This is a genomic window from Tardiphaga robiniae, from assembly GCF_001618955.1.
Lineage (GTDB): Bacteria > Pseudomonadota > Alphaproteobacteria > Rhizobiales > Xanthobacteraceae > Tardiphaga > Tardiphaga robiniae_A.
On the sequence record NZ_LVYV01000056.1, the window covers coordinates 228,044 to 285,388 of the forward strand.

The 57,345-nt window shown below is 59.0% G+C and carries 51 protein-coding genes and 4 pseudogenes (1 of these 55 running past the window's edge); 19 read left to right on the forward strand and 36 right to left on the reverse strand.

The annotated features are described in order from the left end of the window. On the forward strand, positions 1–707 hold the 3' portion of the coding sequence (locus A4A58_RS29135) for a CobW family GTP-binding protein (RefSeq protein WP_068738823.1). It extends 271 nt beyond the left edge of the window; 707 of the gene's 978 nt are visible here — the last part of the coding sequence; the start codon falls outside the window, past its left edge; the stop codon is at positions 705–707. A gap of 23 nt (positions 708–730) precedes the next feature. Here the strand turns inward: A4A58_RS29135 and A4A58_RS31615 are convergent. From A4A58_RS31615 to A4A58_RS29145, 3 genes and pseudogenes are all read right to left on the reverse strand, one after another. Beyond that, positions 731–926 (reverse strand): annotated as a pseudogene (locus tag A4A58_RS31615) (IS110 family transposase); the annotation flags it as partial. 102 nt (positions 927–1,028) lie between these two features. After that, positions 1,029–1,334, reverse strand: coding sequence for a DUF2149 domain-containing protein (locus tag A4A58_RS29140; protein WP_068738824.1), 306 nt, complete (start codon positions 1,332–1,334; stop codon positions 1,029–1,031). A gap of 61 nt (positions 1,335–1,395) precedes the next feature. Continuing rightward, complete coding sequence (locus tag A4A58_RS29145; protein WP_244499906.1) at positions 1,396–1,791, reverse strand: MotA/TolQ/ExbB proton channel family protein; 396 nt, start codon at positions 1,789–1,791, stop codon at positions 1,396–1,398. A gap of 122 nt (positions 1,792–1,913) precedes the next feature. Here A4A58_RS29145 and A4A58_RS29150 point away from each other — a divergent pair, with 122 nt between their 5' ends. Then, a complete protein-coding gene (locus A4A58_RS29150) occupies positions 1,914–5,054 on the forward strand; it encodes a glycoside hydrolase family 113 (RefSeq protein ID WP_068738825.1) in 3,141 nt (1,046 codons plus the stop codon). 1,562 nt (positions 5,055–6,616) lie between these two features. Here the strand turns inward: A4A58_RS29150 and A4A58_RS29155 are convergent. From A4A58_RS29155 to A4A58_RS31900, 7 genes and pseudogenes are all read right to left on the reverse strand, one after another. After that, positions 6,617–8,500 carry a TRAP transporter large permease gene (locus A4A58_RS29155; protein ID WP_081422144.1) on the reverse strand — a complete coding sequence of 628 codons (1,884 nt, stop codon included), beginning with the start codon at positions 8,498–8,500 and terminating at the stop codon, positions 6,617–6,619. A gap of 5 nt (positions 8,501–8,505) precedes the next feature. After that, positions 8,506–9,531 (reverse strand): TRAP transporter substrate-binding protein, encoded by a 1,026-nt coding sequence (locus A4A58_RS29160; protein WP_068738826.1) that lies wholly within the window; start codon positions 9,529–9,531, stop codon positions 8,506–8,508. 158 nt (positions 9,532–9,689) lie between these two features. Beyond that, a complete protein-coding gene (locus A4A58_RS29165) occupies positions 9,690–10,697 on the reverse strand; it encodes a transketolase family protein (protein WP_192855955.1) in 1,008 nt (335 codons plus the stop codon). Continuing rightward, positions 10,694–11,539 (reverse strand): transketolase, encoded by an 846-nt coding sequence (locus A4A58_RS29170; RefSeq protein WP_068738899.1) that lies wholly within the window; start codon positions 11,537–11,539, stop codon positions 10,694–10,696. The genes A4A58_RS29165 and A4A58_RS29170 overlap by 4 nt, the downstream gene beginning before the upstream one ends. Positions 11,540–11,561: 22 nt before the next feature. Further along, complete coding sequence (locus A4A58_RS29175; RefSeq protein ID WP_068738828.1) at positions 11,562–12,311, reverse strand: SDR family NAD(P)-dependent oxidoreductase; 750 nt, start codon at positions 12,309–12,311, stop codon at positions 11,562–11,564. Positions 12,312–12,401: 90 nt separating this feature from the next. Next, positions 12,402–13,382, reverse strand: coding sequence for a LysR substrate-binding domain-containing protein (locus tag A4A58_RS29180; protein ID WP_081422145.1), 981 nt, complete (start codon positions 13,380–13,382; stop codon positions 12,402–12,404). A 131-nt stretch (positions 13,383–13,513) separates the two neighbouring features. After that, positions 13,514–13,777 (reverse strand): annotated as a pseudogene (locus A4A58_RS31900) (hypothetical protein); the annotation flags it as partial. A gap of 275 nt (positions 13,778–14,052) precedes the next feature. On the opposite strand from A4A58_RS31900, the gene A4A58_RS29185 reads away from it, so the two are divergent. Both A4A58_RS29185 and A4A58_RS29190 read left to right on the forward strand, forming a co-directional pair. After that, positions 14,053–14,406 (forward strand): GrlR family regulatory protein, encoded by a 354-nt coding sequence (locus A4A58_RS29185; protein ID WP_068738829.1) that lies wholly within the window; start codon positions 14,053–14,055, stop codon positions 14,404–14,406. Positions 14,407–14,642: 236 nt separating this feature from the next. Beyond that, entirely contained in the window at positions 14,643–15,269 is a 627-nt protein-coding gene (locus tag A4A58_RS29190; protein WP_068738830.1) for a LysE family translocator, read from the forward strand. Between the two features lie 8 nt (positions 15,270–15,277). Here A4A58_RS29190 and A4A58_RS29195 read toward each other — a convergent pair whose 3' ends face one another. From A4A58_RS29195 to A4A58_RS29205, 3 genes are all read right to left on the reverse strand, one after another. Then, entirely contained in the window at positions 15,278–15,769 is a 492-nt protein-coding gene (locus tag A4A58_RS29195; protein WP_244499907.1) for an ester cyclase, read from the reverse strand. A 152-nt stretch (positions 15,770–15,921) separates the two neighbouring features. Next, positions 15,922–17,406 (reverse strand): PLP-dependent aminotransferase family protein, encoded by a 1,485-nt coding sequence (locus A4A58_RS29200; RefSeq protein WP_068738901.1) that lies wholly within the window; start codon positions 17,404–17,406, stop codon positions 15,922–15,924. Positions 17,407–17,493: 87 nt separating this feature from the next. Continuing rightward, complete coding sequence (locus tag A4A58_RS29205) at positions 17,494–17,883, reverse strand: RidA family protein (protein WP_068738902.1); 390 nt, start codon at positions 17,881–17,883, stop codon at positions 17,494–17,496. 203 nt (positions 17,884–18,086) lie between these two features. On the opposite strand from A4A58_RS29205, the gene A4A58_RS29210 reads away from it, so the two are divergent. Beyond that, complete coding sequence (locus A4A58_RS29210) at positions 18,087–18,281, forward strand: rubredoxin (RefSeq protein WP_068738831.1); 195 nt, start codon at positions 18,087–18,089, stop codon at positions 18,279–18,281. A gap of 39 nt (positions 18,282–18,320) precedes the next feature. Then, positions 18,321–18,962: an FMN-binding negative transcriptional regulator gene (locus tag A4A58_RS29215; RefSeq protein ID WP_068738832.1), complete on the forward strand. Its 642-nt coding sequence runs from the start codon at positions 18,321–18,323 to the stop codon at positions 18,960–18,962. A 13-nt stretch (positions 18,963–18,975) separates the two neighbouring features. Here A4A58_RS29215 and A4A58_RS29220 read toward each other — a convergent pair whose 3' ends face one another. The 8 genes from A4A58_RS29220 to A4A58_RS29255 form a co-directional block, all read right to left on the reverse strand. After that, positions 18,976–19,512 carry a helix-turn-helix domain-containing protein gene (locus A4A58_RS29220; protein ID WP_068738903.1) on the reverse strand — a complete coding sequence of 179 codons (537 nt, stop codon included), beginning with the start codon at positions 19,510–19,512 and terminating at the stop codon, positions 18,976–18,978. 94 nt (positions 19,513–19,606) lie between these two features. Continuing rightward, entirely contained in the window at positions 19,607–20,557 is a 951-nt protein-coding gene (locus A4A58_RS29225; RefSeq protein WP_068738833.1) for a PDR/VanB family oxidoreductase, read from the reverse strand. Continuing rightward, complete coding sequence (locus A4A58_RS29230) at positions 20,557–21,066, reverse strand: MOSC domain-containing protein (RefSeq protein WP_068738834.1); 510 nt, start codon at positions 21,064–21,066, stop codon at positions 20,557–20,559. Before A4A58_RS29230 ends, A4A58_RS29225 begins: the two co-directional genes overlap by 1 nt. Positions 21,067–21,106: 40 nt before the next feature. After that, positions 21,107–22,750 (reverse strand): thiamine pyrophosphate-dependent enzyme, encoded by a 1,644-nt coding sequence (locus tag A4A58_RS29235; RefSeq protein WP_068738835.1) that lies wholly within the window; start codon positions 22,748–22,750, stop codon positions 21,107–21,109. Continuing rightward, positions 22,747–23,424, reverse strand: a complete 678-nt coding sequence (locus tag A4A58_RS29240; protein WP_068738836.1) for a 3-oxoacid CoA-transferase subunit B — start codon at positions 23,422–23,424, stop codon at positions 22,747–22,749. The genes A4A58_RS29235 and A4A58_RS29240 overlap by 4 nt, the downstream gene beginning before the upstream one ends. After that, the gene (locus A4A58_RS29245; protein ID WP_068738837.1) at positions 23,421–24,083 is read right to left on the reverse strand and encodes a CoA transferase subunit A; all 663 of its coding nucleotides are present in this window, start codon (positions 24,081–24,083) and stop codon (positions 23,421–23,423) included. The genes A4A58_RS29240 and A4A58_RS29245 overlap by 4 nt, the downstream gene beginning before the upstream one ends. A 20-nt stretch (positions 24,084–24,103) precedes the next feature. Further along, complete coding sequence (locus A4A58_RS29250) at positions 24,104–25,282, reverse strand: acyl-CoA dehydrogenase family protein (RefSeq protein WP_068738838.1); 1,179 nt, start codon at positions 25,280–25,282, stop codon at positions 24,104–24,106. Positions 25,283–25,304: 22 nt separating this feature from the next. Further along, positions 25,305–26,291 carry a Bug family tripartite tricarboxylate transporter substrate binding protein gene (locus A4A58_RS29255; RefSeq protein WP_068738839.1) on the reverse strand — a complete coding sequence of 329 codons (987 nt, stop codon included), beginning with the start codon at positions 26,289–26,291 and terminating at the stop codon, positions 25,305–25,307. A 242-nt stretch (positions 26,292–26,533) separates the two neighbouring features. Here A4A58_RS29255 and acuR point away from each other — a divergent pair, with 242 nt between their 5' ends. From acuR to A4A58_RS29285, 5 genes are all read left to right on the forward strand, one after another. Continuing rightward, entirely contained in the window at positions 26,534–27,205 is a 672-nt protein-coding gene (acuR, locus tag A4A58_RS29260) for an acrylate utilization transcriptional regulator AcuR (protein WP_081422147.1), read from the forward strand. A gap of 13 nt (positions 27,206–27,218) precedes the next feature. Beyond that, complete coding sequence (gene acuI / locus A4A58_RS29265; protein WP_068738840.1) at positions 27,219–28,202, forward strand: acrylyl-CoA reductase (NADPH); 984 nt, start codon at positions 27,219–27,221, stop codon at positions 28,200–28,202. Between the two features lie 547 nt (positions 28,203–28,749). Beyond that, positions 28,750–29,778: an ABC transporter substrate-binding protein gene (locus A4A58_RS29275; RefSeq protein ID WP_068738905.1), complete on the forward strand. Its 1,029-nt coding sequence runs from the start codon at positions 28,750–28,752 to the stop codon at positions 29,776–29,778. A gap of 17 nt (positions 29,779–29,795) precedes the next feature. Beyond that, entirely contained in the window at positions 29,796–31,238 is a 1,443-nt protein-coding gene (locus tag A4A58_RS29280) for an amidohydrolase family protein (RefSeq protein ID WP_068738842.1), read from the forward strand. A gap of 173 nt (positions 31,239–31,411) precedes the next feature. Further along, the gene (locus A4A58_RS29285) at positions 31,412–31,666 is read left to right on the forward strand and encodes a hypothetical protein (RefSeq protein ID WP_244499908.1); all 255 of its coding nucleotides are present in this window, start codon (positions 31,412–31,414) and stop codon (positions 31,664–31,666) included. A 92-nt stretch (positions 31,667–31,758) separates the two neighbouring features. On the opposite strand, the gene A4A58_RS29290 is transcribed toward A4A58_RS29285, so the two are convergent. The 4 genes from A4A58_RS29290 to A4A58_RS29305 form a co-directional block, all read right to left on the reverse strand. Continuing rightward, positions 31,759–32,808: an NAD(P)H-dependent flavin oxidoreductase gene (locus A4A58_RS29290; RefSeq protein WP_068738843.1), complete on the reverse strand. Its 1,050-nt coding sequence runs from the start codon at positions 32,806–32,808 to the stop codon at positions 31,759–31,761. Positions 32,809–32,826: 18 nt separating this feature from the next. Beyond that, a complete protein-coding gene (locus A4A58_RS29295; protein WP_068738844.1) occupies positions 32,827–33,219 on the reverse strand; it encodes a tautomerase family protein in 393 nt (130 codons plus the stop codon). 201 nt (positions 33,220–33,420) lie between these two features. Next, entirely contained in the window at positions 33,421–34,833 is a 1,413-nt protein-coding gene (locus A4A58_RS29300) for an MFS transporter (RefSeq protein ID WP_244499909.1), read from the reverse strand. Positions 34,834–34,848: 15 nt separating this feature from the next. Next, complete coding sequence (locus tag A4A58_RS29305; protein WP_068738846.1) at positions 34,849–35,877, reverse strand: NAD(P)H-dependent flavin oxidoreductase; 1,029 nt, start codon at positions 35,875–35,877, stop codon at positions 34,849–34,851. A gap of 134 nt (positions 35,878–36,011) precedes the next feature. Between A4A58_RS29305 and A4A58_RS29310 the strand changes: the two genes are divergently transcribed. Continuing rightward, positions 36,012–36,944 carry a LysR family transcriptional regulator gene (locus A4A58_RS29310; protein WP_068738847.1) on the forward strand — a complete coding sequence of 311 codons (933 nt, stop codon included), beginning with the start codon at positions 36,012–36,014 and terminating at the stop codon, positions 36,942–36,944. 138 nt (positions 36,945–37,082) lie between these two features. Here the strand turns inward: A4A58_RS29310 and acs are convergent, their stop codons facing one another. The 3 genes from acs to A4A58_RS29325 all read right to left on the reverse strand — a co-directional run bounded on the left by acs (position 37,083) and on the right by A4A58_RS29325 (position 41,738). Next, positions 37,083–39,050 carry an acetate--CoA ligase gene (gene acs, locus A4A58_RS29315; RefSeq protein ID WP_068738848.1) on the reverse strand — a complete coding sequence of 656 codons (1,968 nt, stop codon included), beginning with the start codon at positions 39,048–39,050 and terminating at the stop codon, positions 37,083–37,085. Positions 39,051–39,269: 219 nt separating this feature from the next. Further along, positions 39,270–40,892 carry an MFS transporter gene (locus A4A58_RS29320; RefSeq protein ID WP_068738849.1) on the reverse strand — a complete coding sequence of 541 codons (1,623 nt, stop codon included), beginning with the start codon at positions 40,890–40,892 and terminating at the stop codon, positions 39,270–39,272. Between the two features lie 15 nt (positions 40,893–40,907). Next, positions 40,908–41,738, reverse strand: coding sequence for an alpha/beta fold hydrolase (locus A4A58_RS29325; RefSeq protein ID WP_068738850.1), 831 nt, complete (start codon positions 41,736–41,738; stop codon positions 40,908–40,910). A gap of 224 nt (positions 41,739–41,962) precedes the next feature. Here A4A58_RS29325 and A4A58_RS29330 point away from each other — a divergent pair, with 224 nt between their 5' ends. Beyond that, the gene (locus A4A58_RS29330; RefSeq protein WP_068738851.1) at positions 41,963–43,312 is read left to right on the forward strand and encodes a sigma-54 interaction domain-containing protein; all 1,350 of its coding nucleotides are present in this window, start codon (positions 41,963–41,965) and stop codon (positions 43,310–43,312) included. Positions 43,313–43,368: 56 nt separating this feature from the next. Here the strand turns inward: A4A58_RS29330 and A4A58_RS29335 are convergent, their stop codons facing one another. Beyond that, positions 43,369–45,051 carry a methyl-accepting chemotaxis protein gene (locus A4A58_RS29335; RefSeq protein ID WP_068738852.1) on the reverse strand — a complete coding sequence of 561 codons (1,683 nt, stop codon included), beginning with the start codon at positions 45,049–45,051 and terminating at the stop codon, positions 43,369–43,371. A 202-nt stretch (positions 45,052–45,253) separates the two neighbouring features. On the opposite strand from A4A58_RS29335, the gene A4A58_RS29340 reads away from it, so the two are divergent. The 6 genes from A4A58_RS29340 (at position 45,254) to A4A58_RS29365 (ending at position 50,719) form a co-directional block, all read left to right on the forward strand. Next, a complete protein-coding gene (locus tag A4A58_RS29340; RefSeq protein WP_068738906.1) occupies positions 45,254–46,252 on the forward strand; it encodes a CobW family GTP-binding protein in 999 nt (332 codons plus the stop codon). Positions 46,253–46,367: 115 nt separating this feature from the next. After that, the gene (gene nthB, locus A4A58_RS29345; protein WP_068738853.1) at positions 46,368–47,099 is read left to right on the forward strand and encodes a nitrile hydratase subunit beta; all 732 of its coding nucleotides are present in this window, start codon (positions 46,368–46,370) and stop codon (positions 47,097–47,099) included. After that, a complete protein-coding gene (nthA, locus tag A4A58_RS29350) occupies positions 47,099–47,719 on the forward strand; it encodes a nitrile hydratase subunit alpha (protein WP_068738854.1) in 621 nt (206 codons plus the stop codon). Before nthB ends, nthA begins: the two co-directional genes overlap by 1 nt. 7 nt (positions 47,720–47,726) lie before the next feature. Next, a complete protein-coding gene (locus tag A4A58_RS29355; RefSeq protein WP_068738855.1) occupies positions 47,727–48,041 on the forward strand; it encodes a nitrile hydratase accessory protein in 315 nt (104 codons plus the stop codon). Positions 48,042–48,350: 309 nt separating this feature from the next. Beyond that, positions 48,351–49,373 carry a GlxA family transcriptional regulator gene (locus A4A58_RS29360; protein ID WP_068738907.1) on the forward strand — a complete coding sequence of 341 codons (1,023 nt, stop codon included), beginning with the start codon at positions 48,351–48,353 and terminating at the stop codon, positions 49,371–49,373. A gap of 308 nt (positions 49,374–49,681) precedes the next feature. Next, the gene (locus A4A58_RS29365) at positions 49,682–50,719 is read left to right on the forward strand and encodes a GlxA family transcriptional regulator (RefSeq protein WP_068738856.1); all 1,038 of its coding nucleotides are present in this window, start codon (positions 49,682–49,684) and stop codon (positions 50,717–50,719) included. Positions 50,720–51,238: 519 nt separating this feature from the next. On the opposite strand, the pseudogene A4A58_RS29370 reads toward A4A58_RS29365, so the two are convergent. The 7 genes and pseudogenes from A4A58_RS29370 to trbB all read right to left on the reverse strand — a co-directional run. Continuing rightward, positions 51,239–51,832, reverse strand: a pseudogene (locus tag A4A58_RS29370) (6-chlorohydroxyquinol-1,2-dioxygenase); the annotation flags it as partial. Continuing rightward, positions 51,831–52,178 carry a putative entry exclusion protein TrbK-alt gene (gene trbK-alt, locus A4A58_RS31620; protein ID WP_081422149.1) on the reverse strand — a complete coding sequence of 116 codons (348 nt, stop codon included), beginning with the start codon at positions 52,176–52,178 and terminating at the stop codon, positions 51,831–51,833. The pseudogene A4A58_RS29370 and the gene trbK-alt, both read right to left, overlap by 2 nt. Beyond that, a complete protein-coding gene (gene trbJ / locus A4A58_RS29380; RefSeq protein ID WP_068738857.1) occupies positions 52,178–52,909 on the reverse strand; it encodes a P-type conjugative transfer protein TrbJ in 732 nt (243 codons plus the stop codon). Before trbJ ends, trbK-alt begins: the two co-directional genes overlap by 1 nt. After that, complete coding sequence (gene trbE / locus A4A58_RS29385; RefSeq protein WP_068738858.1) at positions 52,906–55,347, reverse strand: conjugal transfer protein TrbE; 2,442 nt, start codon at positions 55,345–55,347, stop codon at positions 52,906–52,908. Before trbE ends, trbJ begins: the two co-directional genes overlap by 4 nt. Positions 55,348–55,357: 10 nt before the next feature. After that, complete coding sequence (locus A4A58_RS29390; protein WP_068738859.1) at positions 55,358–55,621, reverse strand: VirB3 family type IV secretion system protein; 264 nt, start codon at positions 55,619–55,621, stop codon at positions 55,358–55,360. After that, positions 55,621–56,007 carry a TrbC/VirB2 family protein gene (locus A4A58_RS29395; RefSeq protein WP_081422150.1) on the reverse strand — a complete coding sequence of 129 codons (387 nt, stop codon included), beginning with the start codon at positions 56,005–56,007 and terminating at the stop codon, positions 55,621–55,623. The genes A4A58_RS29390 and A4A58_RS29395 overlap by 1 nt, the downstream gene beginning before the upstream one ends. Further along, positions 55,944–56,865, reverse strand: a pseudogene (gene trbB / locus A4A58_RS29400) (P-type conjugative transfer ATPase TrbB). Before trbB ends, A4A58_RS29395 begins: the two are co-directional and overlap by 64 nt. Between the last annotated feature and the right edge of the window lie 480 nt (positions 56,866–57,345).

Below are 57,345 nucleotides of genomic sequence, written 5' to 3' on the forward strand. Positions count from 1 at the left end.
TTGATGGAATTCTGGTCGAAACGACGGGCCTTGCGGATCCCGCGCCAGTTGCGCAGACCTTCTTTGTGGACGACGATGTGCGTGCGAAGACCAAGCTCGACTCCATCGTCGCGGTCGTAGACGCCAAACATTTGCTTGGTGAGATCGATGCTGCTCACGAGGCGCAAGAGCAGTTGGCTTTCGCTGACACCGTCGTTCTCAACAAGACTGACTTGGTCACCGACGACGAATTGAAGCACGTGGAAGAGCGGATATGGCGCATCAACCCAACGGTTACTATCCATCGCGCGCAGCGTTGCGATGTTGACCTGGGACAGATATTGGGCCGCGGCGCTTTCGATCTGGACCGTATCTTGGAAGTCGAACCTGAATTCCTGAATGAGTTTCATGAACACGAGCACGATGATCATGTGACCAGTTTTTCGCTAGTTACGAAGGACGCCATCAATCCGCAAAAGTTTATGCCGTGGATCGATAATGTTGCTCAGCAGTTTGGTCCCGATCTGCTGAGAATGAAGGGGATCATCGCCTTTGAAGACGATGACGAGCGCTTCGTCGTTCAAGGCGTTCACATGTTGCTGGAGGGCGATCACCAACGCCCCTGGAAGGCCGGAGAGGCCCGCGTTACTCGACTTGTCCTGATCGGACGCAATCTCCCGAAGGACATTATCGAAGGCGGCTTCTTGGCGTGCCGCGCGCAGTTGTGAGGCGTTGACGTCGTGTCCGCCGCAATCTCGCGTGCCCAATAATGCGCGCTGCCGCAGCGCCTCGATCCCGACCACGCACGGCGCAAGCCTTGCGAAAAACTCCATCACTGCGCCACGGCGCAACCGTTTGCGCACTGCGACCGCGCCTTGCTGATCGATCCCGTGGACCTGGAATACTTGCTTCGCAAGGTCCAACCCGATTGTGCTAATCTTCTCTATGGACGGCTCCTCTCTATGTGGCGTTCCAACCGACGACCACGCTATGGCACTTCGATGCCGCGGAGCAGGAGCCGTCCACCACATCAATCAGGAACGACAGCCCTATTCGGGAACGTAGATCATTCGCCCGTCAGGTAGCCGGTAGGTTGTTCCGGCACGTGTGCCCTTGCCCTCACCGACCTCGCTGCTGCTCTCGTATCGTTTAAGCTCCTGACCTTCCTTGATCGTCACCTTCATATTGGGCTGTCCGGGGTTCTCAATCACGGTAACATCGCGGTCGCTGAACGGATTCAGGGGGTTCTTGACGACAACGATCATCAGCATCGCGACCACGACCAGAAAGACGTCAACGAGGTTCACAACCGACAGAAGTGGATCGTCGGAATCCTGATCATTCAGAAACCGCATCAGAGAACTCCGGCGCGTTCAAGGGCACGCAGTTCGAGCAACAGCCACCGACGACGAACCGTCAATATTGCAAAGGTATTGCAAAGGTGATCGACGCGCTGATCAGGGCAACGATCACGGCGGAAAAAGCCACTGAAAGATTTTCCCCGATCGACCTGGCATCGTTGTTCGTCAGCGCCAGCAATGCCGGGCCCATCGGGATCATGGTTGCGACAAGTCCCAGCATCGGCGTCGTACGCGAGACCACGCGGAGCCATTCAAGGCGTTTCAATATCCATAATTCGAGGTCATCGCTGCCTCCGCCGCTTGCCTTGTGGTGGGCGGCGAGCGCCGACCGATGAGCACCGCGCGCACGTTGTAGGGCCTCTACGGCGAACATGCCGAGCGCGACGAATCCGCGGTGCAGCTGTGGGGGATCAATCAGTAGCCAAGGTGTTTTGCGGGAACCGCCCAGCATTATCGCGCGTCACAATTATTGATGATTGCCCCGTGATATTGCGCCCTCGTCAAATGCAGCTAGTTCTTTAAGGCCACTCTTAATGATTTCCGCTAAGCGTGCGTCAGCAGCGGAGGCAGTCGGTGGCAAATCTTTTCGACGTACAGGGCTTCGGCGCATTGTCGGAGTGGAACGGACAGTTCGCCAGCACATCTGCGGCTCAGGCGTTCCAGCAGATCGCGGCGCTTGGTTCCAACTCCGTTAGTCTGACGGCGCGGATCTGGACGACGAACAAGACGACAAGCGACGTGTTCGCGCATTCGGGCAAGACCGAGAGCGATGCGAGTCTGCTTGCAGGCTTCAAGGCGGCTGAAGCAGCCGGCCTCTCGGTGGTGTTCAAGGCCGCGATCTCTCCGCTCGATGGAACCGGTGTGTCTAGCCTGTCGCCGACCGATCTCGGCGCATTCTTCGCATCCTACAAAGCCGAGGTCGTGCATCTCGCCGAGATTGCCCAGCAGGGTGGTGTCGATACGTTCGCCATCGGGAATGAGATGAGCAGTCTTACCGGTGCTGCTTATCGCAGCTACTGGACCGACATCATCTCGTCGGTGCGTCAGGTCTATCAAGGGGAACTGACCTATTCGGCCGCGACCGACGAGGCGCTCAGGGTCTCGTTCTGGGATCAGCTCGACACCATCGGCGTCAACACCTATCCGCCGCTCACCTCCAGCACAACGCCGACGGTGCAGGAGATGATCAACGCCTGGACCGAGGTTCCCTACAACCCGTATTACGCCGCCGCCTTCGACTACAAGTCGCCGGTGGACTTCCTGCATTCGCTGTCGGAGACCTACGGCAAACAGGTGTTGATGACCGAGGCCGGATTTCGCAGCATGGACGGCACGGCGATGCGGCCGGGCTCTTGGACCGCGAATGCGCCTGCCGACACCGCTGAACAGGCCGATGCCTTTAACGCCTTCTTCCAGGTCTGGAGTGCCCATGGCGGCAGCTGGATGAAGGGGGTCGAACTGTGGCAGTGGGATCTGAACAACCAATATAACCCGACCGGCTATTCGCCGATGGGCAAGCCGGCCGAAGCGATCGTCGCGCAGTATTTCCACGGCAACGGATCGGCGATTGATCTCACCATCACTGGATCGGCGATCAACGACGTGATCGATCTCGGCCGCGGTGACGACACCATCAATGCCGGGCTCGGTAACGACGTCATCCATGGTGGCGACGGCAATGACGTGATCATCGGCGGGCCGTCGACATCCGGCAAGCTGGCCACAACGACGGTCACGCTGACCGGCTACGGCACGGCGGCCGGTGGCGCGAACGCGCAGGTTCAGGTGCTCGTGAACGGCCAGCCTGTCTCCGCCTTGCTGGAGTTCAGGCCGGCCACGGATCCCGCCGGCTACCAGACCTATACCCTGACCTTTGCCAATCCCGAGCAACTGACCAGCCTCGACATCTCGCTGATGAACGCGGCTTCCGGCCGTGCTTTGCATCTCAAGGATCTGATCATCAACGGTGTCGCCGTTGCACCGAACGACGCGATCAATGCCAGTGCTCCCGGGACCTTCGATCTCTATGTTCGCAGCATCCATGTGGACGCCGCCGCACATCAGGACTGGTTCACCGGCGCCAACAGCGATAACGACGTAATCTATGGCGGCGGCGGAAACGACGTCATCACCGGTGGCTTCGGAAATGATCTGATCGATGGGGGTGACGGCATCAACACGGCAATATTCTCCGGCACCGCGGCCGACTACAAGATCTCCTTCGTAAACGGCCAGATCGTCGTTACCGACAGCGTGGCGGCGCGCGATGGCATCGACCGCATCAGCAATGTCGAGTATTTCACGTTTGCGGATGTAACCATCGGCACCGCCGGCTTCATTGCCAGCGAGTCGGTCCTCGCCAGAGGCGCCGAATATCAGGCCCTGACCTCCAATGGCATCACGGTAACTAGCGAGACCATTCGCAATACCGACGGCTCGCGCGACATCTATATCCGCGATATCGCGGGCAAGGCCTTCACGTCCGAACACAGCGTTATTGCCGCAGGCGGCAAGACCACGCTGGTCGAGCGATTCTACAATGATGGAGATCTGGCCTTCCGCCAGGTAGCAAATGGCGACGGTTCGGTCTCGCGCAGTGACTATGACGGCGACAACCATCTGATCACGCTGCTGAACAGCTATAGCGATGGCTCGTTCCAGCAGTTCGTTTTCAATGCCGCGGGCATCGAGACCAACGCGACCATTCGCTACGCAGACGGCACGCGCGACATCCGCGATTACGGTGTTATCGGACAGGATTATACGTCCCGCCACACGGTGACCGATGCTGCCGGCAAGAGTATCCTGATCGAAGGCTTTCATAGCGATGGCACGCTGGCGATCAAGCAGGCTGTTGATGCGGCCGGCGCCAAGACCTTCAATCAATATGACCAGTTCGGTCATCTGTCGCAGCAGATCGTAACGCAGAAGGACGGGTCCTTCATGCAGACAATCTTCGCGCCCAATGGCGATCTCACGAGCCTAACGCTGCGCAATGCCGATAGCACCCGCGATACCATGAGCTATGGCATCGCCGGAAAAGCCTATACGACCGAACATGTCGTGCGCGATGCTGCGGGCAAGAGCGTGCTGATCGAGCAGTTCCACCAGGATGGCTCGCTGGCGTTGAAGCAGACCGTGGATGCCATGGGCGTCAAGATGCTGGCGCAATATGACAGCGCCGGTCATCTCGCAATGCAGACAGTGACCCAGATCGACGGATCCTATGTACAGTCGGCTTTCGCGAGCAATGGTGCGGTGGCGGGTGTGACGACGCGGAATGTCGATGGCAGCAAGAGCGTCGACACGTTCGGAATTACCGGCCAGGCTTATATGTCACGCCACGACGTGTTCGACGCGGCGGGGCAGCGGCTGGAAACGACCTTCGACAACAAGGATGGTTCGCATACGCAAACGGCCTACAAGGCGGGGGTGACGCTGACGTCGACAGTCGGGGACGACATTATGAACAGCGCAGGCGGCGACAGCTTCGTGTTCAAGCAGGCATCCGGCCATGACACCATCAACAATTTCCGGGTCGCGGAAGGGGCGGGCCATGATGTTATCCAGATCGATTCGTCGATCGCGAAGAGTCTCTCGGAACTTGCTGTTCATGTCGTCGGCCATGACACGGTCATCGAGCTCGGCGATGCATCGATTATGCTTAAGGGCGTTGTGGCGCCGCTGACCTCGCACGACGTGCTCATCGTGTGAGCTGCTGACGCAACATTCTCTTTTGCGCGGCTCGGCATCGAAAAGCATTGCACGCAAACGCCGCCTCGGATCCCGCATGAGCGATGACCTGTCCGCTCGAGGCTGCAGGACGCTCCGGTGGACATCATGTGCGAGAATGAGCGCCCATAATTCATGCGAATGCATCGTGAGAGCGGCACACTTCCGCAAGCACCTTTGCATCACGTTTGGCTTCGACTGCACGCCAGTAGGAAATCCAAAGCCGACACGGCATCAAGATAGCGCAACTTGACCCGGCTATTAACGCCAACGGCTTCATCGATTAGCTCGCCGTCTGGAACAAGCTTGAAGCCCATAGACCAACTTGGAAAGAGCCGGTCCCCATATCCCAAGCCCCTCTGTATCCAGCGCGAGTGTCGGCGTGTTGTGGACCGTGGTTTCACCAATATTCAGTTTCGGGCTGGCGGCTATTTTCATGGCCACAGGAACATGGGCGCTATGTCGGACGTCAAGACGGTGAACGAAGTCTCCAATCGGAATTTTCTTAACTGGGAAAGAGCTCTCGGTTTTCCATCTTCCCCGTCGATAGACTCGAATTTCGCCCGTTCGCATTCAACGGCGGGACAATGGATAAACGCCGCGTGTCACCAACTCTAACCTTGCCAAATGGGCGCACGCTATTCGAAGGTAATGTGCAGCACACCCATCACTGCGGAGGTGGCAGCAACAAGAGTCAGCATAATGACAGTCGCTCGCTAAAAGTAGCCGCTGACGTGCTGTGCGGCGGTCGTGGAACGCGAGCCAGTCCCCAACGAAGCCAGCCGGGATGCTAAATATGACAGCGCGCTTGGTAGGATGACGCAATTCGTGATCGACAAACATCGCCCGCACATTCGTTCTTTGCCCCCCGACGTCGGCGGTTGACCAGACGATTGGCGCAGTGCTTGGTTAGACGACGCCGGCTTCTTTCTCGACCTGCAAGCCGCCACGGCGACGCGTTTCATTGAAATCGCGGAGAACGAATTCCTTCCCGACGACAATTATTTCCACATGGCATTTGCGCATCGCAAGATCGTGCGCTTGGCACCGCTTCTGCACTCGGCCCACCATTTGCGCCCATCGGGGAAGATTTCTGCGCTCACTCTGATAAATGAAGTCGAATACTGACTTGGCAGTTGTCCATTAGTGTCGGCACCCGTTCTAAGCCGAGAGGTTGCATCCCACAATTTTTAACGCCAGCGGCCGCCAAGAGTTTCTTCAACGCTCGACGTGTCGCGAGCGGAAACTTTATTCAGAAACTGGGTATCCTGTGCGAGTGACATCGAATTGGAAGCCAAGAGCCGAGTCCCATGAATGGACGATCAGCGGTACAAGCGTCTTCTTTGCGCCGATAATGCCCTTTCGAGCCGAAGAGACCGTCCAAAAGCCGCGGGCAGCCCTCTGGCCGCCCCCCTTAGTCCCAAAGGGATGCTCCAGCGAAGCAACGCCGCGGTGCTGTTCTCGATAAGCGTCTGCACGCGAGTGTCAGGCAAACCGTGCTCTTGAGGAGGGAAGCATGGAGTTCGATCCGCTCGCGCCGTACCTCACAAGAAGCCTATCGAGATCCAAGGTACTGCAGCTACGATGAGCGTGCCAACCAGCAACGCCAGCATGTATCCAACAATCGGCTTCATACCCTCATCGGGGTTGATGCGGCTGATGGCGCACGCGGCATAGTACCCGACGCCGAACGGCGGAGCGAACAGGCCGATGCCCATCGCGAGAATGACGACCATTGCATAGTGGACCTCATGGACGCCGACCTGCCGCGCGATCGGGAATAGTAGCGGCCCGAACAGCACGATGGCGGGAATGCCTTCCAGCACGCTGCCGAGGATCACGAACGCGACGATGGTGACGGCGAGGAAGACGGGGACGCCGCCGGGCAGTCCAGTCATGAACGTGGCCAGCGATGCCGAGAAGCCGGACTGGGTCAGTGCCCAGGCCATGCCGGTCGCGGCACCGATGATCAGCAGAATGGCGCCGGACAGCGCCGCAGTGTCAATCAGCATCGGATAGAGCCGTCGCCAAGCAAATTGCCGATAGATCAGAAGCCCGGCCAGCGCCGAATAGACGATTCCGATGGTCGATACTTCCGTGGCGGTCGCGATGCCCTTGACCACGGCCGCGCGAATGACGAACGGCAATGCTATGGCTGGAATAGCAATCACGAAGGCAAGGCCAATCTGGCGTTTCGTCGCCCGCTCGACCTGCGACAGGTCCTCGCCGCGATAGCGCCACCACACCACCGCGCAGAGCATGATCGCCAGGACGATGCCGGGCAGCAATCCACCGGTAAACAGCGCCGAGATCGAGACGCCGGTCACCGAGCCGATGGTGATCAGCACGAGCGATGGCGGGATCGTCTCGGTTTGCGCGCCGGTTGCCGACAGCAACGCGACGAGATCGCCGGGCTTGGCACCGCGCTTTTTCATTTCTGGGAACAACACCGGCGCCACCGCCGCCATATCGGCCGCCTTGGACCCTGAAATGCCGGAGACGAGATACATGGCGCCTACCAGCACATAATGCAGGCCGCCATGGACGTGTCCCAGCATGCTGGCGAGGAAGCCCACCATGGCACGCGCCATGCCCGTCATCTCGATCAGCAACCCGAGAAACACGAACAGCGGCACAGCCAGCAGGATCAGATGGCTCATGCCCTCGTCCATGCGACCCATCACGACCACATCCGGCGTGCCGGTGGTCAGCGTGAGATAGCCGACCGTCGCAAGACCGAATGCGAAGGCGATCGGCACCGCCGCGAACACCATGGCGCCGACGAGGAACACGAAAAAGATGAGCAGGTTGAGATTGCCGAGCGGTTTCAGCACCGGCCCGAGCAGAGCAAGGGCCGTGATGATCACCGCAACCAGCGCTACAGCCAACAGCACGCGCCGCCAGTCAGCAACGCTGGCGAGCCGCAGCAGTGCGACCAGCAGCATCAGCCCCATGCCCACCGGCAGCGCTGCAGCCCGCCACGTATTGACGATGTCGAGCGCAGGCGTCCTGACATAGACCTCGTCGGCGGCAAACTCGTACGCGGGATGAACGACCAGCACCAGGAATGCAAGCGATGCAGCAACGGCGACGGTGTCGAGAAATGCCCGCGCGCCCGGATCGAGCTTACTGACGATGGCCGTCATCCGCATGTGTTCGTCGCGCTGGAAGGCAAGCACCGATCCCAGCATCGCGAGCCAGAGAAAAAGGATGCCGGCCAGTTCGTCCGACCAGATTAATGGTGTATGGAAGACATAGCGCCCGACGATCCCGGCAAACAGGATGCCGATTTCCGCCAGTACCAGCAGCGCTGCTGGTACTGCAGTGAATGTGAACAGCGCCGTGTTGGCGCGGGCGACCCAGCGCGGCCAGCCGGCGCGAAGTTGCGCCGGCTCCGCTCGGGTTTCGATCTGCTGCGCTTGTGCCATAGTAATCAGGCCAGCTTGCCGGAGACTTTTTCGAGTTGGCTCCAGGCCTCGTCGCCGAACTTGGCTTTCCACTCGCTGTAGAAACTGGTCTTGGCCAAGGCATCGCGGAACGTCGCACGATCGACGTCGATGAATTGCAGCCCCTTCGACGTGAGATCGGCGCGCAGCGACTCGCTGAGTTTCGCTATGTCGGCCCGCTGGTCGGTTGCCGAACGGTCGAATTCACGCGAGACGATTTCCTGCACATCTTTCGGCAGACGCTCGAAGGCGCGCTTGTTGCCGAGAATCCAGTAACCGTCCCAGACATGACCGGTGAGACTACAGGATTTCTGTACTTCATATAGCTTGGCTGTCGCGATGATGGGCAGCGGGTTCTCTTGCCCGTCGACGACCTTGGTCTGCAACGACGAATAGACTTCGTTGAAGTTAATCGGCGCAGGCCCGGCCTGCAGCGCCTTGAATAGCGAGGTCAGGATCGGTGCCGGCGGGACACGAACCTTAAAGTTCTTGAGGTCGTCCGGCGTCTTGATTTCGCGCCCCGACGATGTGACGTGACGGAAACCGTTGTCCCACACTTTGGACACCGTCATGATCGGCGTCTTTGCGATCTGGGCGCGGATATAACTGCCGAGCTCACCGTCCATCGCCTGCCAGACGGCGGCGTAATTGGTGAAGGCAAAGCCGGTATTGACGATGCCGGCGGCCGGCACGAAGGTCGCGAGAATCGACGATGACTGATTGAAGAACTCGACCCCGCCATTGCGCACCTGTGTCAGGAGTTCGGTGTCGGAACCGAGCTGATTACTGGGAAACAGCTTGATCTCCAGTCGGCCGCCGGTGGCCTCGCGAATTCGGTCGCAGGCTTCCTGGCCGCGGACATTCACCGGATGTGTCGGATCCTGCCCAGTGGCAAGCTTATAAGTGAACTCGGCCGCCGATGCCGGACGGGTGAGAATGCCCGCGAACGAGATGGCCGCTCCTGCCATCAGCAGGTTGCGACGCGAGATCGTGGCACGCTTTTGAATGGTCATGGGTTTCCTCCGTTGTCATCCAGACGATGGATCTTGTTGTCGTGATGGTCGCCGGCTCTTGGAGGCCAGCTTGTGAAACATCTTGTCGTCGCCGGCACCGCTGCACGGTGACGGCGTTGCTGTTGTACTCGTCTCGGATTGCAGCTAACGCCGCGGCGTCACAGCCATCCCTTGATTTGCGTCGCCACTGCTGCGGCAGAGATGCCGTAACGGTCGTGCAGTGTCGGCAGTGCGCCGGCATCAAGAAACTCGTCGGGAAGTCCGATTTGTCGGAATGCCGGATGAACGCCCGAGCGCATCAGCAGTCCGGCAACCGCCTCGCCGAGTCCGCCAATCAGCGTGTGGTTCTCGGCGACGACGACCAGGCGGCCAGATTTTCCGGCCTCGCGCAGGATCGTCTCGGTATCGAGCGGCTTGATGGTCGGGACATGCAACACGCCGACATCGATGCTGTCATCGGCGAGTGCCTTGGCTGTCTCCAGCGCGCGCATGGTCAGGATGCCGGAGGAAATCACCAGGACGTCCCTGCCGTCGCGGACCAGCTTCGCCTTGCCAGGTTCGAAGCGGTAGTCGTACTCGTCCAGAACAAGCGGCACCTGGCCGCGCAGCAGCCGCATATAGACCGGCCCCTGATGCGCCGCGATGGCGGGCACAGCTTGTTCGATCTCATGCGCATCGCATGGATCGATTACCATCATGTTCGGCATTGCCCGGAACAACGCCAGATCCTCTGCCGCCTGATGGCTGGGGCCGTAGCCGGACGTCAGCCCAGGCAGCGCGCAGACGATCTTCACGTTGCGGTTCTCTTCCGCGATGGTCTGGTGGATGAAATCATAGGCCCGGCGCGACGCGAACACGGCATAGGTGGTCGCGAACGGCATGAAACCCTCGGCGGCGAGCCCCGAGGCCGCGCCGAATAGCAATTGTTCGGCCATGCCCATCTGATAGTAGCGGTCGGGGAATTCCTTTCCGAAGATGTGCAGGTCAGTATATTTGCCGAGATCCGCGGTCATGCCGATGACCTCCGGACGTGCGCGGGCGAGTTCGACCAGCGCGTGCCCGAACGGCGCCGACTTTGTCCGCTGTCCCTCGGACGCGATCGACGCGATCATGGCGGAGGTCGTCAGGCGGGGCTTGCTTGACGGCGTCGTGGTGACGGATTTCATGCTGACCTCCCGGCATCGAGCGCCTTCAAGGCGAGTTGCCATTCGTGCGCCTCGACGCGGATGAAGTGATTCTTCTCGCGCTCCTCAAGGAACGGCACACCCTTCCCCATCAATGTGTCCGCGACGATCATGCGAGGTTGCGGCTTAGTATGATGCTTCGCTGCATCAAAGGCAGCCACGACGGCATCGAGGTCATTGCCATCGATGCGCTGTACGAACCAGCCGAATGCCTCGAGTTTCTCGACCAGCGGCTCAAACGCCATGACTTGTGTCGAAGGGCCATCGGCCTGTTGATTATTGACGTCAACGATCGCGATCATGTTGTCGAGCTTGAAATGGCTGGCTGACATGATGGCCTCCCAGACCGAGCCTTCGTCGAGTTCACCATCGGAAAACAGCGTGTAGACGCGCGCATCTGAGCCTTTGCGCTTGAGGCCGAGGGCCCGCCCAACGGCGATGCCGAGCCCGAGCCCGAGCGATCCGCCCGACATCTCCATGCCCGGCGTGTAGGCGGCCATGCCTGACATCGGCAGACGACTTTCGTCGAAACCGTAGGTCTCAAGTTCTACTTCGGGGACAATCCCGGCCTCGATCAGTGCGGCATACAGCGCGATCGCATAATGCCCATTCGACAGCAGGAAGCGGTCGCGTCCCTCCCAGGATGGATCCTCCGGCCGATAGCGCATCGCATGGAAGTAGGCGACGGCCAGCACGTCGGCGATATCCAGGGCTTGCGCGATGTAACCCTGGCCCTGCACCTCACCCATCCGCAGCGCATTCCTGCGCACCCGATAGGCACGTTCCGCGATATCGGGGGCATTGGCGAGTGTCTTCGTATCCATGACGATCTCCCGTGTCTGCATCTCAATGAATGAGCATGCCGCCATTGACGTCGATCACGGCCCCGGTGACGTAGGCGGAGAGATCGGAGGCCAAAAACAGATAGATGTTCGCGACATCCACGGCGTCGCCGAGTCGCTGGAGCGGAATCCCGCTGATGATGTCTGCCTTCATTTCGGGCGTCAGCTTGCCGCCGGTGATGTCGGTCTGGATCAGTCCCGGCGTCACGCTGTTGACGCGGATGCCATCCGGTCCGAGTTCACGGGCCATCGCCTTGGCGAGTCCGAGCACGCCAGCCTTCGCCGCCGAATAATGCGGGCCGCCGAAAATGCCGCCGCCGCGTTGGGCGGACACAGAGGACATGCAGGCAATCGTGCCCTGCCGGCGCGTACGCATGTGCGGGATGAACGCCTGGCTGAGATAGAGCACGCCGGTCATGTTGACATCGACCACGCGCTGCCAGTTCTCAGGTGAAATATCCATCAGCTTCAGCGGCTGGGTGATACCGGCATTGTTGATCAAAATATCGATCTTGCCGAACGCCGCGATGGCCTGCTCGGCCGCATTCCGGCAACTGGCGGGGTCGCTGACATCGCAGCCCAGCCCGACATGACCTGGACCCAACTCTTCGGCTGCACTCTTCGCTCCGGCGGCATCGAGATCGAGGATGGCAACCTTGGCCCCCTGGCTTGCGAACAGCCGTGCGGTGGCCCGGCCGATCCCGCGTGCACTGGCCGCGCCCGAAATCACAGCGGTCTTGTCGCTGAGCAACATGAATGTCCTCCCTGTCAGATTTTGGAGCAATCTATGATTGCGCCATCCTCACCGACAAACGAGAAATTCACTTGGAAAGATGAATTTAACTCATCTTTCGGTCAGCGTCTTGGCGCGCGCTGGAGGCGGCGCGATCTGACCGGCGGGGCTCCCTTCCAGGGCTTCGAGATTTATGTTGAGGCCGAGTTCTCGCGTCAGCCAGCCGATGAAGGTCACCATCGATGGCGCATATCGCCGTGACCGCGGGAAGACCAACCAGTGCCCGGTGTAGAAGACGTCTTCGCTCACGCCCTCAAGGGGCCGCACAAGGCGGCCGGATGCAATCTCGCGCTCGGCCAGCAGGGTGGATTCGAGAGCAACCCCGATCTCATCCGCCGCAGCACTCAGCGACATGAAACTGCGATCAAAACGCGGTCCGTTCGGAAGCGGCGCGACAAGCCCGTTCGCGGCGAACCAGGCCGGCCAACGCACGTTCTTGTTGTCACTTTCAATCAATATCTGCTGCAGCAGATCACCGGGTGAGCGGATCGCTGCCGCGAGTGAGGGAGCGCAGAGTGGCGTGACGACCTCCGTTCCAAGCGGCAGCACGATCAAGCCTTGCTTCAAGGATCCATAGTCGCCGGTCGGCGGGACGCCGTAGACAATGTCTGCATCGAACTCATCCGCAAGAAACTTCGTATAGTCCGTGCCGGTAGCGAGCCGCAGCTCAAGACCCGGACATTCCGTCAGAAGTCTGCGCAATCTAGGAACCAGCCATTGAGCGGCAAAGCTCGGTGCGCAATGCAGCTTCAACAATTGGGGCTTTCTCGCTGCAACGCTACCCAGGCCGAGATGCAACTCGCCAAAGCCGCGCTCGACATGCCGCATCAACGTCTCGCCCTCCGGGGTCAAACGAATGCTGCGGCCTTCGCGCTCAAAGAGCACTGTTCCCAAATCCCGTTCGAGGCCGCGGATGGCATGGCTGACCGCACTCGGCGTCAGTCCCAGATCATCAGCCGCCAAGCGAAACGATCCGGTACGGGTCGCGGCCTCAAAGGCGCGCAGAGCGGTCAGGTGGAGATTGCGAAGCATGGAACAAGAATGGCCGTTGAGACAGGCTAACACAAGCTCTCGCCCGGCTTGCTCGTTCTGTCCGTCGTCAGACAATTGAGACTGATCAGACATTTCGCGAAGCGAGGCTCTGGCTCATCAGGGTTAAAGTTTTAAGTGGCCTGCAGTCGATGCCGCAAGCGGCGGTTGGTTGGCGACGGTGACGCGTTTGATGCGCTGACGCTCTGCGAGCATCGTCTCAGCCCTGCCGTAGTCAGCGTCGGCCGGAGTGAGGCGTCGACGCTGATAGTGCGTCTGGTAACCAGCAGAATGTAGACAGCGGGAACGACGAATAGCGTGAACAATGCACCGATCGACAGACCCGAAACGATCACCAGTCCCCTATTGAAGCGAGAGGCCGCGCCGGCCCCGGAGGCTACCGTAGTTCTAGATTTCCATCTCTCTTACCGGCTTCGTTTTGCGACCATTGCCGGCTGTAGTCGTTCGTATGTCATATGGACCACGATAAATCCGGTGTCTCAGGCCACCGATTGTTTTCGGCATTTTCGGCGATGTCTCAACCCAAGCGGGGACGCTCTAATGCGTGCCTCAACTGAGATTTCGATGTATTTATATCGTTGCGAGCTTTAAATTTCTCCGCGCAGACCCTTTTTATTGAATTGATATCGCTTCGTTCGAACCGGACCTACCTATGCCAATTGCCAACGGGCTCTATTCGATACGCATCTCGATGGACGGGGAGGATCGTCGCCGGGCCTCTGGCATCATCAACTTGCAGGATGGAGCACTCATCGGAGGCGACAGCTTCTTTTATTACACAGGAACTTTCGAGGCTAAGAACGGTAGATGGCGCGGCGAATTGATGACGCGTCAACACACCGATGCGCCGGGCAAGAACCTCTTGTTTGGTGGACGGGAAGTCAGCTGCGGCTTCTCCGGGTCTTATGGCGACAAGACTGCAAAGGTTGAGGGCACAGCCCTCGTCGGCAAGGTCAGCGTGGCTTTCAGAGCTGAGTTGCAATTGCTTCTGCCGATGCGGGGCTAAGAGATATTCACATATTGCCCCGGCCATTCTAGTAAAATGCAGAGTCCCGATGTTGAAAACCAGAATCACTCAATTTGTCAGAAGATATAAATCATCTCCGGAGAACGATTTCTGTCGTGTGGTTGAAACATGCGCGGGTCGCACATAGACTGTGTCAATAGATTGCGCTGATGTTGCATGACGATAAGCGCTCCACCACGCCGAACTTCAGCCGGTCACCTTTCCTAAGTGTTCAAATGCCCAGTCTCGCAGTGTTCCTTCCCTTCATCACCATCGCCCTGTTGGTGGCGATCACGCCGGGCCCCGGCATTTTCTACATCGCGGCACGTACGCTAGACGGCGGACTTGAAGAAGGACTGTCTTCCAGCGCGGGCCTTGGTCTGGGCGGCCTTGTTCATGTCATCGGCGGTGCCGTCGGCATTTCCGCGCTAGTTATGGCGAGCGCGGAGGCATTTACCGTTCTGAAGATCGTCGGCGCGTTTTATCTGATCTGGCTTGGAATCAAATCGTGGCGTAGCGCGCGAAATGTCAGTCCGAATGTGGTGCGGAAAACAGGCGCACGGCAAGCGTTCCGGGAAGGCATTTTGGTCGAGGCGCTCAACCCCAAAACCGCTGCGTTCTTTCTCGCCTTCATTCCGCAGTTTGTGGACCCGTCGAAGCCCGTAGCGATACAATTCATTGTCCTCGGGTTGATCTCGGTTGCGCTGAACACAGGGGTCGATCTGGCCGTGGCCTATTGGGCAGCCAGAGTTAGGTCGGGATTTGCCGGGCGCCCGGCAATGCTTGTCAGGATGCGGCAGGCGTCAGGAGCGATCATGTGCGGATTGGGCGCGACGCTTCTGTTTGCGCGACGCTCCGCCTGAGCCCGTTCTTACGACGACGTGACGAATTCTGACGGCGCAACGTCATTGCCGCGGATCTGGCCGAGCAGTCCGTGGATGTCACCGAGCACCCAGAGATCGCGCACTTTTCCCGCTTCAAATTTGAACACCGGTGCGCCAAGCCAAGCGACATATAAGTTCGTCGCCGGCAGACCAAACATCGGCTCGCGTTGAATGCCGTGAAAGCGGACCTTGGCGGTGACGAGACTGCCCTCTTCCACCATCAGCAGGATGTCCGTCGTATAATTCTGCAGGGAGCCGGTCACCCAGGTCACGTAATCGGCAAACTGGTTGTGCCCCACCAGCACCGGTCCGAGCGAGCCCCGGAATGTAAAATCTTCATGGAATATCAGCGGGATCAGATCGACATTCGCGTGATCCCACATGTCCTTGTAAAACGCCCGGACGATCTCCTTCTGCGGACTGAGCACGACATTCTCGAATGTCATCGGGGCTTCCGTCGCAGGCACCACATTCGTCATCGGTTGAACTCCTGATTCTAAATTCTGGGTTGCTCTCTTTGGTTCAGTCGAGCGTCGCAAGGCGACGATTTCGCCGCTTACGCGGCTGCGTTGGAAACGAGATCGTTCGATCTGCCGTGATGGCGGGTGGCGATTTTGCTCGGCTTGCAATTCTAGTCGGCCTTGTATTGCTTCAGGATGGCCCCGAGCCCTTTTGCGGAGACGTTGAGATCTTTGATGGAGAAACCGCCGAATCCGAGCATCAAGCCCGATTGACGCTTCTTCGATGCGTAAAGCGGCGAAACCGCGCGAACGATGATCCCGGCTGCGCGCGCTTCCGCGACGACCTTCACATCATCGACTTTCTTCGGCAACCACACGACGAGATGCATTCCCTGATCGCTGGGCTGTAAAACGGCCCATTCCGGAAACTCGCGTGAGATCGCCTCGATCAGAAATGTGCGTCGTTCGGCATAGGCACCGCGGATCCTGCGGATATGAGCTTCGAGATGTCCTTCGTCCATGAACGCCGCGAGCACATGTTGATCCGCCGCAGGTGAATGTCGATCTACGATAGACCGGGCGCCTGCGAAGGCAGCTACCAGTGGCTCCGGAACGATCGCGTAGCCAATCCGCATGGAGGAGAAAAGAACCTTGCTCATCGTGCCCAAATAGATGACGCGTGTCGGATCAAGCCCCTGCAGCGATGGAAACGGGTGGCCCGAATAGCGCAGTTCGCTGTCGTAATCGTCCTCTATGATCCAGGCGTCAGAATCCTGTGCCCATCGAAGGAGAGCAAGGCGGCGCGACATGCTCATGGGCATCCCGATCGGATACTGATGCGACGGTGTAACGAACGCAGCCCTTGCGTTCGGACAGACATTCATCGCCCAATCGACATCGATGCCGTTCTGGTCCACCGGGACATGATGGGTCGTGACGTCCAGAGCCTGCAGTACGGCTGTGATGCCCGGATAGGCCGGATCCTCGACCCAGACGGCGTCGCCGCGCCCCACCAGAATCGTCGCTGCCAGGAAAAGTCCCTGCTGCGTCCCGGCAGTGATGATTACCTGATCGGGGGTGCAACGGACTGCCCTGACCTTCCGGACGTGATCCGAAATCGCCTTGCGCAGTTCCGGGAGGCCACGCGGATCGACATAACCGCTCGGCGCCGCCGCGCGCGTTGCTCGAACTCTGTTGCCAAGCCTTCGCCATGTCGCATCGGGCGCGGCTGCATCGGCCGGATGCGCGATCGCGAAAGGCAGACCGGGCTGCGGCTGCAGCAGTTGCTCGGCGGCGGCGAATTTCCTGGCACTGAACGGCATTTTGCCGCTCGTCCTCGGCTTGATCTGCAGCGGGCCGGACGAGGCCGGGACATCTACGCGCTTCAAATCTCGCACCACGGCGGTCCCGGCCCTCGGCAACGCCTCGAGATAGCCTTCGGCCTTGAGCTGCTCGAAAGCCTCGACGATCGTTCCCCGCGCAAGACCGAGCGAAATAGCAAGCGTCCGCGTTGACGGCAATCGCTCGCCCGGTTTCAGGTCGCCAATCGTGATGGCATCGCGAAGGCCTTGGGCCAATTGATGTCCCACCCGACCAGATGTCCGGTCCAGCGTTTTCAGCGAAGGAAGAGCAAAACTACTCTTGAGACGCGGCATATTGGTCCATTCCGATATCGACAAGATCGACATCACAGTAGACCAGAAAGCCGGTCAGACCTAACGGATGGAAACATGGTCCTCATGTCAGGAGATAAAGGCCGTGACCTCGATCTCAACCTTTGCCGCGCGATCAACCAGGCCCGACACATAGAGGAGCGTAGACGGAGGGAAATTCCGCCCGAGTGTCGCTTTCCACGCCGCTCCGATGCCTGCCCCCGCTTCCGCGTATTCCTCTCGATCGGTCAGATACCACGTCAGCCGAACGATATGCTCCGCGCCTCCCCCAGCTTCTTTCAAAAGTCGGATGATCTTTTGGAGCGCGACGTCAGCCTGTCTGGCCAATTCAGCCGGGAATGTGCCGTCCTCATCGCCAGTCTGGCCAGCGAGAACGATCCACCGTCCAGGTCCTTCGACGACGACGCCATGCGAAAATCCCTTGGGCTTCGCCCAATCCTGCGGGTGAATGACATTCATAACACTCGCTCCCGTTTCTTGGTTTCGTTGACCTGAGAGTACGAAGCGCGCCGTTGGCGTCACAGGGCCAGAATACGCCACGAAAGTTGGGAGACGTCGGACCACCCTCTGGCGATCTGGACCATATCGGTTTTCGAATTCTGGCCCTGTTTATTGGTCCAGACCCGCACCATGATCGGGATCGGCATCGATCGGACTGACCAATGGCGGACCTCGACCAATCGTCATTGCCGTACAGAACGTGGCTCTGCGTGCTGTGCGGCCTCATCTACAGCGAAGAAGACGGATGGCCAGCCGACGGGATCGCTCCTGGAACGCGGTGGTCTGACGTTCCGGACGATTGGGCCTGCCCGGACTGCGGCGCAGGCAAGAGCGATTTCGAGATGGTCGAGCTTTGATCATCATTACCGGCGAACGTTCGCCTTTCGGAGACGACCATGTACGTACCCCCGCATTTCGATGAGCAGCGGAAAGATGTGCTCCACGACCTGATCGACAAGAACGCGCTTGGTATTCTCATCACCAACGGCCGCAGCGGCCTCGATGCGAACCACATCCCGTTTCATCTTGCTCGAAACGAAGGCTCGCATGGCGTTTTACATTCACATGTCGCCCGCGCGAACCCGGTGTGGCAGGACATTGCCGATGGCGACGAAGCACTCGTTGTTTTTCGCGCGGCTGATGCTTACATCTCGCCAAATTGGTATCCGAGCAAACACGAATTTCATAAGCAGGTGCCGACCTGGAACTACATGGTCGCTCACGCATACGCGCGCGCGACGATCCGGGATGACGAACGCTATCTGCGTGGCGTGGTCGCGCGATTAACGCGCACCCATGAAGCCAGCGAACCGACGCCGTGGAAGATGACCGACAGTTCGAAGGAATTCATCGACACGATGATGAAGGCGATCGTGGGTATCGAATTCGAGATCACGCGGCTGGTTGGTAAATCGAAGCTGAGCCAAAACCGCGAACAACGCGACATCGATACTGCCGGTCAAAAGCTGAGCGAACGAGGCGAAGGCGTTGTTTCCGATGCCATGAAGATCGTCTCAGCCGCCAAGACTCCGGCCTGAGGCCGACTTTTAATCAAGGAACAGTTTTATTCGCAATTACGACAAGTGCCGACGCCGTCTCTGCGGTCATCTGCGTGAGTTTGTGGGGTATAGTTGAATCGAACTGCACGCAGTCGCCGGGGCTTAAGACTTCTTTTCGCTTGCCAATGACGAGTTCGATCTTGCCCGTGAGAACGAACAGGATTTCCTCTCCTTCATGGTGGCTCATGATGCGCCCGTGTTTAGCGGTTTTCGTCGGCCGGACAATGAAAGCGCGCATCGTGCGCTCATCGGACAGTCCGGCGACGAGCGAGAGATAGTTATCGGTGACCCCAGCTTTGCCGTTCCTGGCGCGCACGATGGTCACCGGGTCATTGTCGTCGGGCTGTCCATAGAACTGGTCTAGGGTCGTCCCGAGTGCCTCAGCGATCTTGATCGCGGAACCGATCGATGGCGATGACAAGCCACGCTCCAGTTTCGAGAGGTAGCTACGAGTCAAGCCGGTGTCCGTCGCCAATTGCTCCAGCGTCATTCCGCTCTGGACGCGAAGAAATTTGAGATTCAATGTCATCTGACCGGTTTGCCTGTTGAACTTTCCTGCATCCTCTCGCACCAAACCTTCAACAATTCAAATGCCGGTTACGCACCGATCCGCCATCGCCCGGTCAGAGATCCAACACAAGCCTCGGGCCCGCGCAGTCTCCGACGCAGACGATGAGCTCACTTTGCCGTTCGGTTGGTGAAAGCACACGGTCTCGATGGATTGGAAGCCCCTCCGTCCAGCGCACGCGGCAGGCGCCACAGATGCCGCCGCCGCATGACACCGGGACATCGACTCCCATCGATTCGAGCGTTCCCAAAAGGCCCATGTCCGGAGTGACGACCGCGTGTTTGTTGCTGGCCGAGAGATAAAGTTCGTACGGAGGCACGTCGCTTTTGGCGGCAAGCTTCGGCGGCGTGAACATTTCAATATGCTTGCGGTCGTCCGGCCAGGTTGCGACCGCTTGCTCGAAAGCTTGAAGCATGGGATCCGGTCCGCAGCAGGCAGCCAAGCCAGAGCCGCCGAACTCCCCAACGATCCCGGCGATTATGGGCTTCGATTCTTCAGTCGTATCGTAAAGTCGGACGCGGCCAGCCTTGATCGCGGGTGCGATCATGTCCGGAAGAACCGGTTGGCCTCGGCTGGCCCAATGCAGCACGTAATTCGTTAGGCCGCGGCGATCGAGATGCCGGATCGCGGAAATGAACGGCGTCACACCAATGCCGCCCGCCACGAACACGTTTGTCCCTTCCGGATCGAGCGCAATGCCCCCGCGCGGCAGCGAGACGGATACCGGTTGCCCGACCTGCACGCGATCATGCAGAAATGCGGATCCGCCGCGCCCTTCGCGCTCGCGCTTCACGGCGATCACGTAGCGGCGACCGTCGTCCGGCTCGTTGCAAAGCGAGTAGGTTCGGACAAGTCCCGGCTCCAGATGAACGTCGATATGGGCGCCGGGCCTGAATGGCGGTAACTCCCAATCGTCTTGGTCGACAAGCGTGAAGCGCTTGGTGTCGTTGCCAAGATCCTCCACCTTCGAAACGACGGTCGATACCGTTTTGATCGCCTTCGCCATCAGATCGGCCTTACGGTATCGCCGACGCGAAGCGTACCGCCAACAATGATTTTACAGTTTAGGCCAGAACGGTTGATCATGGGATCGAACACCGGTTTGCCCAGAATTTCCTCGATGTGCCGACATGGCGTCGAAAGGCGGGTCGCTTCGACGATGGTCTCACCGAGCCGAAAGCGTCGGCCGACGAGATGATTGAGCGGAACGCCCTCGACGGTGACATTGCGACGATGCTCCTCGGGGAGCATGTCGATCCCATGGTCTCGCTTGAGAGCCTCAAGGGTTTCCATCTCAAACAGGGTAATCTGGCGACCTTCCTCCGGCTTGTGAGAGTAGAACCCCGTCTCCTGCCCGATCAGGTAGCGATCACCATCGATCCCGCGGCTTGCGATGAGCTCGATCTCGGGGAATGTGCGCATGGGCAGGAACGCCCGTGGTGTCTTATGCAGAAAGCGTACGACACCCTGCCAGGATGTAACGACCGGTTTCTTTTCGATTGCTTGGGCGTCCATCGTTCTTCCCTACTCTTGGATCGAAATCTGTTGTTCTTCGTCAGCGTATTGCGACGAGCGATTTATCGAGGGTCTGGCGCACATCGGAGCGCACCTCGACGACCACGGGTCCGCGGACTGACATCGCCTCGCCCACAATGCCAGGAACGCTCTCCGCATCTTCAATCACAAATCCCGAGGCGCCGAAGGAACGCGCCAGGGCCGCGAAGTCGGGATTGGAGAGATCGGTGCCATATGGACGGTTGGGAAACGTGCGCTCCTGATGCGAACGGATCGTTCCGTATGAGCAATTGTTCGACACGACGATCATGAGGTTCGCCCGTCGATCGACGGCCGTCGCCAATTCGTTGCCGGTCATCAGAAAGCCGCCGTCGCCGCAGAACGCGATCACCTGCCGGTCGGGAAAACGAAGGCTTGCGGCAAGCCCGGCGGGGACGCCGCTTCCCATCGCTCCGCAGGCCGACCCCAATAGCCGCGTAGTGGGCGCGAGGCTGAAGATGCGATGAACCCATCCCGCAAAGTTTCCGGAATCAGTCGTGACGATCCCATCCGCTTTGAAATGCGAGGCAATGGCGGCGACTGCGTGTCCGAGGACGTCCTCCGAGGGAACGCCGGCCCGCGGCCAGCCGTGTGTTGCCGCCCGCACCGCAGCCGTTTCTTGTAACCACTGCTTCCGGTCTGGTGAGGTTGCGGGTGCCGCGAGCATGGCCAAAACAAATGCGTGCGATCCCGAGACGACTGCGACATCGGTCCGGAATCGCTTACCGATAGCATCAGTATCCGGGTAGACATGGATCAAAGGCTGACGCGGCTCGGACTGCCGCGGAAACGCGAAGCCGAGCGAAGATAGATCGCCAAGGCGGGTTCCGATCGCAACAATCAGGTCAGCGCGCTCGAGAAGCTTCGCATGTGACGGCGACGTAAAGAAGCCGAATTGGCCAGCCCAAAGACGATGATCGTTTGGGAACTGGTCCTGCATCTTGTTCAGGGTGACGACTGGAACGTCCCACTCTTCCGAGAAGACGATCAGGTCTTCCCTGAAAGAAGCCGTTCGGCATTCGCCGCCGACTAACAGTATCGGTCTCTCAGACGCGGCCAACAGCCCAGCGGCGCGTTTGATGGCGTCAATGCCTGGTTCTGGGAGCGCAAGCTCATTGGTTCTGGCAACAAGGCCTTCAGCCGTTTCAGCGAGGAGGTCCTCAGGCAGTTCGACCGCGACGGGACCGGGTGTCCCTGCAAGCGCCGCCGCGAATGCGCGAGCCATCATTTCCGGAACGAGGTCTGCCGAATTTAGGCGTACCGACCATTTCAGCAGACCAGCGAAGGAGCGGCCGCAATCGACCTCCTGCACGGCGTCCCTGTCGAGATTGGGGCGATCAACCTGACCGACCAGCATGATGAGGGGGATCGCCTCCTGAGCTGCCACATGGAGCCCGAGCGCGGCGTTAAAAGCGCCGGGGCCGCGGCTCGCCATCACGACGCCCGCACGTCCCGTAAGCTTGGCGTCGGCAACTGCGGCAAGACCCGCACTGCCCTCGTGGCGGCAGGTCACCAGATCGATATCATTCCGGTCATGAAGCGCGTCAAGGAGCGGCAAGAAGCTTTCCCCCGGCACGCAAAACGCGCGATCCACGCCATGCGCAGCAAGGCTATCGGCGATCAGTTCCGCTACACGGTACGTCATACGACGCTCCCGTCCTGCCTGATGATACGCGGCGCACCAAGGGCGTGGATCGGCGAGTCCGTAACTTCCTGCAGCGCCTCGATCGAGAGGCCCTCAAGCAACGCCCGAACCGCGAGACCATCTTCTACGATGTCGATGATCGTCAGATTGGTGAAGATGCGGGTCACCACGTTGCGCGCCGTGAGCGGATAGACGCAACGTTCGACGATGCGGGGCTGCCCCTCCTTCGTCGTGTGGTCCATCATCACCCAAATGGATTTTGCTCCGACCGCGAGATCGATTGCTCCTCCGATGCCGGGCGGTGATCCATTATCCCCAGTCGACCAGTTCGCCAGATCGCCGTCCTTCGAGACCTGGAACGCTCCGAGGACAGCAACATCGAGATGGCCGCCGCGCATCATTGCGAATGACAGACTCGAGTCGAAATAAGAGCCGCCTGTGCGGAGCGAGATCGGCATCTTTCCGGCATTGATGAGATCCCAGTCTTCCTGACCCACAGCAGGCTTCGGACCGACATTGAGGATGCCGTTCTCGCTGTGGAGGATCACGCCCGATTCGGTCGGCAAGAAATCCGCCACATGCGTGGGAGCACCGATGCCGAGATTAACGAATCCCTCTGAGGGGAGATGCAATGCGACCATACGTGCGAGCGCGTCGCGCGAAAGCGGGATCATCGGGGGCTCCTTGCGAAAACGCGATCGACGAAAATGCACGGGGTGACGATGGCTTCAGGATCGAGTTCGCCGGGTTCGACAACGCGGTCCACCTCGACGGCAACCGTCCGTCCGGCGGTCGCCATGACCGCGCAATGATTGCGGGCGGTCTTGTTGTAGGTGACGTTGCCGAGCGTGTCGGCGAGATGGCCCTTCACGAAGGAATAATCCGCGCGCAGTGGCAGTTCGAGAATGAACTCGCGGTCGCCGACGACGATCTTTTGCTTGCCGTCCGCAAACACCGTGCCAACGCCGACCGGTGACAGGAAGCCTCCGAGCCCGGCCCCCCCTGCCCGAATGCGCTCGACCAACGTTCCCTGCGGAACGAGTTCAAGTTCGACCGTCCCGGCACGATATTGTTCGGCAAATTGCTTGGCAGCACGCGGATACGAACAGACGATCTTTCGGACGATCTTGGCCTCGAACCACAGCGACAGATCGTCCTCGGTCGAACCTGCATTATTTGAGATCAGCGTGAGATTACGGACGCCCGTATCAAGTACTGCCCTCACCACTCCGAGCGGAAGACCCGCTCCACCGAATCCGCCCATCATGACGGCATTGCCGTCTTGAATGCCCTCCACGGCCGCTCCAGCGTCCTTGACCACTACGTTTCGCATCGTTCCGCCCGTTTTGATTTTTAAGAGATTGATTTTGGATACGTCGACGATAGTCCCCGGCCCACCCGGTCGAGCAGCATCTCATTGGTGCCGTCGGCATAAGCGGCCATCCGGACCTCGGCGAGATGCATATTCAGGCGATGGGCCGCACTTGCTCCTGTCGCGCCGACGATCCGCACGCACTGGTCGATTCCCCAGATCGCGGTATCGACAGCGAACTTCTTCGCCTGCGCGGCCAGACCCACGGGATTTTCGCCGATCTGAATCTGCTCGGCGGCGCGGAATACAAGCGCGTTCGCGGCCTCGAGGCGGATCGACACCTCCGCAAGCTCCCAGCGAAGGCCTTGATGCCCGGTCAACGGCTTGCCGAACGCTTGACGGTTTTCGCAGTAGTCCACCGCTTCACATAGAGCGGCGTAGAGCGTAGCTACGCTCATAGCGGCCACATGCACGCGCGCACCGTTCACCGCCGTCATGGACGCCTTCAACGCCGCCCCCGGTGGAGCGATCAAGCACCAATCAGGGACGAAGTGCCTGTCGAACGCGACTTCTGCAAGACGGAACGAGCGTCCTCCCGGAACCAGTACCTCCGTGCGCTTGACGCTCTCGCTGGCTCCGAACGGCACGTAGAAGCTCGCGATGTTTTCAGCGCCTGCGGCATCGCCAACGCGGGCAAGGACGATCAGTCCGCCGACGAGCAGACCATTCGTCATCCATGCCTTGGTCCCACTCAGCGTCCAGCCGCCGTTAACGGGGGTGGCTGTCGTCGTCAACGCAGAGACATCGCTGCCGCCTGCAGGTTCGGTCATCGCGGTAGTCAGGAGAAGTTCGCCGCGCAGTGCTGGAGCCAACAGGTGTTCAATCTGGACCGGTGTGCCGGCCTGAGAAAGGCGCGTCGCCCCGCCTTGGTGGTGGTTTAGGCAGAATGCCGCTGCGAAGCCGTGGTGCGCCATCTCCTGCGCGACCCGGATTTTGCATAGATAGGACGCTCCCAGCCCGCCATGGGCGCGCTTGGCCTGGAGTCCGAGCATTCCGATCGCCGCCCAGTCGGCAATCCATCTTTCCGGAAAGGCTTTACCCGCCATGTGTGCGGCAAGCAGGCTTTCAGAGAACGAGCCGGTACAGAACTCTCGCGCCTTCGCGACATACCCAAGCTCTTCTGCGGAGAGGAGACTTTCATACTGATGGTAGAGGTTCATCTTACTGAATTCCCTTCGAACGCTATTTCTGAAGAGGCGCTCCGACGTCCTTGGCCCACTTATTCCAGAACGCTTCTTCGCGTCCGACGTCGGCGGTGAAACTTTCCGCCGTCGAACCTTGGATCGGCGTGGCGCCGAGCGTGGCTAAGTGGGCGAGAAATTCTGGATCGCTTGTTCCCTTGTCGAGAGCCGCGCCAATCTTCGCCACGATGTCCGAAGGCATGTTCGCCGGGCCTGCAACACCAAACCATGGTGAGACGTCGAGCGGCTTGCCTCCGGCCTGCTCGACAGTCGGAAGTTCGGGAAACGCCGGCGACCGCTCGCTCGCCGTCACCGCGATGGCCTTGAGCGAACCAGCCTTGACGTGCTCTGCAATGGTTGCTTCCGTGAAGAAGCCTGCCTCGACCACGCCCGATATAGTGTCGGTGATCGGCTGGTTGCCGCCCGAATAATTGATGAACGACATCTTCGTATCGTAGGTCATATCGAAAAGCGTTCCGCCGATATGCGACGTTGCGCCGAACGTTCCGCCGAAGTTCACCTGACCTGGATGGGCTTTCAGGTACGCGAGAAACTCGGCAAAATTTGAAACCGCAAGCTTCGGATTCACCACCAGTAAGTTTCGCTGTTTCGCGACTTTGCGGATGTAGGTGAAGCCCTTCTGCTGATCGTATCGCACGCTTTGATAAAGCGCCGCAGCGCGGGTGTTCGAGGACTCTACCGCAACAAGCAGAGTGTAACCATCTGGCGCGGCTCGAGAGACGTTGGAAGCGGCGATCATACCTCCCGCCCCCCCGTTATTCTCGACGATAACGTTCGTCGCCAATTCCTTTGAAAGGAGACGCCCGATGACGCGCCCCATGATGTCCGTGGGTCCGCCCGGCGGAAACCCGACGATCAGCTTGATCGTCTTGGACGGATAGGCGTCGGCAGCACTCGCTGGAGCGGACAAAAGGCCGAGGCAGAACACGGCCGCTAGTTGGGTCGATTTTCTGAACACCTGCATCATGAAACACCTTTCGCGAAGGACGCCTGACCTTCGGACTGAGGACACTTTGTGTCAAGAACGAAACAACCATGACGCAATGCAAAACGGCACATTGTCTCGCCATCTGATGCTGAAATGCTACGCAAACTGCATTGCGTCGCAGCAAATACCTCTATTGCAGCGAAATCAGGAGGAGCTCTTCGCGTCCGCCAATTTGCCATTCCAACTGCAATGTTCTAGACGATCGGTCTAATGGTGAGGCGATGACGAAGAGCAACGACAATCCGGCGACATCAATAGGTGTGGACCGGCGCGCGGCTGGCTACGTGCCGACAAAGGACGTTCTGCTTCGTTGCGGGATGGAAGTGCTGACAGAACAGGGGTTCGCAGCCACGGGTCTGGATGCGCTGCTACGCCGCGCGACCGTGCCGAAAGGCTCATTCTACCATTACTTCGACAGCAAGGCCGATTTCGGCCGAGAGGTCATGAAGGCCTATGATGCCTTCTTCCATCGCAAACTTGATCGCGCTTTGGACGACGAGCGACTGGCGCCTTCCGAGCGCATCCGCGCGTTCGTCGAAGATGCCAAACGAGGTATGGCCAAGTACGGCTATGCCCGCGGATGCCTCGTCGGAAACCTCAGTCAGGAAGTCGAGGCTTTGCCGGACGATTATCGGTCGCTGCTGAACGAAATCGTCCTCGGATGGCAGCGCAAAGTGGCGCGGTGTCTCGAACTTGCGCGCGATGCCCGCGAGATTCGCCCGGACGCGGATTGCCATGTCTTGGCTGAATTCTTTTGGATCGGTTGGGAAGGCGCAGTGATGCGGGCGCGCCTCGTTAAGAACGGTACTCCGCTCGACACTTTCATTGCCGGATTTGTCGCCGGCTTGCCCCGTCCGGATCGACCAAAGGCTGGGACGAAGAAGAAACCATGAAAAGGAGCGTCAATTGTTCAAAGCTGTGCTGATCGAAAAGGACGAACAAGGATACCGCGCCGACGTTGTCGAACTTCCAGAAAGCCGTCTTCCCGAAGGAGACGTGTTGGTCGACGTCGAGTTCAGCACGTTGAACTACAAGGACGGTCTGGCGATCACCGGCAAGGGTCCGATCGTCAGGTCTTTCCCCATGGTTCCCGGCATTGATTTCGCTGGCACGGTGTCGTCGAGCTCAGACCCGGCCTATTCGCCCGGCGACCGCGTAGTCCTCAACGGTTGGGGTGTCGGCGAACAACACTGGGGTGGCCTGGCACAACGTGCGAAGGTCAAGGGCGATTGGCTGATCAAGTTGCCGACGTCGATGTCTTCCCGTCGCGCGATGATTATTGGCACGGCAGGCTACACGGCCATGCTGTCGGTCATGGCGCTTGAAAAATATGGCATCCGTCCCGAAAGCGGCGATGTTCTGGTGACCGGCGCTGGTGGCGGCGTCGGAGGCATCGCGATCATACTACTGCATAAGCTCGGTTTCAGAGTTGTGGCTTCGACCGGGCGGCCGGAAGAGGATTCGTACCTCAAGAGCCTTGGCGCCGCCGAAGTCGTGGACCGCGCGCAATTCTCCCAGCCCGGCAAGCCGCTGCAAAAAGAGCGATGGATCGCAGCCATTGACTCTGTCGGCAGCCACACGCTCGCAAATGTGTGTGCCGGGATCAAGTCTGACGGCGCGGTGGCCGCGTGCGGCATGGCGCAAGGCTTGGATTTCCCGGCGAGTGTCGCTCCGTTCATCCTACGCGGTGTTGCGCTTTTCGGAATTAACAGCGTGACCCGTCCGAAGTCGGAGCGCGTCGAAGCTTGGGATCGTCTCGCTTCGCTACTGACGCAAGCAGAGCTGGAAGCGACGACGTTGGAAATCGGACTTAACGAAGTCAAGGGCACGGCAGAACGCCTTATGACTGGCCAAATCCGCGGACGCGCGGTCGTTGACGTCAATCGGTGAAAGACTTGGGTATAGGCGCAGCACTGCGGTGTGCGCCCGAGACGCTATAGCTCCTTTTCGATGAGCGCCGGGCAGACGTTCTTTAGGGCGAGGTCAGTCCGGTGCGACATCAGTTCGACCTTCCGAAAGTGAGGGCGCTTTCCTGAACGAAAGTCGTTCCGGTGGACCCGGGGATCGCACGAAACCAACTGCCTGTTTTGCTCTAGTTGGTTGATGACCGATTTCGCAAACATCGGACGATCGATGGGTTCGATGTCCAACGGACACTTGTCCACCGATACCGGGCCGACAGAGCCGCTGATGTCGCTCGTAATGACCGTCAGCGTTTCCACTGCTTGCAGATATTTGCAGCAGCCTGCGCCTCCGTTTCCGGCAAGGCTCGCGATTTCACGTGTCTACATGGTCTCCGCTGCTGTTTAAATGAGCAAAGAACGGAGCGAACGATGTGGACCGGTGACCGTGAAGGATTCTGGACCTATCGAATAAGCACCATTCGCCCCTAGCATCTGGTCCAACAAGTTTCGCCTCACATATGTCGGAGACCAACATGCTGACGAGAATTGCTTCTGCGATCGTGTCCCTGACCCTGCTATGCGGTGAAGCAAGCGCGCAAGAACTGACGACGATTAGGTTTTCGCTCGGTTGGAAGGTCCGGGGTGCGGATGCACCATTCCTCTATGCAAAGGAGCACGGCCTCTTCAAGGCAGAAGGCCTGAACGTGATCCTTGATCAGGGCGAAGGATCGAGCGCGACGGTCACACGCGTGATGTCAGGCGCTTACGATGCAGGTCTCGGCGACATCAATGCGATCATCCAATCTGCGGCCACAAGACCGCAGGAAGCTCCGGTGATGGTCTACAATGTCTACAGCCAATCTCCATTCGCGATCGTGACGAAGAAAAATGGTGGCATCAAAACGATCAAAGACCTGGAAGGCCACACTCTTGGCGGCGCACAAGGCACTCCGACAACACGTCTCATCGAAGTGTTCGCACGCCGTAACGGTCTCGACATGAACAAGATCAAGATCACCAATATGGCTCCTAACCTGCAAGAGCCAATGCTCCTAAAGGGCGATGTCGATGGTGCGCTTGTCTTCAACATCACTAGCTATTTCAACCTCGTCCTAAACAGGCAAGACCCCGACAAAGACTTCACATGGCTATCTTTCGACGACTACGGCGTCGATCTTTACTCGAACGGCGTGATGGTCTCACGCAAGCTCATCGCGACAAACCCGAAGGCCGTCACCGGATTGGTTCGTGCGATCAACAAGGGCATGACGGCTGTAGCGAAGGATCAGAATGCAGGCATGAAACTTGTCATGGAAAATGACAGCTTGCTGGACGCGGCGGTCGAAAAGCGACGTCTCCAATATTCGTTCGAGCGCCTCATCATGTCGCCCGAAATGAATGAAATCGGCATCGGCGACGTGAAAGACCAGCGGCTCGCAAAATCGATCGACACCATAGTCGAAGGCTACCAGTTGCCGCGTACGCCTGCCCCCGGCGAGATCTTCACACGCGAGTTTCTGCCGCCGAAGAGCGATCGCATGCTCGCATACACCCCAAACTGAACCTGTAGGACGAGATCATGGATTCCCAAGTTGCAGCCACCCACTTACTTGTCGGTGACGGGCGCGGTCTCGTGACGAACGCTATTCTCAAGCATGAGGCTGGGACGATTTCCGCTATCGATACGGCCCCGGCTGGTCACGCATCGGCGCATTCACTCGTGATGCCGGCATTCGTCAACGCGCATGATCACGCGCGTCTGGCCGGTGCCGCCATCGGCTCGTGCGATCTGCCTCTGGAAACAGTATTGCCGAGATCCGGATTTGGCGCACCGCCCGACCCATATCTTGGTGCTGCGGCCGCCCTGGCACGATCTGCGCGCGCTGGCTGCGGCGCCATGATGGTTCACTATACGAGACCAAGCGGAACGATGTCACTTATCGATGAGGCCAAGGAGATCGCTCGCGCCGCGCGCGATGTTGGCATTCGCATGGCCTTCGCCTTCGCGGTGCGCGATAAGAATCCGATCGTTTACGGCGACAGCGAGGGCGTTCTCTCGGCGCTCAAACCCGCTGACAGGCAAACCATCGAAAGCTTGTTCGTCCGCCGTACGATGCAACCGCGCGACTACATCGAACTGACCGAGACCGTCAGCGCAGAGATCGCCTCCCCGCTGATCGACGTTCAGTTCGGACCGGCAGGCGTGCAGTGGTGTTCACGGCCGATGCTGGAGGCCATTGCCGAGCGCTCCGCGACCACAGGTAGGCAGGTGCATATGCATCTTCTGGAGACACCCTATCAGCGGAAGTGGGCGGATCAGGAATTTCCTGGCGGAATCGTCCATTATCTGCGCGACATCGGCCTGCTGTCCGAGCGCCTCACGGTTGCACACTGCATCTACGCACATCCCGGCGAGCTTGAGCTTTTAGCTCAATCAGGCGTGCGGATCGTGACCAACTTCGGCTCTAATCTGCACACGTATACAGGGCTCGGCCCCATCGCAGCCGCGCACAAGTGCGGCTGCGGAATTGCCGTCGGAGTCGATGGTCGTGCCGTGGACGAAGACGGCGACATAATTCGGGAAATGCGCATCGTGCAGATGATCCACGGCGGCACCGGATTCGACCGCACGTGGTCACGCGAGGAATTCCTTTCACTCACCATCAAGAACGGTCGTCGCGCGGTCGGAGCGCCGGGAGTCGGCGTATTGACGCCTGGCTCGCCCGCAGATTTTGTGACCCTCGACATGGAGCGGCTCGAACGAGACGTGCTGATCCCATCCGATCCGATCCAACTACTTTTCGCTCGCGGAAATACGTCGTTCGTAAAGGATGTCACCGTCGCCGGACAGACCATCGTAAGCGACGGTATTCTCACTGGGATTGATTTGCCAGCCGTGGAACAGGAATTTCGCGAAAAGTATCGCGCCGCCAACGCTGGATACAGCCAGCACTGGACAAGTTGGGGGCCTTTCGAGAAGGCCGTACGCGAGTGGTACAAAGGACATGTGAGTTGCGAATGACAGACGGAGCGCCTCCACGCCAGCGTCGGGACGGGAGAAAGGTCAAAGGCGATTAGCCCGGCAAGCCGCTGCAAAAGGAGCGATGGATCGCAGCCATTGACTCTGTCGGCAGCCATACGCTCGCCAATGTGTGTGCCGGGATCAAGTCTGACGGCGCGGTGGCCGCGTGTGGTATGGCGCAAGGCCTGGATTTCCCGGCGAGCGTCGCCCCGTTCATCCTGCGCGGTGTTGCACTGTTCGGAATTAACAGCGTGACCCGTCCGAAGTCGGAGCGTGTCGAAGCTTGGGATCGTCTCGCTTCGCTACTGACGGATGCAGATCTGGAACCGACGATGATGGAAATTGGACTCAACGATGTTCAAAGCACCGCGGGACGCCTCATGAATGGGCAGATCCGTGGAAGGATCGTAGTTGACGTCAATCGGTGAAAGAGGTCGGCCCAGGCACCATACACCTGCGGCGCCCCGGGACGCCGTAGGTCTTGGTCGATCCATCACTTCGCGTTATACGACCACACTTTTCATTCTATCAAATTGGCTTCGCGGGCGAGAGTGGCAATCAAATCTGCTGCTGACATCTCGCGCGAGAGAGGAGCGCCTTGCCCTGCCCATTGCGCGGCAAACTCGTTGTTTCCGATCTTGACCGCGGCTGCATTGAGCTGCTTGGCTGCGTCATAGGCAACCGGATATGCCGCAACAGGGGGACCTCCCGCCGCTTCAGCATGCTCAATAAAGCGATTGACGAGGCCGCGAGCTGGCCGTCCGGAAAGTGTGGTCGTCAATCGGGTGATCCCAGCGCGTGCGCTTTTCAGATTTTCCCGATAGCTCGCGTTCGCGGCCGATTCCGGGCACAAAACGAATGCCGTTCCAAGCTGGGCGCCCACTGCCCCGAGGTCTAGCGCGGCGCGGATGCCGGCTCCGTCCATAATGCCGCCCGCCGCGATGATGGGCACTTTCGACCGGCTCGCAAGCATCCGAACCAGCACGGATGTGCTGAGGCGCTCATCGACCAAATCTGCATCGAAAACGCCACGATGTCCTCCCGCTTCAATCCCCTGCGCCACGATGGCATCGACACCCGCGTCTTCGAGTGCGGAAGCTTCACGCGGGTGGGTGGCAGAGGCCATGGTTTTGATCCCGACGCCGCGGAAGGCGGTCAGGATATCGGCGGAGGGCAGCCCAAAATGGAAACTTACGACTTCGGGGCGCTCATCAAGGAGCATCCGCAGCGCCTCATCATCGTCAAGAAATGACTTGTAGATCTCATCGATCTTGGTCGGAAGCTCCAAGCCCACTTCGGAAAACAGCGGGGCGAGGCGCTGAAGCCACGCGGCTTCGCGTGCACGGTCGCGGATCGCCGGGGTGTGGCAAAATACGTTCACGTTGATCGGCTTGTCGGTGAGCTCCCGTGCTTCCCGAATCATCTTACGTGCTTGCGGCACCGTGCTCGCACCAATTCCAAGCGACCCTAGAGCACCAGCGTTCGACGAAGCAGCAGCTAAGGCTGGCGTGGAGACTCCTGCCATGGGCGCCTGCACAATTGGATATCGAACGGATAAATCTCGAAACATTTTAATCAACGGCCCCTTCTAAGCAAGTTCACCGGTTAAAAACTGGGCGCGGCCGAGACCGAACGACCAATCCGCGTCGCCGTTCTCGACAAACGACACGATGACATCGGAGCTATCGAGATCACAGGCGTCTTTCAGCTTTTGACATAGCAAGGCGTAGAAGGCGGCTTTCTGATCAGTCGGGCGCTTTCTGGAGGTCACCTCCACCAAAACCACGTTCTTGGTGCGACCGATATTGAGGCCCGTGTCCAGGAGGCACAGCCTGCCCTCCCGATATTCCGACACGATCTGGTAGCGATCACCCTCCGGCACGCCGAAAGCGCTGACGACCGCGGCGTGGGCTGCATCCAGCAGGCAGGCTATTTCAGCATCCGTCCGACCTTCGATCATGTTGAAGCGAAGTAATGGCATCAGCGTTCCTTTTGAGAGCTCTCTACGCGCAGTTCGAGTGGATATTTACGATCCCGGTCACAGAAATCTGACCTCGCTGTCCGAGATACAAGCGCTATGTCGAGTGAGCTCGCTACCGTGATGTCGACCGCGAAGTCGGTTCGGATCGGAAGCGTGTCATCCGAAGACAACACGGTCCGTTCCGTGACCAATCACATCGGTCTACTCGGCGAAGCCGACCGACGTAGCTTTTTCAGGTAGTGACGCCTTCGAACGTCTGGGATCGAACGCCAGGTTAACGACCGCCGTAATCGCAGCCACGGCGATCGGATAAGCAAGGCCAGCGTAGATATTTCCAGTCGCGGCCACCAAGGAGAGGCTTATGAGCGGCATCAAACCGCCGAACACGCCTGTGCCGATGTGATAGGGAAGCGAAAGTGAAGTGTAGCGCAGTTGGGGAGGAAACATCTCAACCAGGAATGCGGCATTGGGACCGTAAACCATCGCGACGAAGACCAGTTGGGCGACGATGAGTGCTGTGACCAGAACGAAGTTCTGGGCTGCGACGGCGCTCGTTATCGTCATGTAGATGGGCAAGTATAAAAGCGCCGCAAGAAACAAACCAGTCACCATTAGCTTCTTGCGTCCAATGCGGTCGGATAGTGCGCCGCAGACTACGATCATCGGCGTCCCGATCACCAGAGCGACTGCAAGGCAGATATTGGCCGTCAAGAAATCAACTTTCAATACGCCCTGGAGGAAATAGAGGACGTAGAATTGGCCGGTGTACCAGACGCATCCCAGTCCGGCCGTTGCGCCGAATAGCGCGTAGACAACGAAACCGAGGTTTTTCTTTTCGCCGAAACTCTCTTTGACCGGCGAGCGCGCCAGGCTGCCTTCTTTCCGCATTTTCTGGAACACAGGTGACTCGCTGAGTTTCAGCCGCAGGTAGATCGAGAGAAAGACGAGCAGAAATGATAGCAAGAACGGAATGCGCCAGCCCCATTCCTTGAAAGCGGCATCGCCAAGAGAAAGGCGACACGCAAGGACAACGACAATGGCCACGAAGAAGCCGACGGTCGCTGTGGTCTGAATGAAGCTGGTGAAAAACCCGCGCCTGTTAGGCGGCGCATGTTCCGCAACATAAATCGCGGCGCCGCCATATTCTCCGCCGATGGCGAGACCTTGAATGAGGCGAAGCAGCACGAGGGTCACAGGCGCGAAATAACCCGCCGTCTCGAAGGTCGGCAGCAATCCGATCAGTGCCGTCGATACGCCCATTAGAACGAGAGTCAAAAGAAAGGTGTGCTTGCGACCGAGGCGATCACCCAAGCTTCCGAACAAAATCGCGCCCAGTGGCCGGACCAGGAACCCGGTCGCGAATGTTGCGACACTAATCAAGACGGCCGCGGTCGGCTCATTCGCGGGATAAAACAAGGTTGAAAAGAAAATCGCCAGACTACCGTAAAGATAGAAGTCGTACCATTCAATGATGGTGCCAGCACTCGATGCCAGAACGACCGTCCAGATTCCCGGATCGTCGCTCGTACTGGCTTTGCCTACTTCGCTTCCCATAACATGGACTCCATTGGCTGCTGGTTGTGGATGTTGTTGATCGTCAATGCGATATGCCACGACTATCCAACCGTGCTACTTCACCCGGCGCAGCGACGCGTCGGCCGTCCTGATCAGGTCGCTGCTGGCAGACAGGCGGTTGACCGCCTGGGCGACGACGCTGTCGATGAGTTCTCGCGCGGTCGGCAGATCGCGGACCAGCCCAATCGCTTCGCCTACGGTGACGTTGGCTGTGTCGTGGTCGCCCGAGACTGAGGCAGCCTCGACCTTCTGCAGTTGATCGGCCTGAATCTTGCCAAGCTCATCCTCACGGCCATGCCACTCTTCGACGAACTTGTTGCGCAGCAGCCGTCCCGTATAGGGGAATGGCCAGGCCCTTTGGCGAACGACGTCGTACACTGTTGTGCGGATCGTATCGTCGCCGCTTGCCGCAACGACTCTCGCCTTAGCGTCTTCGTGGATCAGAGCCTCTTGCGTGGCCCAGAACCGCGTTCCCATTAGCACGCCATCAGCGCCGAGCATGAGAGCCGCAGCAAGCCCGCGACCGTCTGCAATGCCGCCGGCCGCAGCTACCAATGTCTTCGGCGAGCGCGTCGCACAGAGATCGACAACGTCGGGAACGAACGGCATGGTCGAACGCACCGAAAATCCGTGACCACCGGCTTCCGTCCCTTGCGCGACTATCACGTCCGCGCCGATATCGATGGCGCGCTTGGCGTGCTCAATCGTGTGGACTTGGCATATCAGGTGAACACCCAGTTTTTTGACACGCGCGCCGAGCGACGCTGGATCGCCGAACGACAGCATCATGGCCGTCGGGCGCTGCGCAAGCGCGCGATCGAAGAGCTCGACGTCCGGCGTCACAGACCACGTGATGAAGCCACAGCCAACGCGGGGGTGAGTGACCTTCGCGGTTTCTGCTTCGAACCACGCGCGGTCGCCGTATCCTCCGCCCAACAGACCGAGAGCGCCGGCATCGCTGACCGCCGACGCAAGCACGCCTCCCGCCGCCGGCGTCATGGGGGCTAGAATGATCGGATGCTGAATCCCGAAGAATTTCGTGAGCCTGGTCGTCAGCACCGACGTCGCGTGAGAACCTGTCATGTCCCCTGCCTCCTCGTTTGGCAACTCTTTTGACTGCCTAGTTCATTGCCAAAATCTGGGTTAAATCTTGCGTAGACTCATTTCAAATGATTAGATCAGATCAACTTCATCTGATTTTGAGATAGAGCGTCGAGATGAATAGCGCAGACCTCAAGTTCTTCCGGGCCGTCGCGGACGCGCGTAGCATTTGCGGCGCGGCCGGGATGCTGAACACGGTGCAGTCGAATGTGACCGCTCGGGTGCGCGCGCTTGAGGCCGAACTAGGAGCGCCTCTCTTCCACCGATCGCGTAAAGGCGTGACGCTTACTCATGTGGGTGATCGTCTGCTCCCCTACGCAATCAAGGTCGGTGAATTGCTTGCGCAGGCGCGGCAGGCCGTCACGGATGACGCCGTACCCAGCGGACAACTCCGCATCGGTTCACTCGAAACGACAGCCGCGCTCAGACTCCCACCGACGTTGATCCGCTATGCGCAGAAACATCCGGCAGTAGATGTGCATATCGAGACTGGGTCGACTGACGACCTTCTCCGCCGTGTACTGGAGCGGCAGATCGATGGCGCGTTCGTGTCCGGTCCCGTGGAACATAGCGAACTCGAAACCATACCCGTCGTCGTCGAAGAACTCGTCATTCTCTCCAAGGCTTCAACGGCGAATTGGCAACAGTTGCGCGCCGAATTCGTTCGAAGCGGCGCGAAAGTGCTCGCCTTCCGCTCGGGCTGTTCGTACCGCAAGCGAATGGAGGAATTTTTAGCGAGGGATGGAATCTTCGATGCTCGCTGGATGGAGATGGGAACGCTCGACGGCATCATCGGCTGCGTCTCCGCCGGAATTGGTGTCGCCATGCTGCCTCGCGCCGTGATGCAATCCGCCATCGATGCGGGGCAAGTCAGCGCGCATGCGCTTCCCGACGGCGCCGGGCTCGCCACCACGGTGTTCGTCCGGCGCAAGAACGACTATCTGTCGGGAACGTTACGCAGCTTCATCGACAATGCCCGCCCCTGCGCGACCGATTCCGGCGTTCATTTCGATCGGGCGGCGATCGGAATGCAGTCACACGCGTCCTGACAGTACAGGTTTCGAGTGTCGTTGCGGGACAAGGCTTCAACGTCACCTCGCCCACATGTCCTTCAGGAGCTCGGTACGGATGGATCGCCTTGAAGCATGATCTATCGCGTTCGTGTCAATGTTCATAACCCACTCGCGCTATCTCTTGTTCTGCCGGTGCTCGACGAGGTCGGTGACCACGGCGGGATCGGCCAGTGTCGATGTATCACCCAGAGATGACGGTTCGTCTTCGGCGATCTTGCGCAGGATGCGGCGCATGATCTTGCCGGAGCGGGTCTTTGGCAGGCCCGGCGCGAACTGGATGAGATCCGGCGAGGCGATCGGGCCGATGTCCTTGCGGACCCAGGCCACCAGCTCCTTGCGCAGCTCTTCCGTCGGCTCGACGCCGTTCATCAGCGTGACATAAGCGTAGATGCCCTGGCCCTTGATATCGTGCGGATAGCCGACCACCGCGGCTTCCGACACTTTCTCATGCGCGACCAGCGAAGACTCCACTTCGGCGGTACCCATGCGGTGGCCGGAGACGTTGATGACGTCATCGACGCGGCCGGTGATCCAGTAGTAGCCGTCGGCATCGCGGCGGCAGCCGTCGCCGGTGAAGTACTTGTTCTTGTAGGTCGAGAAATAGGTCTGTTCGAAGCGCGCGTGATCGCCATAGACCGTACGCATCTGGCCCGGCCACGACTTGGCAATGCAGAGATTGCCCGAGGTCTCGCCGTCGAGCACCTTGCCGTCGGCATCGACGATCTCGGGCACGACACCAAAGAACGGCCGCGTCGCCGAGCCGGGCTTGAGTTTCGTCGCGCCGGGCAGTGGCGTGATGAGAATGCCGCCCGTCTCGGTCTGCCACCAAGTATCGACGATCGGCGCACGCGCCTCGCCGACCACGTGATAGTACCACTCCCAAGCTTCCGGATTGATCGGTTCGCCGACTGAGCCCAGCAGGCGCAGGCTCTTGCGCGAGGTCTTCTTTACCGGCTCATCGCCGGCCTGCATCAGCGCGCGGATTGCAGTCGGGGCGGTGTAGAAGATGTTGACCTTGTGCTTGTCGATGACTTCCCAGAAGCGCGACATCGACGGATAGTTCGGCACGCCTTCGAACATCAGCGTGGTCGCGCCGTTGGCCAGCGGTCCATAAAGAATGTAGCTGTGACCGGTGACCCAGCCGACGTCGGCGGTGCACCAGTAGATGTCACCCTCATGATAGTCGAACACATATTGATGCGTCATCGACGCGAACAGCAGATAGCCGCCAGTGGTGTGCAGCACGCCCTTGGGCTGGCCGGTGGAGCCCGACGTGTAGAGGATGAACAGCGGATCTTCCGCATTCATCGGCTCGCAGGGGCATTCGGTGGTGACGACTTCGGCGGCTTCGCGGTACCAAAAGTCACGGGCGGGATCCATATTCACCGGTGTGCCGGTGTGCTTGACCACGACGACCCAGTCGACACCGCCGGCCTTGGCGACCGCGGCATCCACATTGTTCTTCAGCGGCACCTTCTTGCCGCCGCGCAGGCCTTCATCGGCGGTGATGATGATCTTCGACTGGCAGTCGGTGATGCGCTGCGCCAGCGAGTCCGGCGAGAAGCCGGCGAAGACCACTGAATGGACCGCGCCGATGCGCGCGCAGGCCAGCATCGCGTAGGCGGCTTCCGGAATCATCGGCAGATAGATGGTGACGCGGTCGCCTTTGCCGACATTGCGGTTGCGCAACACGTTGGCCATCTTGCAGACTTCGTCGTGCAGCTCCTGATAGCTGATGTGCTTCGACTGCGAGGGGTCGTCGCCTTCCCAGATGATCGCGGTCTGGTTGGCGCGCTTCGGTAGATGGCGGTCGATGCAATTATAGGCGGCGTTCAATACGCCATCCTCGAACCACTTGATCGAGATCTTGCCTGGGGCAAAGGACGTGTTTTCGATCTTGGTGGGGGCGTGGCTCCAGTTGAGGCGCTTGGCCTGCTCGGCCCAGAAGCCGTTGGAATGGCTGATCGAGCGCGCATACATCTCGTTGTATTTTGCGTCATCGACGAAGGCGCGCGTCGTCCACTCAGCCGGTACGTCGTAAATCTTGTCGGAGACAGACTTTTCTTGCCTGCGGTTATTCATTGTATTCCCTTAATCAAGTTTTTTGAACCAGAGTAGCCACAGGGATCGACTCGATAGCTGCCAGCGGCAACGCGCTGAATCTCAGGTGTCATAAAACGGCGGCAAGCATCCGATTTCTTCTCAAAAGGTCGCGAGCATGCTGGCCTCGCAGACATGCCTTATTGGCATAGCGGATGGTGGCGTGGAGAATTCTCCACGCCACCATTGTGACAATGCAGATCAGGTACTTAAATCTCGGCCACGGGTTTCCGGTAGGAAAATGGCTCCAATAATGGCCGTCAGCCCGGCAATAACCACCGTGTACCAAAGTCCACCGAGAATATTGCCCGTGGCGATGACGACTGCCGTTGCGACAAACGGCGCGAAGCCACCGATCCAGCCGTTGCCGAGCTGCAGGGCGACAGAGACACCGCTGTATCGGATATGGACAGGAAACATTTCAACCAACAGAGCTCCAAGCGGCCCATAAACCATCGTCGCTAAGAACACTAAGGCGAAAAGCACGGCAATGACCATAGGAGCATTAGGCTCCGCCGCAGCCTTCGCTGATGGCAGACCTCTTTCGTTAAGTGTTTTGAGAAGCTTAACTTCATCGAAAGCCACAGCTGGCTGATCGCCGATTTGAACAGATAGCGACGCTGAATCGGCCTTTACAACGTAAGGAACAGCGCGGGAAGTCAGGAATGCCTTCACCCGAGTGCACTCCTTTGTGGCTTGGGGGCTGAAGAGTTGACCCAACGAAGATTGATCCTCGGTACAGTCGTTTGCGTGAATCACCACCAAAGTCCTAGCTCGGAACTCCGCAAGCGCCGGATTGCCGTAAGTTGCCAAACCCTGGAAGAGAGGCATGATCAGGACGGCGGATAATGCGCACCCGGTGACCACTATCCACTTTCGTCCGATCTTGTCGGATAGCCAGCCAAAGAACAGAAAGAACGGAGTTCCGAGAGCCAGCCCAGCCAGCAAGTACGTATTGGCCTGCTCATGACTCATCTTCAGTGTCGTGGTCATGAAATAGAGGCTGTAGAAATGCCCGGTGTACCAGATCACCGCCTGGCCAGCTACGACTCCGAAGATGGCAACAAGCACTAGACGCAGATTGCGAGGATCACCAAACGTGTCGCCGATCGGATTTTTCGAACCTTTGCCCTCAGCCTTCATTTGCTGGAACACAGGCGACTCGTGAAGTTTGAGGCGTATGTACAAAGAAAGAACCAGAAGGCCGATTGATCCGACGAATGGGATACGCCAACCCCAGCTCGCAAAACTTTCTGCCGACATCGAATAGCGACATAAGAGAATTACCGCCAGCGAAAGGAACAAGCCTAGCGTAGCAGTGATCTGAATCCAGCTTGTCGTGAAGCCTCTCTTGTCGGAATCAGAGTGCTCCGCAACATATGTTACGGCGCCGCCGAATTCTCCGCCAACAGCAAGTCCTTGCAGCAGACGCAAGCCAACCAAAATTGTCGGAGCCCACCAGCCTAACGTCTCGAACGTGGGCAGCAAGCCGACGGCCGCAGTGGCGAGTCCCATTACCAGCATGGTCACGAGAAATGTTTTCTTGCGGCCGACGAGATCGCCGAGCCGTCCAAAGACGACCGCACCAAACGGGCGAAGCACAAAGCCTGCGCCGAAGGTCGCCAATGCGGCCAGCAGCGCCGCCGTCTCATTGCCTTTCGGGAAAAACAGCGTACTGAAAAATGCAGCCAAAGAGCCGTAGATGAAGAAGTCATACCATTCGAAAACGGTGCCAAGTGCTGCCGCGAAGACGATGCGTTTCTTATCCCGATCGAGGTGGTGGGAAGCAGATGTGGTCTCTGATGCGATTGCTTGAATGGACATTCTCTTTCCTCCCGCTTAAACGTTCTGTCGCGCGTGGGTACTTGCGCTCGTGTGTTGCGGCTCAATGCCTTGCCGCGTTAGGAAAGCACCTAACAAGAGATTAAACGCAACCGGCTGCTCCAACATCGGGAAGTGGCCCGCCTTTGTCACGATTTCGAGCTGGCTGTTGAGAATGCCCTCCGCCAAGGCTTTCGATTCGCTCGGCGGGGTGATGATGTCCTCGTCGCCGACGACGACCAGCGTTGGCACGCGTATTTCTTGTAACCTTGGGCGGCTATCCGACGCATTGAGCGAAGCTATCGCTTCACGCGCCACGAACGTCGGCGTTTGTGCAACTTCGTTCTTGGCAAACTCGATGAGCCGAGAACCTGCAGCAGAGCCGAATGATCGTTCGATGACATTCTGACTCGCTACGACTACACCCAATTCATCAATGGCTTTAAGAACGTTCTTGACGTTAACGTCCGCACCTAAACCGTGCGGAGTAGCACCTACAAGCACCAGTGCTCGCACACGTTCCGGATACGCGAGCGTGAAACTTTGGGCTACAGTCCCTCCCATCGACAACCCGACAAGAATGGCCGCATCGATTTCCAATGCACGGTACACCTCGAGCACGTCTTCAACGAAGGTCTCAATCGTGTAGCTTCGGCCTTGGGGATGCCGCGACGGGCCGTGACCAGGTAAATTGATGCGTATTACTCGGTAGCGGGCCGAGAATGTTTCGACCTGTTCGCGCCAGAACTCGGCGGTCGTTGTGAAGCCGTGCACGAACACCAAGGGAATTCCTTCCCCCGACACCTGCACGATGGCATCTCCAATTTCGATAGTTCCATTACGTATCATTTCGCTCCTCCCAGGGCGGTTGTCTTATGCTGTGGGAGTTTCGCAAAGTCCGTGCCATGTCGGCCGCTCGGAGGCTGAGACATCGTACGGCGCTGTTATCGCGTCACTAATTGCCAATTCTCAAGAACGTCAGATGATTTGACGTTTGCTGATAGCGCCGATATTGTCTCATTTTTGCCACCTTGTTGTCGCATATTTGTGACACTTCGACGTGTGAGGCTGGAATGGTCCTTTCACAGTGGATTGCCGGATCGTCTGAGGAAGCAGGCTTCTTGAGGCTTGTTCTCGATCACGTGTCGGACTGTCTCGTTGCAGTTGATACTTCCGGCACGGTCGTCTTGATCAACCAGCCCTATTGCAGGCTCCTAGGGGGGGCGGCGGAAGACTTCGTGGGGCGGCACATAACCGATGTGGTGGGACCACAAACCAAGCTTCATCTCGTGGCACGAGGGGAAGGGAGCCATGTTGGCTATCCCCTGAAGGTGCGCGGCCATCAATTGATCACAAGACAGGTTCCCGTCCTTCAGGACGGCCGCATCATTGGCGCGGTCGGCCTCGCGCTCTTCTCGGATCTCGGCACCCTGAAAAGAACTTTCCGACGGGCCACACAATCTGAGCTAGCGCTGCCTCAAGGTAACAAGCCGTGGCGTTCACGGTTCAGCATCAGCGACATCATTGGCCAAGGCGAGACTATGGATGCCTACCGAAATTCGCTTGAAGTCGTCGCCGGGCACGACATTCCAGTTTTGATTTCTGGTGAAACTGGCTCCGGCAAGGAATTGGCTGCCCATGCCATCCACGCGCATTCGAGCCGATCCGAAGGTCCCTTCGTCTGGATCAATTGCGCGTCGATCCCGAGCGAACTAATAGAGGCGGAATTATTCGGCTATGAAGGTGGTGCATTCACCGGAGCGCGCAGTCGCGGAAAATTGGGAAAGTTCGAGCTGGCCTCCGGCGGCACGCTATTACTAGACGAAATAGGCGATATGCCACTGCATCTTCAGGGCAGTTTACTACGCGTTATTCAGACCAGCGAGATGGTGCGCGTCGGTGGCACGACGCCGGTTGCCGTCAATGCCCGCGTGGTTTGCGCAACCAATCAATCACTTCCCGAGCTCGCTCGCGTGGGTCGTTTCAGGCAGGACCTCTACTATCGCCTTGGCGTATTGCCGATCGACGTACCTCCCCTTCGCGATCGGGACGACATAGAATTTCTCGCTCGACAGTTGTTGAGGCGGATCGCGACTCGGTTGAGCGCCGCGCCGCCGCAATTGGACCGGAATGAGATCATCTCTCTTGTTGCACACCACTGGCCCGGGAATGTTCGAGAGCTGGAAAATGTGCTCACGCGCTTCATCGTTACCGGTCGCCTGATGATGGCCGCCGCACCTCCACGGCTTCAACAGGACGCGGACAGCGCGTCACGACCGCTTAAGCAGCGCATCCAATCCCAAACGGCAACGGAAATCCGGGCCGCATTAGAGCAATCCGGCGGCAACAAGCGCCGCGCCGCCGAGCTGCTGGGTATCAGCCGCGGACATCTTTATCGCCTCATGCGAGAACAAAACCCGTAGCGATAGATCCCGGAGCTTGAGGCGGTCTTAGGCCCTCAGGCCGCCCTGGTCCTGCTCTATGCCGCCCTGATACTGGCGACAAAGCCGCTGACTTCGGCCTGCAACGACCGCAGCTTGCCGGTCAAGCGCGCGCTCGCCGCAACAACGGTGCCCGCCACGTGTCCGGTTTCTGACGTCGCGGCATTGACGTCAGAAATGTTCTGCGAAACCCGGTTCGTTCCGGAAGCTGCGTCCCGAACGTTTTGTGCAATAGCCTGAGTTGCGACGCCCTGCTCTTCCACTGCTGACGCGATCGAAGATGAGATCTCATTGACTTGGTTTATGGTCGCGAGAATATTCTGAATGTTACCGACCACGGACGAAGTCTCGGCCTGTATCGACGTAATTTGCGCACTAATTTCGTCAGTCGCCTTGGCCGTCTGCGTTGCGAGCGACTTCACCTCGGTGGCCACGACAGCAAAGCCCCTTCCCGCTTCGCCGGCGCGCGCCGCCTCGATTGTGGCATTCAGCGCGAGCAGGTTGGTTTGCGCGGCAACGTTATTAATGAGCCCAATCACTTCACCGATCTTGGAGGCTGCCGCAGCGAGCCCCTGTACTGTTGCATTGGCACGCTGCCCGTCGTTAGCGGCCTTGTCGGCAACTTGGGCTGCCTGCGTGACGCGAAGACTTATCTCGTTTATCGAAGCCGACAATTGACCGGCGGCTGAGGCAACCATCTGCACGTTCCCGGATGCTTCGTGGCATGCTTCGGCAACCGAGTTCGCACGCCCGTTCGCACGATCGGCGCTCTCTGACATACTCTCGGCAGCCTTCTGCATTTCACTCGCCTCGGAGAACACCTCCCGCACAACACTTTCGACGCTCGTCTCGAACTTTCCGGCAAGTTCCAGCATAGCCCCACGCTTGTCTTCATCCGCTCTTTGCATGAGTTTTTGCTGTTCGCCGTGCATCATACGAACAGCGGTCGTGTTTTCCTTGAATACGCGCAGGGCGCGGGCGAGACTCCCGACTTCATCGCGGCGGTTTGTGTATGGCACCTCGAATTCATCTTCGCCCGCAGCGAGCTTCTCGGTAAGAGAGGTGATCGTGATGAGCGACTGCGTCACGGCCCGACTGATCGCCAGCGAAATGGCAAGGACCAGAACGAGTAATCCAAGGCAAATCCACGCGAAGGTCCAGGCAGTGTGTCGAAAGATTGCATCGACATCGTCAAGATAGATGCCGGTCCCGATGATCCAGTCCCAAGGCGCGAATTTTTTAATATAGGACAGCTTGGAGACTGGCTGCTCGGAGCCGAGCTTGGGCCACAGATAACCGTAGAAGCCCTCCCCCTGCTTCTGTGCGACGTCGACAAAACCACGAAAAAGGTAGTTTCCACTCGGATCTTTCAGGTCTCCGACCGGCTTGCCATCGAGCTCAGGCTTGGCGGGGCTCATGATCATGTTGGGGGCCATGTCGTTGATCCAGAAGAACTCGACCTTGTCGTAGCGAAGCCCCTTGATCACTGCGAGTGCAGCAGCCTGAGCCTGCTCGCGGCCAAGCGAGCCGTCACCTTCAAGCTTTTGATAGTGCGCCAGGATGCCGTGCCCGATGTCGACCATATGCTGGATCTTGGCCTGCCTATCGGTCATCATCTGGCTGCGGATGTTGTATAGCGCGATCGGTACCAGAGTGATCATGCCCGTTAGCGCTATGCCGATGATGACGAGGAACTTGACTCTCAGACCACGAACAGACATTGGAATCCCTCGATCAAAAAATGATCGTCAGATTGTTCCAGCCCTGTTACCAGACGTTTAAGTATCGAGGCTCTTGCAGTCACAGCGCATATTAGTGACGCTATTTGGCAGAATTTGCACGTTCACCGAAGTTGCGATCACCCTCACCACAAAACTAGCCTTTGCCACGAAGTGGTACAACAAAGCACAGGGGCCGATCGGAATGTCACAGAAAATTCCAGTCACTATCCTCACTGGATTTCTTGGGTCGGGCAAGACGACCCTACTGAATCAACTCCTCGAAAGCGGACTAATGGCGGATTCGGCCGTCATCGTGAATGAGTTCGGTGCCATCAGTATCGATGCCGAGCTAGTCGTCGGCGTAGACGAGGAGATCCTCCAGATCAATAACGGCTGCATCTGCTGCACTGTCCGAACAGATCTCGTTACGACGATTACTAATCTGCTGTCCGGAACGAAACCGATCCGCCGCATTCTCATCGAAACGACAGGGCTGGCCGATCCCGCCCCAATCATTCAGAGTTTCATTGTCGACGAAGTGCTATCAACCAAAACCATGCTCGACGCCGTCGTGACGGTGGTCGACGCCACCCATATTGATCGGTGGCTGGCCGACCAGAGCACCGGCGAAAACATTGCGGCCGAGCAAATCGCCTTTGCCGACATCGTAGTGGTTAGCAAGTTAGATCTGGCCGAAGAAGGCCGTCTCGCCAAATGCGAGGCGACGATCCGGGCCATTAATCCGATGGCGCGCGTGTTGGCCCCGATCGAGGGTCGGCTGAACGTCGCCTCGATCGTCGACGTCAAGGCTTTCGATCTGAAGAACTGCTTGGCCATCGAGCCGCTGCTGCTCTCCGACCTCGAGCACGAGCACGAGCACGACACGTCCGTGATCAGCGTGGAAGTCCGCGAAGAGCGCTCCTTGGACGGTCCTGGATTCTTCAAATGGCTAAACGCTTTCGTTCAACAGAACGGAGACCGCCTTCTACGCTGCAAGGGCATTCTGTCGTTGACCGGCGAAGCGCGGCGTTGGGTATTCCATGGTGTCCATATGACGCTCGAAGGCCGTCCAGGGCGGCCGTGGGCGGGCAGTGAGCCCCGCATCAGCGCGATCGTCTTTATTGGAAGAGGACTCGATGCTGTTCAGATTCGTAATGACATTGCTGGCCTGACCCAACCAGACGCAAGCCTTGTCGCTTAGTTGATCGCGTAGCGCGGTGGACGCCCCGCGGCTGTCTGACCTGGAGGTCGGCTCGGCTCCGGATCCGTCAGCCTCCGGCTGCAAGCGGCGATTTTGAAGGAAAGCGAACTACCGTATGAAATTGCAGCATTACCTCGGAGGCCTCGAAGGCCTCGATCCGATCTCGCTCGAAACACGAGTCTTCGTGGAACCCTGGGAGGAGCGCATCTTCGGCATCCATACAGCGATGATGGCGCTGAGCCCGCAACTCGACCTCGAAGCCACCCCAAGCACGTTCAACACCGAGTGGACTTGGGCGGATCTGCGCAAGGGCGCGGAGGCCATGAACCCGTTCGACTACTTTAGATTCCGCTATTACGAGAAATGGCTTGGCGGCATCTCGGAATATTTCGTCGCGAAGGGGTATATCAGCCAGGCCGACCTCGACGCGCGTACAGCGGCCTTTCTGTCGTCATCTGCCGCGCTGCCGATGGGCGGAGACGTCGCGGTGGATGCTCGGGTGCGGAAATATCTGATGACCGGAGATGATCCGAGACGTGAGCGGCCAGTCCCACCCCTCTTCGCGGTCGGGAACGCCGTTCGTGTCGCCGACCCGAAATCGGTCGGCCACACGCGCCTGCCCGGCCATCTCCGGAACAAGGTGGGCCTCATCGATAGTGTTTACCCCGACGCCTACACCTATCTTTGCGACACCGGCGTTGACGGAGTTGGGAGGGCGATGCCCGTCTATTGCGTCAAGTTCGATCCTGAGGATCTCTGGCCGGGCAACACCGAGACGAATTTCACCTTCTACGCAGACCTCTTTGAGGCCTACCTCGAGCCTGCTGCCACACTGAGGAACCTCTAATGGACCGTTTCGAGTATTCCAGGGACCGCGAAGCCACCAACGCGGCGCGCGCGCGCGCGCTCGAGGCGCTTTTGATCGAAAAGGGCGTGATCACGAGTGAGACCGTCGACAAGATCATGGCGATCTTCGCGACCGAGATGGGCCCGTTCAATGGGGCCAAACTCGTTGCGAAGGCGTGGGTCGATCCAGCGTTTAAGATACTGCTCGCCCAAGATACCATGGCCGCTGTCGAGCAAATGAACTTCGCAACCAAGGGTGCCGGTGCTGAAGGCGAGCATATGAAAGCGGCCGTCAACACGCCGGAAGTGCACAATCTCATTATCTGCACGCTCTGTTCGTGCTACCCGTGGCCGATCCTCGGCCTTCCGCCCTATTGGTACAAGGACCCTTCCTTCCGTGCGCGGGCTGCGCGTGAACCGCGGAAGGTGCTCGGAGAGTTCGGCCTGGACGTAGACCCAGGCAAGGAGATCAAAACCTGGGACAGCAGCGCCCATATTCGCTGGTTTGTGGTTCCGGAGCGACCGGCGGGCACGGACGGGTTTAGCGAAGAGCAATTGGCTGCTCTCGTCACACCGGAGTCGATGATGGGCGTCGCCATCGTCAAACCGCCCGGCGCTTGAGGCAACAATGCAGACAAGCTTCGAGCATTTCGCCATGGGCGCCATGTTGGGACAATCCGACATGCCGCCCAAGGATAACGGAAGCCTCTGCTTCGGTGCGCCCTGGCAGCGCCAAGCGTTCGGTATGGCGCTGGCGCTCTCCAAGCAGGGGGTATTCGAATGGGACGAGTTTCGTTCGGAGCTGATATCGACGATCGCCGCGTGGGAAGCTACCCACGACACGTCTGACCCGAGTTGGGATTACTATGAAATCTGGCTCACCGCACTCGAGACGATGGTGAAACGCTCCGGCCTCGATGGCCGAGCCACACTGGCCCCCTGATCAGCATCGCGTCGTTTGGCGGATGACATCCAAGCTGGTGCTTCGGACCAACAGGGCTGCAAGACTATAATGCCCGTGATAGCGAGCGACGCCGCATCATAGCCGGATTGGCCATGCCCTTCGTTGAAAGCGGCTGCCGAGGCTCCTACCGATCAGCCGCCCCTGCTCCCATACCTACAATGAAAGGTTGGAGCCTCAATTGTCGCACAAGAGTCCGAATTCCGCGTCGATTTGGCCGAAAGTGACGGCTTAATGCACGACAGGGGGTATGAGATTTGCTTACCGATTTTTCTCATTTGAGGATTGATGATGCGCATAGCCTTGCTTGCTCCGCCAGGGGTTCAGTCGCTCGACATCGTAGGCCCGGCCGAAGTGTTCTGGGAGGCAGCCAGGCGGCTTGGAGTTCCGAATGCCTATACTGTGCAAGTGATCGGCGGATCGGCTGATCCCATCCGGGGAACAGGCGGGCTGCGCTTCGTGGCGGACCAGCACATCTTCGATCCCGACCAACCGATCGACACGCTCCTTGTTGGAGGCGATCCGTCATTTGCAACGATCGATCCTGCCATGGTCCAATGGTTGCGGCGCAGAGCCGGTACGGTACGACGCCTCGGTTCGATCTGTACGGGCGTTTTCCTTCTCGGAGCAGCGGGCTTGCTTGCGGGAAAACGCGTGACAACTCATTGGGAATGCGCGGCACGTCTTCGGGCCGAATATCCAGACCTCAATATTGATTCCGATCAGATATTCATCCGAGACGGCAATCTGTGTACCACCGCCGGCGTTACCGCCGGAATGGATCTGGCGCTTGCTCTGGTCGAGGAGGATTATGGGCGAGAGCTGGCACTGGTCGTAGCACGCTACATGGTCATGTTCCTGAAGCGCCCAGGCGGTCAATCACAATTCAGCGCACATCTTGCTGCTCAAATGTCTGGAAAGACCAAAATCCGGCAGGTTCAGCAACACATTCTCGACAATCTCGCGGCGTCACTTTCTGCCGAGAATCTGGCGGCGCAGGCCAGCATGAGCGTTCGAAATTTCACGCGCGTATTTCGCCAGGAAATGAATATGACACCCACTGAATTCGTAGACGCAGCGAGGCTGGATGCGGCCCGGCTATTGCTTGAAGAGGGTGGGAAGTCAATGCAGCAGATCGCTATGCGCTGTGGCTTCGGCAACGCTGACGGCATGAGGAGGGCATTCATCAGAAACCTTGGTGTTGGGCCCGCTGAATATCGGCTTCGATTTCGAAGTGCATGGACTGGCACCAATCATGTCCCGATCGACCATCCGAGATCTAACAGGCCAAGATCCATTCAAACGTCCGGCTAAAACCGTATGCTGTTACGGTAGGTAGAGGCGCCAGCACGCCACCCCGGGCTGCATCATCAGGCTGAAGTGGCAGAATTTGCGCAACTCTAAGCCTTCCGATCACCCCTACACATAGCTGCATCTGAACCGCAAATGGCCGACACTGACGTAACTTTGGCCGCCAAATCGTGACGGATAGCTTACATTCGGCGCCATCGAACGGTCATTGCAACGCTGCTGTCCCGAAATCCGACGCTGCTTCGGCTGACGGGGGTGGATCTGTGTGCCCGGTAGCGATCTCAGATCATTGAACGCCGAGGCATTCATCGATGGCGATCATCACTCAGCCCCCTCAAGAACACCACAGTAACAATGGTCCGGCATTGCGGGTTGGAATCGTGGCCGTCAACGGATCCAACGCAATCGATTTCATCGGGCCGAGCGACGCCGTCAACGAAGCCAGCAAGTCAAACGCAACGCGAAGTCGCTACAACGTCGATTTGATCGGTGTAGCGCCTGGACCAATCGTGAGTTCATCCGGCGTTCGCATGCTACCGGACAAGGTTCTCGGACCGGATTTGGATATCGCCTACGACACCATACTGGTTTCAGGTAGTCAGGATCTTCACAAATCTGGAAACAACTTCCCGCTTTTGGTCGACTGGCTTATCCGATGTGCACCTTCCGCGCGCCGGATCTGTTCAACCTGCACTGGAACGTTCGCCTTGGCAGCGGCCGGTCTCCTCAACGGACGCCGGGCCGCGACGCACCATGATCATACGGAGCAGTTCTCGACGATGTTTCCAAAAGTTCACGTGGAGCCGGACAGGCTCTTCGTTCGCGATGGCATTTACTACACTGCGGTCGGTGGGATGGCTGGGATAGACCTTTGTCTCCACCTGATCGAAAACGATTGTGGCCAAACGACATTTCTGGATGTCGCCAAGATACTCGTCGTTTTCCTAAGGAGGCCCGGCACCCTGCCTCAGGTCAGCGAATTTCTCAAAGCGCAGTCGATCCGAAATACTCAAATCAACCAAGTCATGGACTGGGCCTTAGACAATCTCACCGTCGATCTTTCGGTCGAGGCCCTTGCCAAGCGTGCAGCGATGAGTCCAAGGAATTTCAGTCGCGTTTTCATAGATGAGATGATGACGACCCCCGCCCGCTTCGTCGAAAGCATCAGGGTCGAAGCGGCGCGCATCCTTCTCGAAACGACACCGCTATCCGTCCAGCAAATTTCTCATCGGGTTGGGTTCCGTAACCCGGCTAACATGCGGCGTGCATTCATACGCGTCTTCCAGGCGCCTCCTTTGCAATACCGGCAGAACTTCAACCATGCGGCAGTCAATTGTGACGGGATATAGTTTCTGGAGTTGATGGTCGTTCCAGAGATCGTAGGCCATCAACTACGCCCACGGTCGAGAGTGCGATACGATACAATCGTTTCGCCGCAGTCGTTTTGACGGTCATGTGACACCGAGATGTCGTCCATCGCCTCGAAAGCTCTCAGAAGCTTCGACGCGATAGGATATGTGCACGATCTCGGTTCCGGTCATGCAGATCCGTGGAAGAGTCGTAGTTGACGTCAATCGGTGAACGAGGTCGGCCTAGGCACAACACACCTGCGGCGCTCCGGGACGTCGTAGCTCTAGCGAAGATGTCGATTCAAGATGACTTCGAGTAAGTAGCAGACGGCCGTCGCCGCGGAGAACCGCTCCGCGGCACAGCATATACAGCCGCGTGCGACGCGGACCATGACATTCTTGATGAGGCGTTGCGGCGGCGCACTTGAGGCCTTCGATCAGCGCGCGAAGCACCGGCGTCCCGTCATCTAGCGGTTCAGCGCCGCATCGTCATTCGATGAACCGCCATGACACCGAAGATCACAGCGTAGAAACGGTCTCCGCCACGGGAATGAGGACAAAATCGAACTTGGATCGCCAGCTTGCGTGTTCGTGGTCGATCCGTTCAAATGGCGCGACGAGCGTTTGTTTGACACCGAACACGGTGTCGGACGTGATGTACGGATCGTCGCCAACGAAAGTATGCGTCACTATCTTTTGATAGCCTGGCGCGGTGACGACGTAATGCATGTGTGCAGGCCGGTACGGGTGACGCCCCAAGCTCTCCAGCATCTGCCCTACCGGACCATCGTTTGGGATCGGGTATGAGACTGGCTTGATACCGACGAAACTGTAGCACCCGTCGATGCCGGTTCTGAACACCCCGCGGTTGTTCCATTTCGGCTGAATACCGGGCTGCTGAACGTCATAGAAGCCATCGGCGTTGTCAGACCAAACGTCGATCCGCGCGCCGCAAATCGGATCACCACCGGCAGTGATCACCCGGCATTCGAACAAGCACGCCTCCCCCTTGCCATCGAGTGTGATCTTGTCGCCCATCTTGCGCTCTGGCGCGCCTACCACATGGAATGGGCCCAAAACCGTGTTTTCAGTTGCGCCAGGTGGACGGCGGTTAACCTTGCGGCATCCGGCTCTGATCCTTTGGCGGCAACTCGGACGGTTGGCTGGAGAGCGCATCACTGCCAGCGGGAGCCATCGCACCTCCCTTCTGACCGAAAAAACGACGCCGGTTCTCGGCCCAGATCCGGCGACAGTAGTCATAGCTCGCCGTCTGCTCTGGCCTGACCGTTCGGCAGCGCGTCAGGCTAGGTTCGAGCGTACCCGTGGACTGTGGCGCCGCCGGATTCGAGGCCGTTTCGTCATTATCACCACGCAGCTGGATGGCACATGCCGCTACCAGCATCGTGACCCCGGCTGCAATGACGACTGCTACCCGGCTGAACATGCTGAACGCACTCATCAATGAAACATCTGCACGTTTGAGGATTGATAGCCTTGGCCCGGCGTCAGAAACCGCCGCAGCTGCTCACGGCCTTGGTCCTGCGCCGCTGCGCGTTGAGCCGATTCAAGATTTTGCGCCCTGCCTTGTGCTGCAACGGTCGCCGTGAGATCGGCGAGTTGCTGAGCCTGAAGCGCCAGGATCTGGTTGCCGGCCTGTGTCGCCTGTAGCGCGCCGCTTGCGCCCTGGCTCGATGTCACGAGCGCCGACGTCTGGGTGCGATTGGTGTCGAGGTTGCCGACAACGCCGGCCTGCACACGCAAGGCGTCCTGCAGCGCGGCGACCGAGTTCTGCCAACGCGATTGCGCGTTGGTGATGAGTGCTTGATTGGATTGGTCGCTCGTCGCCGGCGCATAGTTGGTCGAGAACGCGCGGTCGATCTGCTGTACGTCGTAGGCAATGCGTTGCGCCTGAGCGAGCAGTTGTTGGGTGCGTTGGATCGACGACTGAAGTTGCTGCAGCGACGAGTATGGCAGGCTCACCAGATTTTTTGCCTGATTGATCAGTGACTGCGCCTGGTTTTGCAGCGACGTGATCTGGTTGTTGATCTGCTGCAGCTCGCGCGCCGCTGTCAGGACATTCTGCGCATAGTTGTTGGGATCGAAGACGACCCACTGCGCAGATACCGGCGAAATGGCAGCAAGGGACAACGCGACAGCACCCGCCGCCGCAAGAACGCAAAGACGTCTCATATCGATGGCTCCAGATTGCTCAGATTGGGGATGAGATCAGTGGCCCACGACGCTTCGCGATGTCGGAGCCAGGCGGGCACGAAGCCGTCGCGGCCGTGTTCTGCGAGCAGACGTTCGATCGCCGCCTGATCGGTCTTCGAAGAGGCCGCAGTAAAAGCGAGCGCGATTTCGCCCAGACCCAGCTCGAACATCCGATTGCCGCGGCGGGACTGGCAGTAGTAGTCGCGCTTCGGTGTCGCCCGGCTCAAAAGCTCGATCTGCCGGTCGTTGAGACCAAAGCGGCGATAGATCGCCGTAATCTGCGGCTCGATCGCGCGGTCGTTCGGCAGCAAAATACGGGTCGGGCAACTCTCGATAATGGCGGGTGCAATCGCTGAGCCGTCGATATCCGAGAGTGACTGCGTGGCGAAGATGACGGAGGCGTTCTTTTTGCGTAGGGTCTTCAGCCATTCGCGCAACTGCCCGGCAAAGCCCTCATCATCGAGCGCGAGCCAGCCTTCGTCGACGATGAGAAGGGTTGGGCGACCGTCGAGACGATCTGCGATGCGATGAAAGAGATAAGCAAGGACCGCGGGGGCGGCGCCGGTGCCGATCAATCCTTCGGTTTCAAAGGCCTGAACGGAAGCATCACCGAGGCGCTCGAATTCGGCGTCGAGCAGCCGGCCGTAGGGTCCTCCCAGGCAATAAGGTTGCAAGGCCCGCTTTAGCGCGCTCGACTGCAGCAGAACGGAAAGACCGGTCAGCGTGCGCTCCTGGATCGGAGCCGAGGCCAGTGACGTCAAGGCGGACCACAGATGATCCTTGGCCTCCGGCGTGATCTCGATTTTTTCCCGCGCCAGGATCGCGGCGATCCATTCGGCCGCCCAGCCCCGCTCGGAGGCGTCGTCGATCCAGGCCAGCGGCTGCAATGCGACAGGTTCTGACGCATCGTCGGACAGCGCGCCTCCGAGGTCATGCCAGTCGCCACCCATGGCGAGAGCAGCCGCCCGGATCGATCCGCCGAAATCGAAGGCAAAGATCTGCGACCCCGGATAGCGGCGGAACTGCAACGCCATCAGCGCCAGCAGCACCGACTTCCCGGCGCCGGTCGGACCAACCACCAGGGTATGACCGACGTCACCGACATGGAGAGAAAATCGGAACGGGGTCGAACCCTCGGCTTTTCCGAACAGCAGAGGCGGTGCCGCAAAGTGATGGTCACTCACCTCGCCGGCCCAGATCGCTGATAGCGGAATCATATGGGCCAGGTTGAGGGTCGAGACCGGTGGTTGCCGGACATTGGCATAGGCATGACCGGGCAAGCTGCCGAGCCAGGCTTCGACAGCGTTCACCGTCTCAGTCATCGCGGTGAAGTCGCGACCCTGGATCGTCTTTTCGACCAGGCGCAGCTTTTCATCGGCAATGCGCGGGTCGTCATCCCATACGGTGACAGTCGCGGTGACAAAGGCTTCACCGATCTGGTCAGAGCCCAGTTCCTGGAGCGCGGCATCGGCGTCCATCGCCTTGTTGTGGGCGTCTGTATCAAGCAGCGTCGATGCCTCGTTCGTCATCACCTCCTTGAGGATGGCCGCGATCGACTTCCTCTTGGCGAACCATTGCCGGCGGATCTTCGTCAGCAATTTGGTGGCATCGATCTTGTCGAGCATGATCGCACGCGTCGACCAGCGATACGGAAATGCCAGACGATTCAGTTCGTCGAGTATTCCGGGCGTCGTCGCGGTCGGAAACCCAACGACGGTGAGAACACGCAGATGCGATGCCCCCAATATCGGCTCGAGGCCGCCGGTCAGCGGCTGGTCCGCCAGCAGCGCGTCGAGATACATCGGGGTCTCGGGCACCCGGACCCGATGACGCTTCGTCGACACACAGGAGTGCAGATAGGTCAGTGTCTCCGGGTCATCGAGCCAGGCGCATTCGGGCATAAAACCTTCGACCAGCTGCAGCACCCGATCGGTACGATCGACGAATCCGCGCAACACCTCGCGTGCGTCTGCACTCTCAGTGCGATCGCGGCCCTCGTAGAGAAGCCGTTCGACCCGCGCGGCGTCCTCAACTGCCGGTAGATAGAGGAAGGTGAGAAAATAGCTCGACTCATAGTGAGCTCCCGCCTCTTCGAACTGGGCTCTGCGCTCCGCGTCGACCAGGGCGGACGCCACATCCGGAAACGTGCTTGCCGGATAACGGCTGGCAGAATGACGTTGAGCTTCAACAAAAACGGCCCAGCCCGAACCGAGACGGCGCAAGGCGCTATTGAGGCGGCCAGCGACGGCGACGAGTTCGGCCGGCACTGCGCTGTCGAGATCCGGTCCGCGGAACCTTGCGGTGCGCTGGAATGAACCGTCTTTATTGAGGACGACGCCGTCCCCAACCAATGCGGCCCAAGGCAGGAAATCCGCGAGGTGGGTGTTTGAGCGGCGGTATTCGGCAAGATTGATCATGTTCACGAACTCAGATGCTGAGATGACCGGGAATGCGCAGATGACGGCGCACCACATCGACGAAAGCGGGATCACGCTTGGCAGCCCAGACCGCGGCCGCATGGCCGATCGCCCAGAGCAAGAGACCTGCGATCCAAAGCCGCAGACCGAGACCAAGGGCGGCTGCGAGCGTGCCGTTGACGATGGCGACCGCCCGGGGCGCGCCACCCATCAGGATGGACTCGGTCAGCGCGCGATGCACGGGTGCAATGAGGCCGGCGACGGGCTCGTCCATCAGACCAGGACTCCGCCGCCGAACGAGAAGAACGACAAGAAGAAGCTCGAAGCCGCGAAGGCGATCGACAGGCCGAACACGATCTGGATCAACCGGCGAAAACCACCGGAGGAGTCGCCGAAGGCGAGCGTGAGACCCGTGACGATGATGATGATCACCGCGATGATCTTGGCGACCGGTCCCTCGACCGATTGCAGGATCTGATTGAGCGGCTGCTCCCACGGCATGTTGGAGCCGGCAGCCCAAACCGGAGCGGAAGCGAAAAGAACTATGCCTGATACGCTGAGCGACATGGCATGGTGAGAAAGAGATGATCGAGGTCTCATGTTTGATCTCCTGCTGGTGAAAGGCCGTAGTCGCCGGCGGGTCCGAGCCCGGTGACGCATGCGAGTTCGGTGAGACGACGATCCGTGCCGCGGCCGGCTAGAACGGCGACAATGTTGATGGTTTCTGCGATCAGGGCGCGCGGAACGGTGATGACCGCTTCCTGAATGAGTTGCTCGAGCCGGCGCAGAGCGCCCAGCGCAGTCCCGGCATGAATGGTGCCGATGCCGCCGGGATGGCCGGTGCCCCAGGCCTTGAGGAGATCGAGCGCTTCGGCGCCGCGCACCTCGCCAATGGGGATGCGGTCCGGTCGCAAACGAAGTGACGACCGCACGAGATCCGACAGTGAGACCACGCCGTCCTTGGTGCGCAGCGCCACGAGGTTCGGCGCCTTGCACTGCAAGTTCGCGCGTATCCTCGATCAGCACCACACGGTCGGCAGTCTTGGCGACTTCCGCAAGAAGGGCGTTGGTCAACGTGGTCTTGCCAGTCGAGGTACCGCCGGCGACCAGAATGTTTCGGCGTGCGGCGACGGCGCTGCGCAAGGCCTCAGCCTGATCCGAGGTCATGATGCGGGCGGCAACGTAGTCGTCAAGCGTGAACACGGCTGCTGCTGGCTTGCGGATAGCAAAGGCGGGAGCCGCGACCACCGGTGGCAGGAGGCCCTCAAAACGCTCTCCGGTCTCGGGCAGTTCAGCGGAAACGCGGGGCGCACCAGCATGCACTTCGGCACCGACGTGATGCGCCACCAGCCGAACAATGCGTTCCCCGTCAGCAGCCGAGAGGCTCTGTCCCGTGTCCGTCAAGCCGCTCGACAGCCGATCAATCCACAACCGGCCATCGGGGTTGAGCATCACCTCGACGATCGAGGCGTCCTCCAGATATCGCGCAATGGCGGGGCCGAGCGCGCTGCGGAGCATGCGCGCGCCGCGCGAGATCGCCTCTGCTTGAGCCGAATGAATTGCCACTGCCGCCCCCAACAACGACGCCGCTTAAGAAGCGCCCTCAGATGTGGATGATTAGAAAAGGCAGGAACTTGCCCGGCGCAACAACGCGCCCAAGGCGATCGTAGATTGGCGTAAAAAGAGAAAGACTAGGCGAGATGAGTGAGACCGAAGAATCTGCTATCGACCAAGAAACGCGCGGCGACGTCTGGATCATCTTCACCGAGAATTTCTGCAAGTCAGCCTGCAGGAATATGTCGAGAGATTCGGCGTGATTGCGAACAACTGCGGATGTCCGCCGTGCTCTGCTCAGTGATGGCGGGGCTGCGGAAAGAACCATTCTTGGACCTAACATTAAACCATTGGGACGAAGCCGCCATTTTCGGAGCGCTCTTTTGCCTGGCAGCCGCTTGCAGTAGTGAAGCGACGAGGTCGCTATGAGAACCGCATTCGGCA

Excerpts from the sequence above, each read along its gene's own strand:
- A4A58_RS29140 (WP_068738824.1), bottom strand. The coding sequence starts at position 1,334 with ATGCGGTTTCTGAATGATCAGGATTCCGACGATCCACTTCTGTCGGTT.
- A4A58_RS29145 (WP_244499906.1), bottom strand. The coding sequence starts at position 1,791 with ATGCTGGGCGGTTCCCGCAAAACACCTTGGCTACTGATTGATCCCCCA.
- A4A58_RS29155 (WP_081422144.1), bottom strand. The coding sequence starts at position 8,500 with ATGGCACAAGCGCAGCAGATCGAAACCCGAGCGGAGCCGGCGCAACTT.
- A4A58_RS29160 (WP_068738826.1), bottom strand. The coding sequence starts at position 9,531 with ATGACCATTCAAAAGCGTGCCACGATCTCGCGTCGCAACCTGCTGATG.
- A4A58_RS29165 (WP_192855955.1), bottom strand. The coding sequence starts at position 10,697 with ATGAAATCCGTCACCACGACGCCGTCAAGCAAGCCCCGCCTGACGACC.
- A4A58_RS29170 (WP_068738899.1), bottom strand. The coding sequence starts at position 11,539 with ATGGATACGAAGACACTCGCCAATGCCCCCGATATCGCGGAACGTGCC.
- A4A58_RS29175 (WP_068738828.1), bottom strand. The coding sequence starts at position 12,311 with ATGTTGCTCAGCGACAAGACCGCTGTGATTTCGGGCGCGGCCAGTGCA.
- A4A58_RS29180 (WP_081422145.1), bottom strand. The coding sequence starts at position 13,382 with ATGCTTCGCAATCTCCACCTGACCGCTCTGCGCGCCTTTGAGGCCGCG.
- A4A58_RS29185 (WP_068738829.1), top strand. The coding sequence starts at position 14,053 with ATGCCAATTGCCAACGGGCTCTATTCGATACGCATCTCGATGGACGGG.
- A4A58_RS29190 (WP_068738830.1), top strand. The coding sequence starts at position 14,643 with ATGCCCAGTCTCGCAGTGTTCCTTCCCTTCATCACCATCGCCCTGTTG.
- A4A58_RS29195 (WP_244499907.1), bottom strand. The coding sequence starts at position 15,769 with ATGACGAATGTGGTGCCTGCGACGGAAGCCCCGATGACATTCGAGAAT.
- A4A58_RS29200 (WP_068738901.1), bottom strand. The coding sequence starts at position 17,406 with ATGCCGCGTCTCAAGAGTAGTTTTGCTCTTCCTTCGCTGAAAACGCTG.
- A4A58_RS29205 (WP_068738902.1), bottom strand. The coding sequence starts at position 17,883 with ATGAATGTCATTCACCCGCAGGATTGGGCGAAGCCCAAGGGATTTTCG.
- A4A58_RS29210 (WP_068738831.1), top strand. The coding sequence starts at position 18,087 with ATGGCGGACCTCGACCAATCGTCATTGCCGTACAGAACGTGGCTCTGC.
- A4A58_RS29215 (WP_068738832.1), top strand. The coding sequence starts at position 18,321 with ATGTACGTACCCCCGCATTTCGATGAGCAGCGGAAAGATGTGCTCCAC.
- A4A58_RS29220 (WP_068738903.1), bottom strand. The coding sequence starts at position 19,512 with ATGACATTGAATCTCAAATTTCTTCGCGTCCAGAGCGGAATGACGCTG.
- A4A58_RS29225 (WP_068738833.1), bottom strand. The coding sequence starts at position 20,557 with ATGGCGAAGGCGATCAAAACGGTATCGACCGTCGTTTCGAAGGTGGAG.
- A4A58_RS29230 (WP_068738834.1), bottom strand. The coding sequence starts at position 21,066 with ATGGACGCCCAAGCAATCGAAAAGAAACCGGTCGTTACATCCTGGCAG.
- A4A58_RS29235 (WP_068738835.1), bottom strand. The coding sequence starts at position 22,750 with ATGACGTACCGTGTAGCGGAACTGATCGCCGATAGCCTTGCTGCGCAT.
- A4A58_RS29240 (WP_068738836.1), bottom strand. The coding sequence starts at position 23,424 with ATGATCCCGCTTTCGCGCGACGCGCTCGCACGTATGGTCGCATTGCAT.
- A4A58_RS29245 (WP_068738837.1), bottom strand. The coding sequence starts at position 24,083 with ATGCGAAACGTAGTGGTCAAGGACGCTGGAGCGGCCGTGGAGGGCATT.
- A4A58_RS29250 (WP_068738838.1), bottom strand. The coding sequence starts at position 25,282 with ATGAACCTCTACCATCAGTATGAAAGTCTCCTCTCCGCAGAAGAGCTT.
- A4A58_RS29255 (WP_068738839.1), bottom strand. The coding sequence starts at position 26,291 with ATGATGCAGGTGTTCAGAAAATCGACCCAACTAGCGGCCGTGTTCTGC.
- acuR (WP_081422147.1), top strand. The coding sequence starts at position 26,534 with ATGACGAAGAGCAACGACAATCCGGCGACATCAATAGGTGTGGACCGG.
- A4A58_RS29275 (WP_068738905.1), top strand. The coding sequence starts at position 28,750 with ATGCTGACGAGAATTGCTTCTGCGATCGTGTCCCTGACCCTGCTATGC.
- A4A58_RS29280 (WP_068738842.1), top strand. The coding sequence starts at position 29,796 with ATGGATTCCCAAGTTGCAGCCACCCACTTACTTGTCGGTGACGGGCGC.
- A4A58_RS29285 (WP_244499908.1), top strand. The coding sequence starts at position 31,412 with ATGGCGCAAGGCCTGGATTTCCCGGCGAGCGTCGCCCCGTTCATCCTG.
- A4A58_RS29290 (WP_068738843.1), bottom strand. The coding sequence starts at position 32,808 with ATGTTTCGAGATTTATCCGTTCGATATCCAATTGTGCAGGCGCCCATG.
- A4A58_RS29295 (WP_068738844.1), bottom strand. The coding sequence starts at position 33,219 with ATGCCATTACTTCGCTTCAACATGATCGAAGGTCGGACGGATGCTGAA.
- A4A58_RS29305 (WP_068738846.1), bottom strand. The coding sequence starts at position 35,877 with ATGACAGGTTCTCACGCGACGTCGGTGCTGACGACCAGGCTCACGAAA.
- A4A58_RS29310 (WP_068738847.1), top strand. The coding sequence starts at position 36,012 with ATGAATAGCGCAGACCTCAAGTTCTTCCGGGCCGTCGCGGACGCGCGT.
- acs (WP_068738848.1), bottom strand. The coding sequence starts at position 39,050 with ATGAATAACCGCAGGCAAGAAAAGTCTGTCTCCGACAAGATTTACGAC.
- A4A58_RS29320 (WP_068738849.1), bottom strand. The coding sequence starts at position 40,892 with ATGTCCATTCAAGCAATCGCATCAGAGACCACATCTGCTTCCCACCAC.
- A4A58_RS29325 (WP_068738850.1), bottom strand. The coding sequence starts at position 41,738 with ATGATACGTAATGGAACTATCGAAATTGGAGATGCCATCGTGCAGGTG.
- A4A58_RS29330 (WP_068738851.1), top strand. The coding sequence starts at position 41,963 with ATGGTCCTTTCACAGTGGATTGCCGGATCGTCTGAGGAAGCAGGCTTC.
- A4A58_RS29335 (WP_068738852.1), bottom strand. The coding sequence starts at position 45,051 with ATGTCTGTTCGTGGTCTGAGAGTCAAGTTCCTCGTCATCATCGGCATA.
- A4A58_RS29340 (WP_068738906.1), top strand. The coding sequence starts at position 45,254 with ATGTCACAGAAAATTCCAGTCACTATCCTCACTGGATTTCTTGGGTCG.
- nthB (WP_068738853.1), top strand. The coding sequence starts at position 46,368 with ATGAAATTGCAGCATTACCTCGGAGGCCTCGAAGGCCTCGATCCGATC.
- nthA (WP_068738854.1), top strand. The coding sequence starts at position 47,099 with ATGGACCGTTTCGAGTATTCCAGGGACCGCGAAGCCACCAACGCGGCG.
- A4A58_RS29355 (WP_068738855.1), top strand. The coding sequence starts at position 47,727 with ATGCAGACAAGCTTCGAGCATTTCGCCATGGGCGCCATGTTGGGACAA.
- A4A58_RS29360 (WP_068738907.1), top strand. The coding sequence starts at position 48,351 with ATGCGCATAGCCTTGCTTGCTCCGCCAGGGGTTCAGTCGCTCGACATC.
- A4A58_RS29365 (WP_068738856.1), top strand. The coding sequence starts at position 49,682 with ATGGCGATCATCACTCAGCCCCCTCAAGAACACCACAGTAACAATGGT.
- trbK-alt (WP_081422149.1), bottom strand. The coding sequence starts at position 52,178 with ATGAGTGCGTTCAGCATGTTCAGCCGGGTAGCAGTCGTCATTGCAGCC.
- trbJ (WP_068738857.1), bottom strand. The coding sequence starts at position 52,909 with ATGAGACGTCTTTGCGTTCTTGCGGCGGCGGGTGCTGTCGCGTTGTCC.
- trbE (WP_068738858.1), bottom strand. The coding sequence starts at position 55,347 with ATGATCAATCTTGCCGAATACCGCCGCTCAAACACCCACCTCGCGGAT.
- A4A58_RS29390 (WP_068738859.1), bottom strand. The coding sequence starts at position 55,621 with ATGGACGAGCCCGTCGCCGGCCTCATTGCACCCGTGCATCGCGCGCTG.
- A4A58_RS29395 (WP_081422150.1), bottom strand. The coding sequence starts at position 56,007 with ATGCGTCACCGGGCTCGGACCCGCCGGCGACTACGGCCTTTCACCAGC.